Raw genomic sequence first — 56381 nt, 5'->3', positions numbered from 1 at the left:
ATCTGGGCCTGGATCCCGCTCGGCCTCCTCTTCACCGGCATCGGCGGCATCTTCGCCCTCGGCCTCGGTGTGCTCGCCCTCGTCGTATGGGTCCTCGTCCAACAGGTCGCCAACGTCTTCGAACGCTACCGCGCCGAACTCGTCTACGGGGACCGCATCCCCGTGCCGAAGATCCCCCGCAGCGACCGCGACTCCGGGTTCACGCGCTTCCTCCACAACCGCTGGCTGCTCGTCTCCTCCGGATCCTTCTGGCGCTCGACCGCCCACCACTACGTCAAGATGCTGCTCGGACTCGTCGTCATCGGCGGCACCTTCGCCGGCATCTCCGCCTCGATCACCGCGGTCTTCGCCGCGATCAACCCCGACGGAGTCGAGACCTTCTTCCTCGGCGGTCCCACCGGCGGCCTCGGCCGCATCGGTCTGACGATCGGGGCGCTCATCGTCCTCGCCTCCTCGCTCGCGATCCTCTGGTTCACCCCCTACCTCGACCGGGCGCTCGACCGCAGTCTGCTGCCGCCGGCCCGCACCGCCGCCCTCCAGGCGGAGGTCACCGAACTCGACCGGGCGCGCATGGCCGGGATCGATGCCGCCTCGGCCGAACGCCTCCGCATCGAACGCGACCTCCACGACGGCGCGCAGCCCCGCCTCGTCGCCCTGACGATGACCCTGGGCCTGGCGAAGTCGAAGATCGACTCCGACCCCGAACGCGCCAAGGAGCTCATCTCCGAAGCCCACGCCGAGGCGAAGGGCATCGTCGGCGAACTCCGCCAGCTCGCCCGCGGCATCCACCCCGCCGTGCTCACCGACCGCGGTCTCGACGCCGCCGTCTCCGCGCTCGCCGGCCGCTCGCCGATCCCCGTCGACGTCGACGTCCGGCTGGGCGGGCGGATCGAACGCGAAGCCGAGGCCGTCGCCTACTTCGTCGTCGCCGAATGCCTGACGAACATCGCCAAGCACTCGGGAGCCACCTCGGCGAAGGTCCTCATCACCCCCACCGAGGCGGGAGTCCAGATCGTCGTCACCGACAACGGTCACGGCGGGGCCCGAGTCGACCGCTCGGGTCGGCACACGGGCATCGCCGGTCTCGTCGACCGGGTCGAGGCCGCCCGTGGGACACTGAACCTGACCAGCCCCGCAGGTGGGCCGACTACCATCGTTGTGGAGGTGCCATGCGCATCGTGATCGCCGAAGACTCAGCCATCCTCAGGGCCGGACTCGAACGACTCCTCGTCGACGCCGGACACGACGTCATCGCGGCCGTCGCCGATGCGAACGAACTCCTCGCCGCCGTCAACACGACGCCGCCCGACCTCGCTGTCATCGACGTGCGCATGCCTCCGACGTTCACCGATGAGGGCATCCGCGCCGCGGTGCTCATCCGCAAGCAGAACCCCGACGTCAAGGTCCTCGTCTTCAGCCAGTACGTCGAAGAGCAGTACGCCTCCGAGCTCATCGCCGAGAACACCGGCGGGTTCGGCTACCTGCTCAAGGACCGGGTCGCCGATGTCGAGGACTTCCTCGGCGCCGTCGACGAGGTCGCCTCCGGCGGCACCGTCCTCGATCCGGAGGTCGTCTCCCAGATCCTCGTGCGCACCCGCAAGACCGACGGGCTCTCGACCCTGAGCCCCCGCGAACTCGAAGTCCTCCAGCTCATGGCCGAGGGCAAGTCCAACGCCGCGATCGCCGGCACCCTCTTCCTCAGCGCCGGCGCCGTCGAGAAGCACATCAGCTCGATCTTCACCAAGTTCGGCCTCACCGCGGACACCTCGGACAACCGTCGCGTCCTCGCCGTCCTCACATTCCTCGGAGCCTAGAATGCCAGCCACCGTCCTCGTCAGCCCCTCGGCCCGCACAGGTCTGCGCGCCGTCCTCATCATCGCGGCCGTCATCGCCCTCCTCATCCCCGTCGTCGCGAGCGTCGCCTACGGGGCATCCCGGCTCAACTACACGAAGGTCGAGTCGAGCGAGGACCTGCCCGTCGGGACCACCGATGTCCGCTTCGACCTCGACACCGGGGCCGCCGTCGTCGTGCGCACCGAGGACGTGGCAGCGCCGACGGTCGCACTGACCGGCACCGGCCCCCGCGACAACGTCCCCCAGCTGCAGGTCGATGAGATCAACGGCAAGTCCGTCATCTCGATCGACGACAAGCCGACGTTCGAGAACGCCCGCCTCGTGCTCACCGTGCCGACCGCGACGTCCCCGGAGACGAACCTCGACTTCGCCGGCGGCCTCGGCACCGTCGCTGTCACCGGTGAGTTCAACGAAGTCACGGCGAACACCGACGCCGGATCGATCGAGCTCAACGGCACCTTCGACCGCGTGCAGACGTCGACCGAGTGGGGTCAGACGGAGTTCAAGGGCACGTACGGCACGATCGAGGCGAAGTCCGAGGTCGGCACCGTCGACGGCTCCGACCTGCGGGTCCGCGACCGCCTCGACGCCACGACGACGACCGGCGCGATCGACGTTGAGCTCGCCGCCGAGACGGTGCCGACCGCCGGCATCAGCCTCAATGCGGAAGAGGGCAAGATCGACCTGCAGCTGCCCCGCCTCGACCTCGTCAAGGAGAACATGACCGCCGAGGCTGCGAACGGCGGCGAGGGATCCGGCGGCGAGGAGGTCAAGGACCTCTTCTACCGGATCAATGCGAAGTCGAACAACGGCAGCGTCGACATCGCGAAGGACCTCGAGAAGTACGAGGCCGCGAAGAACTCGCCGGATGCCGAGGGCAAGGCGATCATCCCGGTCACGGTGTCCGCGGACACCGGAGCGATCTCGATCGAGCAGAACTAGACAGCCGGAACCGGGCAACCGGAACCGGGCTGTCGGAACTGGGCTGAGGAAGCCCGAGGCCGGGAGCGCCTCGGGCGGAAGGACGGGCACATGCAGGTCACGGTCTACGGAGCCACCGGCACATTCGGGTCGCGGCTCGTCTCACGCCTGCGGGCTCAGGGGCACTCGGTGATCGCGGCCCATCGCGGGATCGGCGTCGACACGTACACCGGTGAGGGCGTCACCGAGGCGGCCGTCGGCAGCGACGTCCTCGTCGATGCCGTCAACCTCATGACGAACAACCGGCACCGAGCCCTCGACTTCTTCTCCCGCAGCGCCCGCTCGATCGCGTTGGCCGCCGCCGAGAACCCCGGCGCGGCGATGGTGTGCCTGTCGATCGCGTTCCGCCCCGAGATCGCCGAGTCGAAGCTCTTCGCCTACTACCAGGGCAAGGACCTGCAGGAACGCGTGTACCGCCGGCTCGTGCCCGCCGACCAGCTCCTCATGTTCCGCTCCGCCCAGTGGTACGAGCTCGCGGAGACGACCTCGGTGAGCGTCGGTCGCGTCATCTTCACCCCGAAGATGCGGGTGCGGGCGCTGGCCGCCGACGAAGCCGCCCGGCTGATGGCCGAGGCGATCGAGGCCGGAGAGCGCGGCACGGTCGAGGTCGCCGGCCCCGAGATCAGCGATCTCGCCGCGATCGCCGCGAAGATCGCCCGCGCCGACGCCTCCGGTCGCCGCCCGCGGCGGGTCGTCCCCGTTCCCGTGCCCGGGGCGAGCTCCGGTGACGGACTCATCCCGCCCGCACCGAGGCTGTCGGCCGTGACCGTCGACGAGTGGCTGACGATGCGGTGAACTCGTCCGGCCCGCCGAGGCGATCCCGGGCCTGACCCGGCCCGCACGGCGTCGTCGGCGCCGACCGTGTGCCCCGCGACGGCTGAGTCAGCGCTCGCCGGGCACCCGCTGCGTGAGCCCGAGGAGGCGCGCGCCGTTGTCCCAGAGCACCGCGCGCATCCACTCGTCGCCGAGGTCGAGCCCGGCCAGCCCTGAGACCTGATCCGCGTACGGATACGGGATGTTCGGGAAGTCCGAGCCGAGGACGACCTTGTCCTGCAGGGAGATCAGGCGCTCCCGGAAGGAGGGGGTCACCTCGGCGGGAGAGGAGAAGAACCCGGAGACGTACATCGTCGTGTCGAGGTGGACGCCGCTGTAGGCCTCGGCGAGATCCGCGAACGCCTCGTATTCGGGCATGCCCATGTGGGCGATGACGAAGTTGAGCGCGGGGAAGCGCTCGAGCACCCGCGCGATCGCCTCGGGGCCGGTGAAGGCTCCCGGCAGCGGTTCGGACCCGGCGTGGATGACGATGGGCACCTGCGCCTCGGACAGCGCCGCCCACGCGGGATCGAGGACTCGATCATCGGGGGCGAACCCGCCGACCTGGACGTGGACCTTGAACAGCCGCGCCCCGGATGCGAGCGCGGCGGGGACGTAGTCGGCGGATTCGGGCTCGGCGAAGAGAGTCGCACAGTGGATGACGTCGTGGTGGGCGGCGGCGAAGTCGCGGTTCCAGTCGTTGAGCCACGCGGCCATGCCCGGCCGGTGCGGGTAGGTGAGCGCGGGAATCGCGTGGAGGCCGAGGTCGCGGAGGATCCGCAGGCGGGTGTCCGAGTCGAAGCGGTAGTGGATCGGCCACGGCCGGCCGTAGTTCGCCTCGGCGTCGTCGAAGTACGACCACACCTTGTCGAGGACGTTCTGCGGGAGGAAGTGCACATGGATGTCGGCGAGCCCGGGCAGCCCGAGCGCCTCGACGTAGGTCGGGATCTCCGCGTCGCTGCGGGGTGGTGCGATCATGCCCCCACCCTACTGTGCGGTACCGACACGGCGCGGGACCGACACTGTGCGGTACTGACACGATGCGAGGACGACACTGTGCGGTACCGACACTGGGCGGGACCGATGCGATGCGGGGGGCGGCCGAATCCCATCCCCAGGATGCGCGCAGTGAGCGACCCTAGACTGCGGCTATGGAGTTCACCGACCCGTTCGAGATCACGGTCCCCGGCACGGCCGCGCGCCTCGGCGAACCTCCGTTCTGGACGCCCGGTCAGGCTGTGACCTGGACGTACCGGCGCTTCGATTACGACCTCGACCATGTCGAGGTGCGCCGCCCGATGCGCGTCATCGACGACGGCCCGAACGGTGCGATTCTGTGGATGCCCGGCGGCACCGAGGTCGTCGACACCGGTCTCGTCGGCTGGGAGGGCATGAGCGCCCACGACGTCCCGTTCGACGTCCGCTTCCGCCCCCGCGGACAGGCCCCCGAACGCATCATGATCCCCGCCCGCTGGCAGGGTCACGGCGTGCTCAAGCTCGCGCCGCCGAACGTTCCCTTCTCCGTGTGGATGCTCGTCAAACCCGCCGAGGCGACCGCCGCGATGCCATCGGCCCCGAATCCGCCGCGCGTCGAGTGGTACGTCAACCTCGAGACGACGCATCGCCGCACCGCCGAGGCGGTCTATACGTGCGATCTCATCCTCGACATCACGTTCCCCGTCGCGAGCGAACCGCTCCACCTGCCCGACGGCAGCCTCAACCCGCGGGGCGCGGTGTTCAAGGACGTCCACGAGATCGCCGCGGCGGGCGCCTACGGGTACTGGCCGCCGCAGTGGTCGGACATCGTCCGGGCCAACGGCGCACTCGTCCTCGACCGTCTCGAGGAGTTCCGGTGGGCCTTCGACCCGCGGTGGGCCGATCTCGCGCTCGACCTCGCCGGATTCGGACCGACCGAGCACCCGGCGACGCTTCGGCTCGGGCCGGCGCCGACCGCCTCGGCGGTGGACCCGGCTGAACAGGCGGGGGAGTCAGCTGCCTCAACTGGGGAGTCGACCGCCTCGGCGAGCACAATTTCTCCTGGTCAGCGGGAACATCAGCGGATACCGAGCGGTTGTTACAGGAGACCGAACAGCCGATGAGAGGACTGAACTGACATGGCGACGAACCACCGCATCCGCCTCAACTCGCGCCCCGTGGGCGCCCCGACGGCCGAGAACTTCCTCCACGACGAGGTGCCGGTCGAGTCCCCCGGCGAGGGCCAGGTGCTGCTGCGGACCCTCTATCTCTCGCTCGACCCGTACATGCGCGGACGGATGTCGGATGCGAAGTCGTACGCGAAGCCCGTCGAGCTCGGCGAGGTGATGGTCGGGGCGACGGTCTCCGAGGTCGTCGAGTCGCAGTCGCCGGACTTCGAACCCGGTGACATCGTCCTCGGCTACGGTGGATGGCAGGAGTACTCGATCGAACCGGCGTCGCAGTTGCGCCGGATCGACCCTGAGATCGCGCCGATCAGCACCGCCCTCGGGGTGCTCGGCATGCCCGGGTTCACCGCCTATGCGGGTCTGCTCGAGATCGGCATGCCGAAACCCGGCGAGACCGTGGCCGTGGCCGCCGCGACCGGACCCGTCGGGTCGGTCGTCGGGCAGATCGCGAAGATCGTCGGGGCCACCTCGGTGGGCATCGCCGGCGGACCCGCGAAGGTCAACCACCTCAAGGAGCTCGGCTTCGACATCGTCCTCGACCACCGTTCCCCGAACTTCAAGGAGGAGCTCGCCGAGGCGGTGCCCCAGGGCATCGACGTCTACTTCGAGAACGTCGGCGGCAAGGTCCTCGAAGCGGTCGTGCCACTGCTCAACCCGTTCGCGCGTGTGCCCGTGTGCGGTCTCGTCTCCTCGTACAACCTCACCGAGCTCCCGCCGGGCCCCGACCGCACGGGTCTGCTCATGGGAGCGATCCTCCGGAAGTCGCTGACGTTCCGCGGATTCATCCAGTCGGAGTTCGTCGACCGCCTCGGCGAGCAGTTCCTCCACGACATGAGCACGTGGATCCAGGAGGGCAGGATCCGCTACCGCGAGGACATCCGGTCCGGCCTCGACCGCGCACCCGAGTACTTCAACGAACTCCTCACCGGCGGCAACTTCGGCAAGATGGTCGTCGCGGTGGGGGAGCGGGAGTAAGGGTTCGTCGTCGGAGGCCCAGGCTCGGGCGAACACCTCACCGGAACTGCGCGAACACCTCGGCGGGATCGAGGCCGAAGCTCAGCGCCAAGGTCAGCGCGATCCGGGCCTTCCTCGCATCGAGGACGCCCGCCGGCAGGAGACCGGCCTCGAGCAGACCGATCTCCCCGCCGACGTAGCCGTACGTGCGGGTGAGGCTCGCCCCCGCCCCCGGTCGGGAGGCGAGGACGACGGGCATCTGCGCGCCGAGGCGGGTGACCGCGGGCACGAGATGCTCGGCCACGTGACCACCGCCGACCCCGGCGATGACCGCGCCGGCGAACCCCGCCTCGGCGAGGTGGGCAAAAGTCTCCGCGGGCTCACCCATCCCCACCTCGACGAGCGCGACCGGGGCGATCGCCTCGGGGCGCTCCCGCCGGGCGAACGGCGAGGTGAGCACGGCTGGGGCATGGGGGACGCGGACGACGTCCTCACTGATCCACCCGATCGCGCCGAGCACCGGACCGGACGAGAACGCCGCCGTTGACGACACATGCGCCTTGCGGACATGCCGGGGATCGTGGATCTCGTCGTTGAACACGAGCGTCACCGGCAGGTGCCGCGCCTGCGGGGACAGCGCCGTCAGCGCCGCGGACCGGACATTCGCGGGACCATCGGCACCGGGCAGGGTCGGATTGCGCATCGCCCCGGTGACGGCGATCGGCACCCCTGAGTCATTGAGCAGCGACAGCGCGAAGGCACTCTCCTCGAGGGTGTCCGTGCCCTGCGTGAGGACGATGCCGTGCGCCTCGGTCTCCCGGGCGAGGTGCGCAACGTCGAGGAGCATCTCCAGGGTGACGTTCGCGCTCGAGACCTGCGCGACCTGCGTGAAATCCGTGCGCAGATCCGGCCAGATCTCATCGAGACCCGGGGCCGCGGCGATCTCCGCACCGCTGAGTGCGGGGGCCACTCCGCCGCTGCCGTCAGCGGTCGAGGCGATGGTGCCGCCGAGCGCGGCGACGAGCAGATGAGGAGACTCAGGCATGCCCCCGAGTCTAACGAGGCACGCGCCCCGAGGTGGATCGCGCTCGATGTCGAGGCGAAACTCGAGCGCGATCCACCTCGGGGAAGCGCTGGGGAGGGCGACCGCGACCCTGCCCCGATTTCCCCGCCTCGGCGCCGCGCGGGACAATGGAGGCCATGTCCGCTCTGTCCTCCGCGCTCGCGTTCCGTCGCCTCATCGACGACAACGCGACCCTGCGCATGCTGCGGGCCGACAACCTCGCGATCATGGCCGCGACCTTAGGCGGACTCCTCGGCAGCCCGGGCAGCCGTCTGTCCACCGACGACGTCCACGAGGCGATCGACGCCGACCTCGAGGAGCTGCGCGATCACTTCGACCTCGGCACCCGCACGGCGAAGGCCTACTGCGACGACTGGCGCCGGGCCGACATCATCATCCGCCGCCCCGCGACCGGTGCCCGCGGTGAGACCTACGAACTCTCCGCGGCCGGGTTCGACGCGATCCGCATCCTCGAACAGCTGCGCACCCCGCCCCGCACGGCCACCGAATCCCGCCTCGTCGCCCTCGCCCAGGCCGTCCGACAGCTCGCCATCGACACCGATCCCGACACCTCACGGCGCCTGCGCTCCCTCGAAGCCCAACGCGACCGCATCGACGCCGAGATCGCCCGCGTCCGCCGCGGCGACGCGATGTCGACCACGCTCGACCGCAGACGCGCAGGTGAGAGGGTCAGCGACATCCTCGGCCAAGCCCAGGGCCTGCCCGCCGACTTCGCCCGCGTCCGCGCCCGCTTCGAAGAGCTCAACCACGACCTGCGCACGAGCATCCTCAGCTCCGAGGACGCCCAGACCCACGTCCTCGACGACATCTTCCGCGGCGTCGACCTCATCGAATCCTCCGACGAGGGCCGCACCTTCACCGCGTTCTCCGGGCTCGTCCGCGACCCCGAACAGTCCTCGGCCTTCGACGACGACGTCTCGGCGATCCTCGACCGCGACTTCGCCCGCGCCCTGCCGCTGGCCACCCGACGCACCCTGCGCGGACTCATGCGCGATATGAAGGACGGCAGCCGCGAAGTTCACAGCGCACTGTCCGACTTCGCCCGCGGCCTGCGCCGCTACGTCCACTCCCACGAGTTCCAGCGCGACCGCGTCATGCGCACCCTCCTCCAGGACGCCCTCGCCGAGGCGGTGCCCGCCGCCCAGCAGCGCAAACCCTATGCGGACTCCGGGGTCGCCCTCGACCTCTCGACCGTGCCGATCGCCTCGCTCGGCGAGGTCACGCTGCACGACCCCGACGAATTCGACGCCGGCGTCGCCCTGAGCGCCGCCGGCGAATCGACCGTCGACCTCGGCGAGCTCATCCGCGTCGCCCGCGAATCCGAGATCGACTTCACCGAACTCACCGACAACGTCAACACCGCCCTGGCCGGTGCCACCGACATCACCGTCGCCGAGGTGCTCGACCGCTTCCCCGCCAGCCAGGGTCTGGCGAGCGTCGTCGGGCTGCTCTCGCTCGCCACCACCCACGGCACCGTCGACCCCACCACCGCCGACGTCCTCACCTGGACCGGCACCGACGGTGTGCCCCGCCGCGCGGCCACCCACCGCTGCCTCTTCACGAAGGAGATCCCCGTTTGAGCCAGGACGATCTGCGTCAGGACGATCTGCCTCGTGCCGATCTCGACCCCGACGAGCAGCCGCTCGATGACCGGTCCGCCGGCACCGGTCTGTGGTCCGGTGACACCGGTGTCCTCCACGAACGCACCCGCCGCGTCCTCCTCGAACTCCTCAAAGGCCCCTACGTCTCCGGCGCCCAGAACCCCGGCCTGTGGGCCGCCCTCATCGCCGACGAGACGAGCGTGCGCTCACGCCTCCACGAACTCTTCCTCGACCTCGTCATCGACCCCGTCGACGAATTCGCGTTCACCCGCAAGGTCGTCACCGAGGAGATCGACGTCCCCAGCGCGGTCCGCAGCGAACGGCTCACCTTCATCGACACCGCGATGCTCCTCGTCCTCCGCCAACTCCTCCTCGCCGCCCCCGGCGAACGCCGCGTCATCGTCGGCAAGGACGAGGTCTACGACTCCCTGATGATCTACCGCACCGGCGACGAGTCGACGTTCCTCCGCAACCTCAACGGCGCCTGGGCGCGGATGTCGAACCGTTTGCGCGTCCTCCACAAGGTCGGTGACGAGCGCTTCGAGATCTCCCCGATGGTCCGCTTCCTCATCGACGAGGACCGCGTCCGCGAACTCACCGCCACGTACCGGCGCATCGCCGCCGGAGACGACGGTGACAATGCCGAGGTCGACGATCTTGTCGGTGACACGGGAACCGGGGACAACCTCGGCGAGGATGGGCCCGACTCCGACAGCGACGTGCCGGATCCCGACCGCACACCCACCGATACCACCACCGAGGAGGATGCGGAATGAACGAGACCGACCTCCTCTCGATCCTGCCCGAGGACGCCCGCGGCTCCGTCTTCGACGGCGTCCCCGAACCCGACGCCGAGGTCACCGCCGCGCTGTCGGGGCAGTGGCGGCTCAGCCGGATCCAGCTCGCGAACTGGGGCACCTTCGACGGGGAGATCCACACGATCCCCGTCTCCCGGCAGGGCCAGCTCATCACCGGACCCTCCGGTTCGGGGAAGTCGTCGCTGCTCGATGCGATCGCCTCGGTGCTCACACCCGACAAATGGCTGCGCTTCAACGTCGCCGCCCAGACCGCGGGCGCCCGGACCGAGCAGCGGAGCATCATCAGCTACGTCCGCGGGGCGTGGACGCGGATGACCGACGCCGAGGAGGACCGCGTCGTCAGCCGCTATCTGCGCCCGCATGCGACGTGGAGCGGCATCGTCCTGCGCTTCGAGAACGAGATCGACCCGCCGGTGACGCTCGCCCGCCTGTTCTTCGTCAAGGGCAGCGGGACGAAGAACTCCGACGTCTCCGACCTCTGCCTCCTCGACCGCTCCGGCATCGACCTGGCTGACCTGCAGGAATACGCGCTCGGCGGGATCCAGACCCGGGCGCTCAAGGCCGCCCACCCCGATGCCGTCATCACCTCGAACGGCGCCCACGGCCGGTTCTACGCCCGGATGCGCTCACTCTTCGACATCGAACACGAATCCGCGCTCCAGCTCCTCCACAAGACGCAGTCGGCCAAGCACCTCGACAGCCTCGACCAGCTCTTCCGCGAGCACATGCTCGAACCCCCGGCGACCTTCGCCCTCGCCGACACCGCCGTCGACGAGTTCGGCGACCTCAAGGACGCCCACGAACACGTCGTCCAGCTCCGCCACCAGCGCGATCACCTCCTCGACCTGCGGGACGCGGCGACGAGGTACGACACCGCGCACGCCGCCGTCGCCGAGGTGCGCGAACTCGCCGCGAGCGTCATCCCCTTCCAGAAGCGACGGGAGCTCGACCTCCTCGACGCCGAGCGCTCGACCCTCGACGAGCGCATCGCCACCCTCGACGCCGAGGCCGACGACGCCGACCGCACCCTGCGCGCCGCCGCCGACGACCTCAAGCGCGCCGAACGCGCCGCCCTCGAACTCGGCGGGTCGGAGACCGCGTTCCTCCACGAGAAGATCCGCGCCGGGGAGGAGACCCGCCGGACCGCGAAGAACCGCTGGGCGTCCCTGCGCACGCAGCTGAGCGAGGCGGGCATCGACGACGCCCCGACGACCGCGGCCGAGTTCGCCGAACTCCAGGCTGAGATCGCACGCATCCTCGACGGATCAGAGGCCCCGGCGGGCCCGAGCCACGCCGACCACGACCGGTTCTCGAAGGCCCGCGCCCGCGTCGCCGCCGCCGAAGCCGCGATCACCGCCCTGCGCCGCAGCGGCACCACCGTGCCCGGACATCTCCTCGAGGTGCGCACGATGCTCGCCGAGGCGGTCGGCCTGCCCGAATCCGCCCTGCCCTTCGGTGCCGAGCTCATCGAGGTCAGACCCGAACACGCCGCGTGGACGGGGGCGATCGAACGCGTGCTCCGACCGCTCGCGCTCACGCTCCTCGTCCGCTCCGACCACCTCGGAACGGTCCGGTCCTGGGTCGACTCCCACCGGATCACGACCCGCCTCGTGTTCGAGGTAGTGCCGCAGACCGCTGCCTCCCCGCGCCCCGCGAAGAGCGCGATCTCCCTGGTCAACCGGGTGCGAGTGGCAGAGACCGGGGTTGGCGAGTGGGTGAGCTGGGCACTGTCGGAGCGCTACGACTACGCATGCGTCGACCACCTGTCCGAAATGGACGACCACGTCAAGGCCGTGACGATCAACGGGCAGATCAAGACCTCCCGGACCCGGTACGAGAAGGACGACCGGCGCCGCATCGACGACCGCTCGCAGTGGGTGCTCGGGGACCGGGATGCGAAGCTCGAAGCCCTCATCGACGAACTCAAGGCCGCCGAGGCGGACCTGCAGGCCGTGCGCACGATCGTCGAGACCGCCGAGGCGGACGTCGCGAAGGCGAACGAACGCCGGGGCCTCCTCGCCGGAGTCCGCCGGCAGACGTGGCGCGACGTCGACGCCGACGGAGTGCAGAAGGAGATCGACACCCTCCAGGCGCGCCTCGACGAGCTCATGGCCGGCGATAGCGACCTCCAGGCCGCCAACCGCGCCCGCGACGAGGCGGAGACCGCCCTCGACGACGCGCGCGCCCGCGCCGACGACGTGAGCTTCCGGCTGCGCACTGCCCGCGCCACCCGCGACGGTCTCGCCGCTGCGGCCGAGGCCCTGCGGGAGGCGATCGCGGCCGGCGAGTACCCGGAGGTGTCAGCGGCCGTGAGCACGGCGCTCGAGGAGCGGTTCCGCGCGGTCAGGCGCAAGATCACCCGCGACATCCTCGGCGACGTCGGACAGGCCGTCATGACCCGGCTGCAGGACGAACGGGACGCCGCCGCGGACCGTGCGACCGGGGCCGGGCAGGACGTCACCCGGCTGGCCGCGCAGTTCCAAGCGGCCTGGCCGTCCGCCTCGGCGAACCTCACCTCCGACGTCGAGGACCGGCAGGGCTTCCTCGACATGCTCGCCGAGATCCAGGCCCACGGTCTGCCCGAACACGAAGGACGGTTCCTCGACCTGCTGCGGAAGCGCTCGCGGGATCTCATCGGCGAGCTGCGCGGGGAGATCCTCGGGGCGCCGCGGGAGATCCAGGACCGCGTCGACCCGGTCAACGCCTCGCTGCAGCGGTCGGAGTTCGACACGGACCGCTTCCTCCACCTGCGCGTCAAGACCCGGCGGAGCGAGACGGTCAAGGCGTTCATGCGCGATCTCGCGACGATCTCCGAGGGCAGCTGGGGCGATGAGGACCTCGAGACGGCGGAGATGAAGTACGAGCTGCTCGCCGACATCATGCGCCGGTTCGCCTCGAGCGAGCACATCGACCGCGTGTGGCGCACCCAGTGCCTCGACACGCGTCTGCACGTGACGTTCCTCGCCGAGGAGCTCGACCGCGACGGCACCCCGCAGGCGACGTACGATTCCGGGGCGGCGATGTCGGGTGGGCAGCAGCAGAAGCTCGTCGTCTTCTGCCTCGCCGCGGCCCTGCGCTACCAGCTCGCCGACCCCGACGAACCGGTCGCGAAGTACGGCACGATCATCCTCGACGAGGCCTTCGACAAGGCGGATTCGCGCTACACGCGGATGGCGCTCAACATCTTCGTCGAGTTCGGCTTCCACATGGTGCTCGCCACCCCGCAGAAGCTCCTCCAGACGATCGAGCCCTACGTCGGCGCCGCCGCGGCGATCGACAATCCCACCCGCGCGAAGTCCGTCGTCGCGAACATGGTGTGGGAGACCGATGGGGACGGTGCTGGTGGGAAAGCCGCTGGTGACGGGGCTGCCGGGACGGATGTTTCTGGTGGTGCTGATTCCGGCGCCGAGGCGGGGGCGGGCGCCCCTGTCCTCGTCGAGTCCGGTGCGACGGTGGGATCGGGTGGCAGCTCGGAGGCCGGCGAGTCTGCGGAGACTGTCGCGGCAGCGGAGGCCCTCTCGACGGCGGAGGCGATGACGACAGCCGAGGCCGTCCCGACCGGAGACGACGGGGACGGCAGTCGATAGGGGAGAGCCGCGCGCGGTGAGGTGCGGACAGCGCTCGGTAGGGTGAGGCCATGATCGATGTCGCCGAGGCGCGCCGGCTCGCCGAGAAGCGCCTGCGCACCCGGATGGGCCAGTGGGCGGGGGAGCAGGCGATGCTCGCCGAGGCCGACGGTGCCCTTGGTGTCCGCCCCGCCGAGGTCGACCATGCCCATAGCGGACGCCCCGCCGAGGCGGAGGTCGGCTCACCGGCGTTCGAGCTCGGGCTCAAGCCGCCGACCGAGAATCAGGTCTTGCGCGACCTCGCCGGCGCCGAAGCGTGGGTGCGGTCGTGGCGGGCCGCCGCGGCCGATCTCCCTCTCGACCTCGACTGGCAGTCCCGCGCGTGGAAGTCCGTGGGCAGACAGGACGTGCCGGTGCGGGTGCGGTTCCCGACGCCGGACGATGTCGCGGCGTTCGTCAGCGGAAGTGCAGAGCGTGACTGGCGGCGGCTCTCGGCGCGGGTGCGCGAGATCCGACAGCGGTGGCCGAGGGCGACCGCGCACTCCACTGTTCCGGGCGGCGACGGCGACCCTGCGTCCGGGGGCGCCGGGGTGACGGCGGGGCGGGACCGGGTCGCGGCTGCGGGTGTGGTGGCGGACCGAGGCGCGGGGGATCCGTCTGGGTTCACGGTGTCTGCGGGAGAGTTCACGGCGGTCGTGAGATCGCTGGCCAAGCGGCTCCTCGACCTCGGTGACGGCGAGTTCGCCCAGGTCATCGATGTCGTCAGCTGGCTTGCGGAGAATCCGCTCGGCACGATGCGCCCCCGACAGCTGCCGATCCGCGGCGTCGACTCGAAATGGTTCGGCACGCACCGGGGGCTCGTCCGCGCGCTGCTCTCGCTGGCCGGTGCCCCGGGTGGGCTCGACATCCTCGACGCCGAGGCGAATGTGCGCCTGCGCCTCCTCGACCCGGCGATGGCGCTCGGACCGCTGCGCGACCTCGCCGCACCGGTCGACCAGCTGGCCCAGCTGAACCTGCGGCCCCGGACCGTGCTCATCGTCGAGAACCTCGAATCGGTGCTCGCACTGCCCGATCGCCCGGGCACAGTCGCGATCCACGGATCCGGCTACACGGTCGGAGTCGTGGCGCGGTTGGGATGGGCCGCCTCGGCGAGGGTCATCTACTGGGGCGATCTCGACTCGCACGGATTCGCGATCCTCAACCGCCTGCGGGCGCATCTGCCCGCGGTGGAATCGCTGCTCATGGACGAGGGCACGCTGCTGGCCTACCGCGATCTGTGGGTGCGGGAGCCGACGCCGCATCGCGGGCGTCTGTCCGGCCTCACCGGGTCGGAGCGGCGGGCGCTCGACCGGCTGCGCAGCGAAGGGGATGTGCGACTCGAGCAGGAGCGGATCCCCTGGGACACGGCGCTCGCCGCAGTCGACGCGGCGCTGCGCTGAGTCGGCGCTGAGGTGCTGCCTGCCGTGGTCGTTGTTCACTTGGCCCCTGCCTGAATGATTCTGACGTCGCGAGGTCGTGTACCGTATCCCGGGGTTCACTGAATGCAAGGTGAACCACAGCAGAACAGTCGGTGAACTTGGGATAGGTGACGAGAAGCGGCATGAGCGACGTCAAGGCAGTGCAGGAGCGGCGGAAGTCCGGGTGGAAGTGGCTCGCGGCGCCGGGTCCCGCACCGCGGCTGCCGGAGGAGACGATCACCCGACGCTATCCGCGACTGCGAGGCCAGGTCTTCGTCGGAATCTTCGTGGGCTACGCAGGCTTCTACCTGATTCGCAACAATGTTCCGCTGGTGGGCAGCCTGCTCATCGATGAGGGCCGCATGAACGCCGTCGGATTGGGCATCATCGCGAATGTCGCCCTCATCGCGTACGGCTTCTCGAAGTTCTTCTCCGGGATCGTCTCCGACCGTTCGAACGCGCGTCTGTTCCTGCCGATCGGGCTGGCACTCTCGGCTGTCGCGAATCTGCTGCTGGCCGGTGTGCCGGTGCTGTCGTCCTCGATCGCGATGTTCGCGACCGTCATGTTCGTCAACGGCTGGGTGCAGGGCATGGGGTGGCCGCCCAGCGGCCGCGTCCTCGTGCATTGGTTCTCCACCAGTGAACGGGGAACCAAGACATCGATCTGGAACGTCGCGCACAACGTGGGCGGCTTCTTCGTCGGAGTCCTCGCCGCGCTCGGACTTCAGCTGACCGGAGACGACTGGCGCTCGGTCTTCTGGCTGCCGGCGATCGTCGCTCTTATCATCGCCTTCATCGCTTATCTGCTCATCCGCGACACTCCTGAGTCGCAGGGTCTCCCGCCGATCGAGGAGTACCGTGACGACCCGGCGAAGGTGGACGCGGGCGACGTCGAACAGGAGTCGCTGAGCACGTGGAAGGCGATCGAGAAGTACGTGCTCCGCAACCGCACGATGGTGCTGCTGGCCCTGGCGAACGTCTGCGTCTATGCGCTGCGCTACGGCATTCTCACCTGGACCCCCGTCTACCTGTCTGAAGTCAGACATGCCAGCCTGACCGGTGGCATTGCCGGGTTCTCGCTCTTCGAACTCGCGGGGATCGTCGGAACGCTTCTGTGCGGTTGGCTCTCCGACAGGGTGTTCCGCGGGAACAGATCGGTCACCGGCATCGTGTTCATGATCGGAGTGGCTGCCGCGACCGCTGTGTACTGGCTGGCTCCGGCTGGTGTACCGCTGTGGATTCCGCTGGTGACGGTGACGGTCATCGGCGGACTCATCTACGGGCCGGTCATGCTCATCGGACTCCAGGCGCTTGACCTGTCTCCGCGTCAGGTGGCGGGGACCGCTGCCGGGTTCACGGGTCTGTTCGGGTACGTGCTCGGAGCGACGATGGCCTCGAGCGGAGTCGGCCTCGTCGTCCACCACTTCGGCTGGGATGTCACCTTCGCTCTGCTCATCGCGCTGTGTCTCATTGCCGTGGTCTTCCTCGCCATCATCAACAAGGACGAACGGCGCACGATCCGGGAGCATCAGCGCCGCTGACCGTGCGGGTCGCCTCGCGGTTGTGCCTGTGTTCCCACGTCGTCGTTCTCACGTCTTCGTTCGCGGGACAGGACGGAGCCCGTGTCATCGCCCTTTGCTAGCATCCACGCATGGACTCGGTGACCGTGCTTCGACTCGCCCACGACCAGGCGGTGCAGTATCCGTCCGTCGTCATCGAGCACCCCTTCGGACCCGAATACGCGGTGTTCAAGGTCCGCGGCAGGATGTTCATGATGCAGTACGAGCTGCGCGGAGTGCCGAGCATGAATCTCAAGATCGACCCGCTCGACGGTGAGGTGCTGCGCGACGCCTACGCCGAGATCACGCCCGGTTATCACATGAACAAACGGCATTGGATCACCGTCTGCGGCGCCGACGGGGGAGCCGGGACCGACCCGGGGACCACCTCGGCGCGGGCCGCTCTCGATGAGGACCTCCTCCACGATCTCGTCCTCGAGTCGTACTGCCTCGTCGTCGCCAAGATGCCGCGCAGGGATCGCCCGGTCGACCCGGCGACCTTCGGCGGCAGAGAAGCGTGAGGGAGGTGTGACGGACAGACCTCGAGGCGGCCTCGTCGGGCTCTGCATCGCCGAACTCGTCTGCTGGGGACTCCTCTACTACTCGCTGCCCGTTGCGGTCACCCCGATCGCCGCGGACACCGGGTGGAGCGAGACGACGGTGACGGGTGCGCTGACGATCGGCCTCATCGTCTCGGCGGTCGCCGGGGTGCGCGTGGGACGACTCCTCGACGCGCACGGACCGCGGACGATCATGGCGACCGGCACCGGCATCGGCGTCGCGGCACTCCTGCTCGTCGCGGTGTCACCGAACCTGCCGGTGTTCTACCTGGCGTGGGCGCTCGCGGGCTTCGCTCAGGCGACGACGCTCTACCCGCCGGCGTTCGCAGTCGTCACCCGCTGGTACGGCGCGCAGCGCGTCAAACCGCTGACGATGCTCACGCTCGTCGGCGGTCTCGCCTCGACCGTGTTCGCGCCGATCATCGCGTGGCTCATCGGCGCCGTCGGATGGCGGCCGACCTACGTCGTCCTCGCGGGCATCCTCGTCGTCATCGCCCTGCCCGTCCAGCTCATCTTCCTCAACGCACGGTGGACCGACGACGCGGCCGCGCGGTACCAGCGCCCCTCCCGTTCCGAGATCCGCACGGTCACCCGCAGCCCGCGCTTCATCATCCTGCAGACAGCCGTGGCGCTTGCGACGTTCACCCTCTTCGCGGTGACGATCAACATCATCCCCGTCCTCATCGAACGCGGCGCCGCCTACGGTCTCGCGGCGATCGCGCTCGGCCTCGTCGGCTTCGGACAGGTCGCCGGCCGCTTCGGATACCCGAGCATCGAACGGCACACGAGCGCACGCTCCCGCACCGTGCTCCTCTTCGCCGCCGGAGCAGTGGGCCTGTGGCTGCTCGCACTCGTGCCAGGACCGCTCTGGCTCATCATCGGCATCGCGATGATCACCGGCGGCATCCGCGGCTGCATGACGCTCTTCCAGGCGACGGCGGTCTCCGACCGGTGGGGCACCGCGAACTTCGGGGCCGTCAACGGCGTCTTCGTCGCCCCGATCACCGTGGGCACGGCGCTCGCCCCCGTTGCGGGCCCGGCTCTGGCCGACCTCCTCGGCGGATATTCGCTCATGGCCATCGCCATGGCGGCACTCCTCACCGCCGCCACCGCCCTGTCGGCGCGGACGTGAGCGTGCGTCGCGGTGCCATGCCCCGGAACAAGCGGTGCTCCTACGACGGAGGGGGCAGGAGCGATATGTGAGGTGCCGGACCAGCCAGCGACCACGTACGTGAAACGTGTAAAAAACTGCCGAAATCTTTACACGTTCCACTGACATGGAAACTCGCTTGACACATAGCCGGAGGCACGCAGGGCGGCAGCAGCCCAGTGACTCGGTCGACGATCGCATGCGGCCGACAAGCCTCCTCACCGCGTGTGACGCACAACCGCTCCTGTCGCCACACTCACAGTTCCGCGACTGTGGCTCCGGTCTAGACTGACACCAGCAGTCCACGCCTCGCACCGGGGCAGATGCCAGAGCTCCGGTGCTCGTGTTTCCACGGAAGGAGCACCATGCCCACCGTCGCCAGAAACATCGTCGACACGCTCGTCGCGAGTGGGGTCAAGCGCGTCTACGGAATCCCCGGTGACTCGCTCAACGGATTCACCGACGCTCTGCGCGTCAATCCCGAGCTCGAATGGGTCCATGTCCGCCACGAGGAGGGCGCGGCGTTCGCCGCCAGCGGCGAAGCCGCCCTGACCGGTGAGCTCGCCGTGTGCGCCGGCAGCTGCGGTCCCGGCAACCTCCACCTCATCAACGGTCTCTACGACGCTCAGCGCTCCCGCGTCCCGGTCCTCGCGATCGCCGCGCACATCCCGAGCGAGGAGATCGGCTCGAACTACTTCCAGGAGACCCACCCGACGGAGATCTTCCGCGAGTGCAGCGTCTACGCCGAACACGTCGCCCACCCCTCGCAGATGCCGCGCCTGCTGCGCATCGCGATGCGTGAGGCCGTCGAGAAGCGCGGCGTCGCCGTGCTCGTCATCCCCGGCGACGTCGGCCTCGCCGACATCGACGCCGCAGCCGAGGAGATCAGGTTCTTCCCCTCGCACGTCACTCCGGCCGAACCGCTCATCGAGGACGCGGCCGCCGCCCTCAACCAGAGCAAGAAGGTGGCGATCCTCGCCGGTGCCGGCACCGAAGGCGCCCACCCCGAGCTCCTCGCGATCGCCGACGCCCTCCAAGCGCCGATCGTCCACACGATGCGCGGCAAGGAGTTCGTCGAGTACGACAATCCCTACGACGTCGGGATGACCGGTCTGCTCGGCTTCTCCTCCGGCTACCATGCCCTGAAGTCGTGTGACACGCTGCTCATGCTCGGCACCGACCTGCCCTACCAGCAGTTCTACCCCGACGAGGCGACCGTCATCCAGGTCGATGTGCGCGGGTCGCAGATCGGCAAGCGGACGAAGGTCGACATCGCGCTCACGGGCACTGTCGCCGACACCGTCAATGCCCTGCTGCCGCTGATCAGGACGGGCCGCAGCAGCTCGTTCCTCAAGACGGCGACGAAGCACTACGCGAAGACCCGCAAGGATCTCGACGAACTCGCCACGCCGTCGAAGCGGACCATCCATCCGCAATATCTGACGAAGCTCCTCGACGAGGCGGCCACCGACGACGCGGTGTTCATCCCCGACGTCGGCTCACCCGTCGTGTGGGCGGCCCGGTACCTGACGATGAACGGCAAGCGCCGCCTCATCGGCTCCTTCAGCCACGGGTCGATGGCCAACGCCTTGTCCCAGAGCGTCGGTGCGCAGGCCGCCTACCCGGGGCGTCAGGTCATCGCGCTGGCCGGCGACGGCGGCCTGGCGATGCTGCTCGGCGAGCTCATCACCCTCACGCAGAACGACCTGCCCGTCAAGGTCGTCGTCTACAACAACTCCTCGCTCAACTTCGTCGAACTCGAGATGAAGGCGGCCGGGTTCGTCACCTTCGGCACCGACCTGGAGAATCCCAACTTCGCCACCATCGCCGAGGCGGTCGGCATCAAGGGATTCCGCGTCGAGAAGTCGAAGGACCTCCCCTCGGTCGTCACCGAGTTCCTCAACCACGACGGGGCTGCGGTCCTCGACGTCACGACCGAGCGCCAGGAGCTCTCGATGCCGCCGTCGATCACCGCCGAGCAGGCGAAGGGCTTCGCGCTCTACGCCATCCGCACGGTGCTCTCGGGCAAGGGCGACGAACTCATCGACCTCGCACGCACGAACGTCCGGCAGCTGTTCTGAGGACCGGAGGCGCCGCAGGTCGGTGAGACCGCGCGGTGCCGGCAGCAGCGGCGGCGACGACGTTGCGGCGGCGACGGCGTTCCGGCGGCGGACCTGCAGAGTCGAGGACGCAGAGTGTCGATTTCCGATTCGGATTTCGACACTCTGCGTCCTCGATTTCTCGCTGAGGGTGCCTTTCGCGACCTGCGAGGGGTGGTGTGCCGCTCCGCGGGTGGTGTGCCGCCCCGCGGATGGTGCGACAGAGGTGCGGTGTGCCGCGGGGTGCGCCGGGTCAGACCGGGTAGGCTGCCAGCGCCGAGGCGGTTGCCAGGGCCGCGGTCATCGCTTCGTGGCCTTTGTCCTCGCGAGAGCCCTCGAGGCCCGCGCGGTCCCTGGCCTGCTCGTCGTTGTCGCAGGTGAGCACTCCGAAGCCGACGGGCTTGCGGGAGTCGAGGGCGACCCGGTTCAACCCATCGGTCGCCGCCGAGCACACGTAGTCGAAGTGCGGGGTGCCGCCGCGGATGACGACGCCGAGGGCGACGACGGCATCGAAGCTCTCGATGACGCGTGCGGCGGCGACGGGCAGTTCGAAGCTGCCGGGGACGCGGATGAGCGTCGTCGTCGCGTGTGCCTCCGCGGCCGCGCGCTCGGCGCCGGCGACGAGCCCGTCCATGACCTCCGTGTGCCAGGACGCTGCGACGATCGCGACGTTGAGGCCGGTGGCGCCGAGGGTGATGTCGGGTGCTCCGTGATGTGCCATGGGTGATGCTCCTCAGTGGTGGGTCTCGATGTGGTGAATCGGCTGGTGGTGAGTCGAAAAGTCGTGAGTCGGGCCGGTGATGACTCGGCTGGTCGTGAGCCGGGTCAGTGGTCGTTCGGCGGTCGGCTGCCGTGCCGACGATGGTGCGGTGCCGATGCGGGGGCGCTCAGCACGCGAGGTGGAGCGTGTGGTGCATGCGGGTGCGCTTCGTCTCGAGGTACTTCGAGTTCTCCGGCCGTGCCGGGATCTCGAGCGGCACGACCGCCTCGACGGTGATTCCGAGGTCGGCCAGCGCCTGCGTCTTCGCCGGATTGTTCGTCAGCAGACGGATCCGCGTCAGCCCCATCTCGGTGAGGATCGCCGCAGCCGCCCGGTAGTCCCGGGCGTCGTCGCTGAGCCCCAGTTCGAGGTTCGCATCGACGGTGTCGAATCCGGAGTCCTGGAGAGCGTAGGCGCGGATCTTGTTGCGCAGTCCGATCCCGCGGCCCTCGTGCCCGGTGAGGTAGATGACCGCCCCGCCGTCCTCGGCGATCGTCTGCAGCGCCCGATCGAGCTGCTCACCGCAGTCGCAGCGATGCGATCCGAAGACATCCCCGGTCAGGCACTCCGAATGGACGCGCACGAGGGGAGCGGGGCTCTCCGGCGCACCTGCAGGGTCGTCGTTGTCGAGTCCGGTGTAGACGCCGAGGTGGTCGAGCCCATCGACGGTGAACGCCCGTGCCGTGAAACGGCCGTAGCGCGTCGGCAGCGGAACCTCTCGGGAGGCCTCCGCTGTCGTTTCGGGTCCGACCGGCCCGAGCCCCACAGTTCCGACCTCGGCCGCCGCGGCAGCAGGACCGTCGGTGCCCTCACCATCCTCGTCGAGGTAGGCGATGAGCTGTTCGATCGAGACCATGACGAGCCCGTGCGCATCGGCGAACTCGCGCAGGGCGTCGAAGCGCATCATCGAGCCGTCGTCGTGGACCACCTCGGCGATCATCGACACCGGACGGGCCCCGGCGAGGCGCGCGAACTCGACGCCGGCCTCGGTGTGGCCGGGCCGCTCGCGCACTCCGCCGTCCTTCGCCACGAGCGGGAAGACATGACCGGGGCGGGTGATCGCGGCCGGGTCGGGGGTCTCGGCGGCGAGCACCCGGCCGGTCAGCGCACGTTCGGCCGCGCTGATGCCCGTCGTCACTCCGACGGCGTCGCAGCTGATCGTGTACGCCGTGCCCTTGGGGTCCTCGTTTGCGGCGACCATCGGCGGCAGGTCGAGCGCGGCCGCCCGCGCGGCCGACATCGGAGCGCACACGACGCCCGAGCTGTGCCGGACGATGAAGCCCATCGTCGCGGCGTCGGCGAACTCCGCGGCGATGATGAGGTCGCCTTCGTTCTCGCGGTCCTCGTCATCGACGACGACGATCGGGCGGCCCGCGGCGATCTCGGCGATCGCGCGGGAGATCGTGTCGAGTCCGGCGGGGGACTCGCCGAGCGGTGCAACGGACTCAGTCATGATCGGCTCCTTGTGGTGCAGGGGTGGTGACAGGGGTGGGAATGGTCTTTGACGACGCCGAGGCGGCAGGGGCGGCGAAGGCGAGGAGTCGCGCGGTGTACTTCGCGATGACGTCGACCTCGACGTTGACAGGGTCGCCGACGCGGAGGCCGCCGAACGTCGTGTGCGACAGCGTCGCCGGGATGAGACCGACCTCGACCCAGGCGAGCGAGGTGCCCTCGGCGACCATTCCCTCAGGGGCTGCGGCCGGCGGCGGGACGGCCTCGGAGACTGCCGTGAGAGTGAGGGAGACGCCGTTGAGCGCGATCGAGCCCTTGACCGCCGTCAGCGGTGCGAGGTGGGCGGGGATGCCGATGCGCAGGGTCGTCCACTCGGCGTGGTCGGTGCGGGCGATGACTTCGCCGAGGCCGTCGACGTGGCCCTGGACGATGTGCCCGTCGAAGCGACCGGCCGCCGGGGTGCAGCGCTCCAGGTTGACCGGGTCGCCGGGAGTCAGCGACCCGAGCCCGGTCAGTCGCAGGGTCTCACCCATCACCTCGGCGACGAAGGTGCCCTGTCCTGAGGCAGAGGGTTCTGCGGCGGGGGGCTCCCCGGACACGTTGTCGCCCCCGGCTGAGCCGATGCCGCCCCCGGCGGAGGCGACCCCGCTCCCGGTGGCCGGCTCGACGACCGAGGTCAGGCACACGCCGTTGACGGCGAGCGATCCGCCCGGCGGCAGATCGGCGACGACGTCACCGGCGGCGATGGTGAGGACGGCCGAGTCCTCGTGCGTGGTGAGGTCGACGACGGTGCCGATGCCCTCGATGATTCCGGTGAACACGGGTTCCTCCTGTGGTCGCAGCGGGTGGTGGACGGCGAGCGGGGCGCTCATGGGCTGCTCGTCGTGAAGTGGAGAAGGACGTCGGGCCCGAGCACGGACACCGCCGGGACCGCGGTGTCGTCGGGGATGAGGCCGACCGCCTCGGCGAGGGTGGGGATGTCGAGACCGCGGATGCTCGGAAGGCCCTCACCGAGGATGAGCGGGGCCTGATAGCAGTACACCTCGTCGACGACGCCGGCGGAGAAGAATGCACCGAGCACCTGCGGCCCGCCCTCGATGAGGAGGTGCCGGATCCCGCGGGCGGCGAGCTCGGCGAGCACGACGTCGACCTCGCGGGTGCGCACGTGGATGGTGGCGGGGTTGGTCGCCAGCGCTGAGTCGGATGCGAGGTCGCGCAGGCCCATGACGACGGGGATCGGCTGCGGGTCGAGGAGCTCCCCGTCCTCGTCGCGGGCGCTCAGCCGCGGATCGTCGTCGGCCGCCGTGCCGGTGCCGACGAGGATCGCGTCGACCTCGGTGCGCAGACTGTGCGAATGGATGCGGGAGGCCGCCGAGGTGATCCACCGGCTCGTGCGATCCGCGGCGGCGGCCTTCCCGTCGAGGCTCTGGGCGAGCTTCGCCGTGATGAACGGACGCCCCTGCGCCGTCGCCGCTCGCCAGCGGGCGTTGAGGTCGGCCGATTCCTCGCTGCCGAGGCCCGAGCGGACCCGGACCCCCGCCTCGGCGAGGAGGGCCCCGCCGCCCCCGGCGGGTTCGGTCGTATCGGAGAGGGCGAAGACGACGTCGGGGATGCCGGCGTCGAGGATCGCCTGCGTGCACGGTCCCGTCCGACCGGTGTGCGCGCACGGTTCGAGCGTGACGAACAGCGTCGAGGTGGTGAGATCGATGCCGTGACGGTGGGCCGCGGTGATCGCGTCGACTTCGGCGTGCGGGGTGCCGGCGCCGAGGTGGCGGCCGGTGACGATCTGTCCGTCAGCGGCGCGGATGGCGGCTCCCACCAGGGGGTTCGCGCCTCGGCGACCGTCGCGGGCAGCGGTGAGCGCGGCGGACATCGCCGCGTGATCGTGGGCAGGTGCGCCCATGAGAAAACCTCCCGAGCCGATGCCGGGAGGGAGGAGCGTGCGGGTGCAGCCATCGCGGTTCACGGGCGTCTGCCTGGTGCGCCTGCCGGCGCTGACACGACGACCGCGGCCGCCATGTTCCTCCCATCCAGACTCTTACTGTCGGTCTCGGAATCTCACCGAGTCAGCCGATCGCGTTCGACGCGTTCGGGTCGCGGACTGTCACCGCCGGCACGGAATTTCACCGTCCCCGGAACATGTTGGGATCAGGCTAGCACGCCGCCGACCGGTGGTCCTATGGCGTCCGTCACGTGGACCCGGCCCTGCGGGGCGGCAGGAGGGACCGCAAGCACGGGACGCGTTTGCGCAGATATATAACCTAGGTATATACATGAGTTATGGAAGATGTGGATCCGGACGAGCTCGTCAAAGGTCTCGTCGTCGTCTCCCTGCGCCTGACCAGGGCGTTCAGGAGACTCATCGGCAATGAGAGTGAGCTCGTCACCCTGCGCGCGCTCGCCGTCGTCGAGCAGTATCAGCCGGTGCGCGTCGGTCACTTCGCGCAGGGCTACCTCAGCTCGCAGCCGGCGGCGACGAAGCTCCTCGCTCGGCTCGAGGACGACGGGCTCGTCGTCAGAGAGGCGAGTCCCACCGATCGCCGGGCGTCGCAGTTCTCGCTCACGGATGCCGGTCGGTCCCGACTCGCGGTCAACCGCGAGATCATGATCGACCAGATGGTGCCCTACTTCCAGGCCCTGACTCCGGAGGACCGGCTCAGCGTGCACCGGGCACTCCTGCTCGTCGGCGACTACCTGCACAACGAGCACCCCGTCGACACCGACGATGCCCCCGACGGATCCCCATCAACCGATACCGGCAGCACCAACGGAAAGGACACACGGTCGCAGAGATGAGAGCAGCAGACGGAGACACCACACAGGACGAAGCGAAGCAGGGATCCATCCTGCGCCAACCGAAAGCAGTATGGGCGGTGGTGTTCGCGTGCATCATCGCGTTCATGGGCATCGGCCTCGTCGACCCGATCCTTCCCGCCATCTCACGTGAACTCGATGCCAGCCCGGCGCAGTCGATGCTGCTCTTCACGAGCTACCTCTTCATCACCGGCGGCATGATGTTCTTCACGAGCTTCATCTCCTCGCGCATCGGTGCGAAGACGACGCTGCTCATCGGACTCGTCCTCATCGTCGCGTTCTCCGCGCTCGCCGGGCTCTCCGGCAGCGTCGACCAGATCATCGGCTTCCGCGCCGGATGGGGTCTGGGCAACGCGCTCTTCATCTCCACCGCCCTGGCCACCGTCGTCGGGGCCGCCGCGGGCGGTGCGGACAAGGCGATCATCCTCTACGAGGCCGCGCTCGGCGTCGGCATCGCCACCGGTCCGCTGCTCGGCGGCGTCCTCGGCGGAATCTCCTGGCGCGGACCGTTCTTCGGCACCGCAGTGCTCATGGCCATCGGCTTCATCGCCATCCTCGTCCTGCTGCCGAACTCGAAGACCGGCGGACAGGCGCTGCGGACCTCGGCCGAACCGGTCAGCCTGAGTGCGACCTTCCGTGCGCTCGCCCACCCCGGTGTCGGCGTCGTCGCCGTCGCCGCCCTGCTCTACAACTTCGGCTTCTTCATCCTGCTCGCCTACAGCCCGTTCCCGGTCGAAGCCGCCGCGGCGGCGGCCGGCATCGAGAACTTCGGGGCGATGGGCCTCGGCTACGTGTTCTTCGGGTGGGGCATCTGCCTGGCGATCACCTCGGTGTTCGGCGCACCCCTGCTCACGCACCGCCTGCGGAGGCGCAAGAGCCTCATCACCGCTCTCGTCGTGCTCGCCGTCCTCCTCGTCGTCATGTCGTTCCTCGCCGAGTCGTTCATCGGGCTGATCATCTGCGTCATCGTCGCCGGGCTCATCCTCGGTGTGCTCAACACGGTGTTCACGGAATCGGCGATGGAGGTCAGTGATCTGCCGCGACCCGTCGCCTCTGGCTCGTACTCGGGTGTGCGCTTCCTCGGCGGTGCGGTCGCCCCGATCGTCGCCGGTGCGGTCTCCGAGTCGGTGGGGGCCGGCGCCCCCTACCTCTTCGGTGCTGCGGCGGTCGTGCTCTCGATCCTCGTCCTCGCCTTCGGATGGAAGGCTCTGCGCCGGATCGACGGCCACATCGACGAATCCCCGGTCGATGAGGCCTACGCCATCACCGGCGGAGACGCCTGACCCCTCGCAGTTCCCGGACGGTCCACGCCGTCGTCGCCCATCGCCTGAGAGGCCACCGCCGCCTCTCCGGCGATGGGCGACGCTTGTCTGTGGCAGATCCGAAACACGATTTCTCCGTCATTCATCGCAGCCGGGTGTAAGAATGGTGAGAACAAGGCGCCCGTCACCGCGGCGGCGCTTCACCCCTCGACCAGGAAGCCATCATGACTGACGACGCGAACAACGCCTACGGGTCCGGTGCGGAGAATGCTCCCGGCGCCGGATACGGAACGGGAGCTGCCTTCGGAGCCGACCTCGATGGCGCCAAGAGCCCCGACGATCTGTCCCGCCCCCTCTACGGAGCGACCTTCGGCCAGGCCGTCCGTCGCTTCTGGAAGAAGTTCTCGGTCTTCTCGGGCCGAGCCTCCCGCAGCGAGTACTGGTTCGCCTACCTGTTCCAGGCTCTCGTCATGCTCATTCCGGCAATCCTGTGGATCGTCGGCCTGTCGATGACGGCTGCGACGGCGGCGAGCAGTTCGTACTCGCCCTACGGCACGCCGACGGCCGAGCCGAATCCGGCGGGCGCCACGCTGGCCCTGATCGGCGGCATTCTCCTCTTCATCATCGCCCTGGCGTTCCTCGTCCCCAACCTGGCGATCAGCTGGCGGCGACTCCACGACGCCAACCTCGCCGGACCGTTCTGGTTCCTCAACTTGATTCCCAGCGTCGGCAGCCTCATCGTCCTCGTGCTGATGATTCTGCCGTCGAAGCCGGAAGGTCGACGCTTCGACACCTGAGCCGGACCCGGTTTCGCCGAGCGGCCGGTCTGCGCAGGATTCCCTCCTGCGCAGACCGGCCGCTTCGCTGTGCGGGTCTCGGTCATAGTGTGTCCTTGGAGACATCTGCCGGCATGATCTGGCCGATTCCCAGCTTCGAGTCGTATAGTTACTTACTGGTAACATTCCGCGGCAGCATCCGCCGCACCAATCGCCATAGAACCAAGGCCGCATGTTTGCCGTAGTGTGCTGACAAGCAGGCAACGCGGTCCGCTGGCATCGGCATGATCGAACGACGCTTGCGAGACATGTGAGGGAGCAGGACAATGCAGAGCGATTCGCACACGCTCGCGGCCCCGACCGAGGTCGACAGCGCGGCAGTGACCCTGCGCGACTGGGGGATGTCGGGCAAGCAGGGCCCGGTGTTCTCCGACATCGATCTCACCGTCGCCAGTGGGTCGCTGGCGATCATCCGCGGAGCGGCGGGCTCCGGCAAGACCTCCCTGCTGCTGTCGATCGCCGGGCGGATGCGCGTCGACACGGGCGAAGGCCACGTCTTCGACCTCAACATCCGCAGACAGGCCCGCGCGGTCCGCGAAACCGTGTCGATCGGGCACGTCGCCGGACTGACGGACCTCGAGAACGACTTCACGGTCGCCCAGCACATCGCCGAACGCCTCATCATGCTCCAGCCCTGGTACAAGCCGTGGGTGTCGAAGAAGTCCCTGCGTGAGGTCATCGACGTCATCAAGGAGACCTTCGACTCCGCCACCGAGGTGATCGGCCGCCTCCCGAAGGACACCTTCACCTCGAGCGACGCCAAGAGCGCTGACTTCCTCGTCGACGCCGACGGCGATACCTTCGTCTCCGAACTCAGCGAGCTGCAGAAGTTCCTCCTCGAGTTCGGTCTCGCATCCCTGGCGCAGAAGCCCGTCATCGTCATCGACAACATCGACTTCCTCCGGGAGCGCGAGGACCGGGCCCGCGCGTGGGCCGCTCTGCTCATCTACCAGGAGCTGCGTCGGGAGCGGGACCCTGAGAAGCCGCTGACGCTCATCGTCACGTGCGAGGACTCCTCGGACATCGATCTCGCCTTCGACCAGCTCTCCACCCAGGTGCATCCCGCCTCGGTGACGGAACTCAATCTGACCCCGCAATCCTCCTGACCTCCGCTCCACAGGCCTGGCAGATCCCGGTCTGCGCTCGACCTTCGGCACCACAGATTCTTGTGAAGGTGATTCTTCGATGTTCTCCCTCCCCTGGCTCGAACTCACTCGGTTCAAGCGGCACACGATCACGCGTCTGGCGATGATCGTCGTCGCCGTCATTCCCGCGATCTACGGCGGGCTCTACCTGGCCTCGAACTGGTCGCCGACGGACAACATCGACCGACTCCAGGCCGCTGTCGTCAACGAGGACACCGGTGCGGAGAAGCCGGACTCCGACGGCGAGAGGCTCAACGCCGGCGATGAACTCGTCGACAAGATCACCCCGAAGGGCGAAGGCGGTTTCGACTGGCAGGAGACCTCGCTCCAGGAGGCCAATGAGGGCCTCGCCGACGGCACGTACTTCGCGATCCTCGAGATCCCCTCGAACTTCTCGCAGCGCCTCGTCTCCACCGGCGGTGACGACCCCGAGCAGGCAGGACTCGAGCTGCGCACCGATGATGCGCACAACTTCATCGTCGGGCAGCTCGCGGGCACGGTGCTCTCCCAGATCAAGGCGGGACTCAACGAGACGACGACAGCCGAGTACGTCTCCCAGGTCTACGTCGGCTTCAACGACATCCAGTCCTCCATGGTCAAGGCCGCCGATGGCGCCTCCGACCTCCATGACGGCGCCGTCGAACTCCATGACGGGTCGGGAAAGCTCGCGAAGGGCGCGCACGATCTCGACAAGGGCGTCGGCGATCTCCAGAAGGGGATCGGGGACCTCGACGACGGTGCGGGCAAGCTCGCGAAGGGTGCCGGGGACCTCGAGAACGGTGCCGACACTCTCGCCACGGGCACGGGAGATGCCGAGACCGGGGCGAAGAAGCTCGCCAAGGGCGCCGGTCAGGTCGCCGACGGCACGAGTCAGCTGCGCGGCGTCGCCGACGATGCGACCGACAAGGCGGAGGATCTCAAGGGCAAGGCCGACGACCTCGTCGAGAGCGCTCGACCGAAGCTCGACGATGCGGAGAAGGACTTCGAAACCGCGCGGACCTCGGTCCGCGGTGACGTCGCCGATCGCATCGATCAGCTGGAGAAGGACTACCCGGACGATCCGAACGTCCAGAAGCTCGCCGAGGAGGTCGGCACCTTGGGTGACGACCTCGACTCCGCACATGAGCGGGCCTCGCAGGCCGCCGATGACGCACGCGGGCTGGAGAAGCCGGTCAAGGATGCCGTCGACGGGGTGATGCAGAAGATCCGGGACGCTGACAAGAAGATCGGCGAACTCGACGACGGGGCGCAGCAGGTCTCCGACGGTGCCGACGATCTCCATTCCGGTCTCGTCAAGCTCGACAAGGGTGCCAATGACCTCGCCAAGGGCGCCGGCGACCTCCATGACGGCGCCGTCGCACTCAAGGACGGGACGGCGAAGGCGAAGGACGGCGTCGGCCAGCTCAAGGATGGGTCGTCCCAGCTCGCGAAGGGCGCGACCGATCTCGATGAGGGCGCGGGCAAGCTCGACGACGGTTCGGGTGAGCTTGCCGACCAGCTGACGAAGGGCGCCGAACAGATCCCGACGTATGACAAGGAGGATCGCGAGAAGCGCTCCGATGTCGTCGCTGTGCCCGTCGACGCCGAGAAGGTGAAGAACAATGCCGTGGGCACATACGGCGAGGGACTGGCCGCGTTCTTCATCTCACTGGCCCTGTGGATCGGCGGCATGATCACCTACATGGTGCTCAACGCGATTCCGTACCGTGCGCTCGCCTCGACGGCGAAGTCGAACCGCATCGCGTGGGCCGGCTACGTCCCGGGTCTCCTCTTCGGCATCGCGCAGGTCGCCGTGCTCTACGGCGTGCTGTGGTTCGCCCTCGACTTCTCGGCCGGCGCGTGGCTGGGCACCCTGGTGTTCTCGATCCTCATCGCGGCGAGCTTCCACGCCGTCCATCAGCTCTGCGTGGCAGCGCTCGGCGGTGTCGGCAGGCTCATCGCGCTCGTCCTGCTGATGATCCAGATCGCCTCGGCGGGAGGCACCTACCCGGTGCAGACGGCGCCGGAGATCTTCCAGATCATCTCGCCGTTCCTGCCGATGACCTACGCCGTGACGGGTCTGCGCACCCTCATCGCCGGCGGAGACATGATCATCGCCGTGCAGTCAGCCGCCGTGCTCCTGCTCATGACGGGGATCTGCCTGCTCGCGACCGTGCTCGTGTGCAGCCGCAAGCGGATGGTCACCCTCACGCAGCTCCACCCGAGCCTGTCGCTCTGAGGCGGCAGACCACGGAGAGGCAGTCAGCAGTGAGCCGGACCGCAGTGCGCCAGACCGGGCTGCGCTAGACGGCCTTGCGCCAGACAGCGGTGTGCCGGACCGCGGCAACCTAGGCCGCGGCCTGCGGCGACCAGCGCGTCGAGCGGCATCCGTCCGCTCGAACCGTGTCTGCCTCCCCGCGCCGCGTCTCACTCCTCGTCGAGGTAGCGCGTGTACCGGCGCGGGTCGTCCAGGAACCGCCGCCAGTGCGCGACCATCTCAAGGTCGTCCCAGGTCGAGTCTCGTATGCCCCACTCGCCGAGTTCGACGAGTCGGGCGCCCTCGGCGCTCGCGAGGATGGGGGAGTGGGTGGCCATGACCGTCTGCAGTCCGGCCCGTTCACGCTGCCGGATGAGCTGGAGCAGCGTGAGCGAGGACGTGAATGACAACGCGCTCTCGGGCTCATCGAGGATCCACAGACCGAAGTCGAGGAATCTGCCCGTGAGCGTGTCGACGAACATCTCGCCGTGCGACCGCTGGGAGAGTTCGAAGCCGCGCAGCGCGCCGATCTCCATGAGGTGCGCCATGCTCTCGTGCATCGTCTCGGCGCGGAGGAAGAAGCCCTGCCGATTCGTCGTCGCGCCCTTGATGATCTGCAGGTGCTCCGTGAGCACAGGTGCCTCCTCGGCGTGCTCGCGCACCTCCCACGCCGAGCCGCCGCCGTGGGGAAGATCGAGCGCGGTGGCGATCGCCTCGATGATCGTCGACTTCCCCGCACCGTTCTCGCCGACGAAGATCGTCGTCGCCTCGAACTCGAACCCCGCGAGCAGATCGCCGACCGCCGGGATGTCGGCCAGCCAGTCGGGCAGCTGCGGTGGGGAGTGCGCGTGCGCGGCGACCGACCGCAGCGGAAGGGAGACTCGGGGATCCATGGCACCGAGGGTAGCGCGGACACCTGACACGACCGCCTCGGCGAGGATCAGCCGAGCGCGAGCCGCACGGCGAGGATGACGAGGACGACGGCGATGATGACGTCGAGGACCTGCCACACCCGCGGGCGCGCAAGCCACCCCGACAGCGCCCGGGCACCGAGGCCGATGCCGAGGAACCACGTGAGCGATCCGACCATCGCCCCGAGCGCGAACGGCAGCACACCGCCGGGACCCTGCTGGTTGGCGAGGTTGCCGAGCATGACGACGGTGTCGAGGTAGACGCCGGGATTGAGGAACGTCAGGGCGAGCGTCGTCGCGATGATCGAGCGCAGGCCGCGCTGCTCGGTATCGGCCCGCAGCCCTGTCGCCTCGCGGGCCGATCGCAGGCTCGTCCACGCGAACCACAGGAGGTAGGCCACCCCGAGCCAGCGGAGGATCTCGAGCGCCCACGGTGCCAGGAGGACGATCGCGCCGATCCCCACCGACCCCGCCCCGATGAGGAGGATGTCGGCGAGGATGCAGATCGTCAGGACGACGCCGAGGTGCTCGCGGCGGATCCCCTGCCGCAGCACGAGTGCGTTCTGCGGCCCGACGGCGATGATGAGTGACCAGCCTGCGAGGAGACCGCTGAGTGCGTGAGTGACCATAGCGCCAGAGTAGGATGATCGGCGAGTGAAGAAAAAACAAAAGAATCTACATCTGATGCAGAATAGCTTCATGAACCTCGAGCACGTCAGAGCCCTCGCCGCCGCCGTCGACGAAGGCACCGTCGAAGGCGGCGCGTATGTCCTCGGCATCACCGCCTCGGCGGCGAGTCAGCGCATCCGCGCCCTCGAATCCCGGCTCGGCCAGGTCCTCCTCCGACGGTCCAACCCCGTCACCGTCACCGAGGCGGGCGCCGCGGTCCTCCGCTATGCCCGGCAGGTCGAGCTCCTCGAATCCGAGGCGATGGACCGCCTCCACGGCATCGCCGTCGACGCTCCTGACGGCATCGGCACCGGTGAGGCCGGGGCGCGGCGGGAACCGACCGTGCTGCGCATCGGGGTCAACGCCGACTCGCTCGCCACGTGGTTCCGACCGATCTTCGCCGAGGCGGCCACCTGGGACGATGCCGTCCTTCGGCTCGTCGTCGCCGACCAGGACAAACTCCTGCCGCTGCTGACGTCGGGGGAGGTGCTCGGGACGATCACCTCGGCGGCGTCGAGTCCGTACGGCACCCGCGTCGAACGGCTCGGCACCATGCGCTATCTCGCCGTGGCGGCCCCCGGCCTGCTCGCACGGCACGGATGGACGGGTGCGAGTCCCGCGTCGAAGAAGGGCGCGAGCCCCGCGTCGGAGCAGAGCGAAGAGCCGTCCTCGGCACGAAAAGATGGCGGTTCCTTCGCCGAAGTGGACCTCGCGACCCTGCCGATGGTCAACTTCGGCAAGGACGACGACCTTCAGCTCGACTTCCTCCGCCGGCACGGAGTGACGACGATGCCGCCGATGTCGGTGGTGCCGAGCTCGGCGGAGTTCGCCGTCGCCGTGGCCGCCGGCGTGGGCTGGGGGATGATCCCGGTCATGCAGCTGAGCGAGATCGACGCCGAACTCGTGCCGATCACTGCCGCCCCGGAGGTCGACGTTCCGCTCTACTGGCAGCACTGGAAGCTCGCGTCGGATCGGCTCTCCCGCCTCACCTCGGCGCTCACCCGCGCCGCCGAACAGATGCGCTGACGCCAGCGCCTCAGGCGAGGATCCGGTCGATGAGCCACTTGATGTTCGCGTGCATCTCGTCGACGGTCATCCGGTCCGGGGAGATGATCGAGTGGAGGCCCATGCCGTCGATCGCGGTGAAGAGGATCGTCGCAGCGCGTGCCACCTCGGCGGGATCGAGGTGTCCTTCGTCGGCGAGGACTCCGAGCCAGCGGTGGAGGCAGTCGTACGTGATCTCGTGGGCGTACTCGAGCAGCGCCTGCGAGCCTTCGCGCGGATTCGGTCCGAGTGCGTTGAAGTGCATCGCCAGCCACAGGTCGAGCTGGGCATCGCGGTGCTCGTGGGTCGTGAGGAACTGCGAGAGCACCTCATAGAGGCGCTCGCGGGGCGGGATGCTCGCGTCCTCGATCCGGAAATCGCTGATCTGCATCTGCATCGACCGGCGGGCGACTTCGAGGTAGAGATCGGCCTGGGTCGGGAAGTAGTGGCGCAGCGTCGACGCGCCGATCCCCGCCTCCTTCGCGACGGCGCGCACACTCAGTGATGTCCTGCGCTGTTCGCCGGACTCCGCGAGGCGGATCGCGGCCTCGATGATCTCATCGCGTCGGGACATCACCCCTCCTCTCTTCTCGCATCACTCTACTCAGCATGTATAGTACAGTGTACTAGTACGCTGTACTAGAAACGTTAGCAACCCTCGAGATCGGAGCACGCCATGATCGAGAACCTGCAGAACTTCGCCGATTCGTTCCCCGACTGGCTGCAATGGCTGGGGGTCATGCTCGTCTCCGCGATCCCGTTCGTCGAGTCGTACTTCGGCTCGGTCATCGGCGTCGCCATCGGACTCGGCCCGGTCGTCGCGATCCTCGTCGCCGTCATCGGCAACGTCATCTCGATGCTCGCGTTCGTCTACGGCGCGGGCGCGATCCGCGACAGGGCGACGAAGAACAGGGAGAAGGCCACCTCGCCGAGGCGGCAGCGGCTCAAGCGCATGTTCGACAAGTTCGGCGTCCCCGGCGTCTCCCTGCTCGGCCAGACCGTCCTGCCCTCGCAGATCACGTCGATGGCGATGGTGAGCTTCGGCGCCAACCGCAACGTCGTCGCGTTCTGGCAGATCATCTCGATCATCCTCTGGGGCGTCCTCTTCGGCGTGCTCGCGACCCTCGGCGTCAACGCCGCACTGCGGTGATGCCCGCCGAGGCGGACCTTCACTGAGCTTGTAGCATCGGTGCTACAATTTGCTGATGAATGCAGAGGGAGTGCAGGCTGAAAGCCTTTCGCAGCGTGAGCTGCGCAATGAGTCCGGGAGGGTCCTTCGCGCGGTCAGTGAAGGGCATTCGTTCGTGCTGACCAATCGGGGTGTGCCGGTTGGGCGCATCGTTCCGTTGGACGCTCCTGCTCCTCGGCTGACGATCGCTCGACCGGCTAAAAGAGTGGGTGGCTGGACTGCGCGTGATCGCCGGCCGTCGAGCGACAACCGCGTCATGACGGAGATCATTGACGAGCTCCGTGAGGAGCGCCTGTGAGCGACCCGTCGATCGTTTACGTTGACACCTCTGCACTCGGGGCTCTTCTTGTGGCTCAGCCGGAGTCGGACGCTCTGGTCGGCTGGCTGAATGGAACCTCAGCAGAACTCGTGTCGAGCGACCTGCTCGAAACCGAACTGCGTCGAATGGCCGTGCGAGAGGAGCGCGAGCAGGCAGAAGTCTCTGTGCTCCTCGATGGAGTCTCCATCGCCGCTCTCGATCGGGCGGTGTTTCGCTCGGCCGGACTTCTGCCCATGCCGTATCTGCGGACCCTCGATGCGCTGCACCTGGAGGCCGCGCTCCGATTGGATGTCGATGCCCTTCTGACCTATGACAAGCGCCTTGAGGAGGCGGCACGGTCGGTGGGCCTCGAGGTCATTTCGCCCCGCTGACGGGATGATTCCGCGACGCCCTCAGGTCGGCAGAACGGTCATACCCACCTGACCATTTCGCCGACCCAGTGCGGAAGGACGAGCGGTGTCTGCTGAGTTCTGGATTCCGCTCCGGGCGGGCCGTGTCAGTGCCGGCACCTAGACTGACCCCATGACGGAAACCACGCAGCTCACCGACTTCGACGCCCGCGCGCAGTCCGTCCTCGCGGAGCTGACGAACAACCCCGACGCCCAGTTCCGCGACGGTCAGCTCGAAGCGATCAGCGACCTCGTCGAGGGTCGCAAACGCGTCCTCGTCGTCCAGCGCACCGGGTGGGGCAAGTCCGCGGTCTACTTCGTCGCCACCCGGCTGCTGCGCGCCCAGGGCAATGGGCCGAGCCTCATCATCTCCCCGCTGCTCGCCCTCATGCGCGACCAGATCGCCGCGGCCGGACGAGCCGGGGTCCGGGCGGCGACCCTCAACTCCTCGAACGTCACCGAATGGGACGGCGTCCTCGCCGATCTGCGCGCCGGGAGCGTCGACGTCCTCCTCGTCTCCCCGGAGCGGCTGAACAACCCGCAGTTCCGCGACGAGGTGCTCCCTCAGCTCCTCCAGATCCTCGGGCTCATCGTCGTCGACGAGGCCCACTGCATCTCCGACTGGGGGCATGACTTCCGCCCCGACTACCGCCGGATCGGCCACATCCTCTCCGACCTCACGACCGACACCCCGGTGCTCGCGACGACGGCGACGGCGAACTCGCGCGTCGTCACCGACGTCGCCGAACAGCTCGGTGACGACACCACCGTCGTGCGCGGCGAACTCGCCCGCGATTCGCTGCGCCTCGGCGTCCAACCCGGCCTCGACCCCAGTGCGCGGATCGCGTGGCTGAGCTCCCACCTCGGCGACTTCACGCGATCGGGCATCATCTACACGCTCACGGTCAGCGCCGCCGAGGACATCACCCGTATCCTCCGCGACCAGGGGCATGAGGTGCGCGCGTACACCGGCCGCACCGACGCCGAGGAGCGCGCCGACCTCGAGCAGCAGCTCAAGGACAACAGGCTCAAGGCGCTGGTGGCGACCTCGGCGCTGGGGATGGGATTCGACAAGCCGGACCTCGGCTTCGTCGTCCACGTCGGGGCGCCGTCCTCGGCCGTCGCCTACTACCAGCAGGTCGGTCGCGCCGGTCGTGCGACGGACTCCGCCGACGTCCTCCTCCTTCCGGGGTCCGAGGACGCCGAGATCTGGGAGTACTTCGCGACCGCGTCGATGCCGAGTCACGCCGATGCCGATGCCGTCCTCACCGCGCTCGCCGAGGCGGACGGCCCCCTGTCCGTGGCCCGCTTGGAGACGCTCGTCGGGACGAAGCGCACCCGCCTGCAGCTGCTGCTCAAGACCCTCGAAGTCGAGGAGGCCGTGGAGAAGGTCCGGGGCGGGTACGTCTCGACCGGTCGCGGGTGGACGTATGACCGGGAGCGCTACGAGAAGGTCGCCGAGGTGCGCGCCGCCGAAGCCCAGGCGATGCTCGACTACGAGGCGACGGGGGAGTGCCGGATGGAATTCCTCATCCGGCAGCTCGACGATCCCGACCCGCAGCGCTGCGGACGCTGCGACAACTGCGCGGGTGTGTGGTGGTCGACGGAGATCTCCGCGGAGACGCAGCGCGAGACCGCGGGAACCCTCCACCGGATCGGCCTGCCGATCGAACCGCGCAGCACGTGGCCCTCGGGGATGGCGAACATCGGCGTCTCCCTCAAGGGCAGGATCCCCGCCGAGGAGCTCGCCGCCGAAGGACGTGTCATCGCCCGACTCTCCGACCTCGGTCAGGGGCAGGTCCTGCGGGAGTTCCTCGCCCCCGATGCGCCCGACGCCGAGGTCCCCGCGCAGATCGGCAGATGGTGCCTCGACGTGCTCGGGCAGTGGGATTGGGAGGACCGGCCCGAGGTCGTCGTGTCGCTGCCGAGCGCCCGCCGGCCCAAGACGATCCGCTCGCTTGCGGCGAACCTCGCCTCAGCAGGACGCCTCATCGACGGCGGTGAGCTGCTCCAAGTCCACGAGCACGGGACGCCCGACGTCAACAGCGCCTTCCGCGTCAAGGGCCTCCACGATGCGTTCGTCGTTCCTCCGGAGGTCGCCGAGGCGGTTGCCGGAAAGTCCGTCCTCCTCGTCGACGATGAGATCGTCTCCCGGTGGACGATGGCGATCGCCGCCCGCGCGCTGCGGCAGGCCGGAGCGACGGCGGTGCTCCCGTTCGCGCTCGCGCTGCGGGCGTGAACGGGAGCAGCCGACTCAGAGTTCCTGGTGCAGCTGGAACGTCGCTCCCTCGGGGTCGGCGACCGTGGCAACGCGGCCGAACTCCGAATCCATGGGACCGTCGAGCACGGAGCCGCCGAGTTCGACGACCTTCGCCGCGGCGGCGTCGGCATCGGCGACGTTGAAATAGGTGCGCCAGTACGAGTTCGGGGTCCACTGGCTCGCATCGCAGATGCCGGCGACCGCCGTCTCGTTGGCCCCGTAGGTCGCGTACTTGATCTCCTGGCCCTCGACCTCGACGAGTTGGAAGTCGAAGGCGTCGACGTAGAACTCGCACGCAGTGTCGTAGTTCGTCGTCATCAGCTCGAACCACACCGGGGTGCCCGGGACGAGCGGCAGGTCGAACCCGGTGAACTGGTCTGACTGCCACATGCCGATCGGGGCGCCGGTGGGATCGACGACGACGGCCATCGAGCCCAGCGGGCCGACCGCCATCGGACCGACGACGGGAGCGGCGCCGTCTTTGGTGGCTTTCGCAAACGTGCCGTCGATGTCACTGGTGTAGAGGTACGTCGACCACGCGGTCGGCATCGTCGGATCCGGGTTCCCGTCCATCGTCATCGCCCGCATGAACCCGCCGACGGGCGCACCGTCCTTGTAGGCCTGGTGATAGTGGCCGAAATCGGGTCCCTGATCGACGATCTCCCACCCGAAGACCTCGGAGTAGAAGTTCTTCATGGCATCGAAGTCCTGGCAGACGTAGTCGATCCAGACGGGCTGTCCTTGACGGGGATTATCAGGCATGGCAACTCCTCTTCGTGATGCTTCCTGGCGAGTGTGCAGACGGGGGTCGTCTGTTGGAATGATCGTAGCTGGTGGGAGAGGTCTGCGGGCACGATCCGGGGAAGCGGTCGCGACCCGGTGTCGTCAGCGCCAGGCGCGGGTCACCTCGGCGAACTGCGGACGCAGGGTCGCCTGGAGGAGGGGACCGAAGGACACGCGCTTGACGCCGATCTCGGTGAGCTGCACGAGGCCGAGCCCATCGGGGATCGCGCCCTCGAGGGGACGCGCGGTGACGTTGAGCGGCAGCGGCACCTCGGACACGACCCGCTTGAGGGTGTCCGTGTCGGGCATGGCCACGGGGTAGACGGAGTCGGCGCCCGCCTCGGCGCAGAGATTGAGACGACGGATCACCTCGGCGGTCGGGTCGGGGAAGCCCTCAGGCGATTTGAAGACGTCGGTGCGGGCGTTGATGACGACGTGGACGCGCTGGGCGTCGGCGGCGCGGCGCAGGTCGCCGATGTACTCGGCATGCTCCTCGGCAGTGCGCAGCCGGCCGGCGCTGTGGACGGTGTCCTCGATGTTGAGGCCCACGGCACCGGCTTCGAGGAGACCGGCGATGAGGTCGGGCGCATCGGTGTCGTAGCCGGATTCGAGGTCGGCGCTGACGGGCACGTCGACGGATGAGGTGATCCGCGCGATGCCGTCGAGGGCCTCCTCGAGGGGCATGTTCTCCCCATCGGCGTAGCCGAGGGAGTCGGCGAGCGGGTGCGACCCGATCGTCAGAGCGGTGAACCCGGCCTCGACCATCGCACCCGCCGACCAGGCATCCCAGACGGTCGGCAGAACGACGGGTTTGGCCTGGTGGTGGGCGTCGAGGAGGGCGGAAGCGCGTTCGGCGAGCACAGTGAAGTCAGTCATGGTGCCCACTGTTCCATCACATCGGCCTGCCGCGCCAGTGTTCACCCGAAGGTCTCAGAAACCGCCGCGGCGGCGCTCCCGCGCACGAGCGCTGATTCGGGCGGGCGCGGGAGTGACTGCAGCGCGCGACCTCAGAGGCGCGGGGTCCGCGGGGGTGCGTCGCGGCGGTCGCCGGTGGCCTCGAAGGCGGCGGCGAGCTCGATGAGCGCCGAGTCGTCCCAGCCGCGTCCGGCGATCGTCAGGCCCACGGGGATCCCGGTGTCGGCCATCGTGCCCATCGGCACCGTCACCGAGGGGATCCCGAGGTGGCGGGGCACGAGGTTGCCGTTGGCGACCCACGTGCCGTTGCGCCAGCCGAGGTCGGCCGAGGCCTCGTTGACGTCCATGTCGGCGGGGCGACGTCGGCCATCGCCGGGAAGATCACGGCGTCGAGGTCGTTCTCGTCCATCCACGCCTCGAGATCGATGCGGCGTGTGAGCTCGAGGCCGTGCACGCCCTCTTCGAGGAGCGGGATGTCGGTCATCGCGGCATACGGGTGCGTCCGCACGTGCTCCGGGTATTCGGCGATGTCGTCGTCGAAGCCCGTGTAGCGGTCGGGCAGGGCACCGGCCGGATGCGGGAAGATGTCGGCACCGTCGACCTCGGACAGCGTGCCGAGGTGCGGATCGCCGTTGCCGCGGAGGAAGTCGTCCCACGCCCACGCGGAGAGGTCGACGATCTCCCGGTCGAGGTACTCGGGGGAGACGAAGCCGCGGGTCCGGATCGTCGGCGCACCGGGACGGTCGCCTTCGTAGTTGCTCACGACGGGGAAGTCGGTCTCGACGACCTCGGCCCCGGCGGCCTCGAGGTCGCGGCGGGCGGCCTCCCACAGGTCGATGACCGAGGCCCGGGTCTCGACGCGCTGACCGGTGGGGCCGCCGATCCCGCCGTCGGGGTTGGTGCCGGCCTCGTCATCGGCGTTGATGTACATCCGCGGCACGCCGAGGCGCTTGCCCGCGAGCACGTCCTGCGCGGCGGCGCGGTCGGCCGGCAGCAGGGCGGCGTACGAGCCGGGCCTGACCTCGGAGGCGGCGGGGATCTCGACCCACGGCTGGACGCGCCAGAAGTCGCCGCGGGTCTCGGTGTCGTCGGCGACGATGACGTCGAGGACTTCGGCGAGGTCGGCCATCGACCGGGTGTGGGGGACGACGACGTCCATCGTCGGCACGAGCGGCCAGTTCCCGCGCACGGAGATGACACCGCGCGAGGGGGTGTAGGCGATGAGCGCGTTGTGGGAGGCCGGGGCCCGGCCCGATGACCAGGTCTCCTCGCCGAGGCCGAACGCCGCGAAGCTCGCCGTCGTCGCCGTTCCCGAGCCGTTCGACGACCCCGAGGCGAACGCGCTGGTCAGCCACTCCTCGTTGTAGGGGCTCTCGGCGCGGCCGTAGAGCCCGCGCTGCATGCCGCCGTTGGCCATCGGCGGCATGTTCGTCAGGCCCAGGCAGATCGCCCCGCCCGCCCGCAGGCGCTCGATCGTGAAGGCGTCCTTCTGGGCGATGAGATCGGCGAAGGCCGGAGATCCCGAGGCGACGGTGAGCCCGGCGACCATGTAGCTGTCCTTCGCCGTGTAGGGAATCCCGTCGAGCGGACCGAGCGTCTCCCCCCGGGCGCGGCGCTCGTCGGCGGCGACCGCCTCGGCGCGGGCCTCGGGGTTGGCGACGATGACGGAGTTGAGCTTGGTCTCGGTGTCCGGTCCGTCGAACGCGGCGATGCGCTCGAGGTAGGCATCGACCAGGTCCGCCGAGGTGGTCTCCCCGGACTGGAGCGCCGCGCGCAGAGTCGCAATGGAGGCCTCGACCGCGTCGAACTTCGTCATTCTCGCTGCTCCTTCGGTGGGTCAGTGCTGGGGGTGCCCCACCAGTATCGCCCAGACGCGCCGAGGCGGGGCTTCGATTTCCGTCGGAGACGGCGCTGCAGTGACAAGATCGATTGCCGACTGACGGGGTCGCCGGGTGGTCGCGCACCGTAGGATCGGTGCATGGCAGTGAGCGCGATCATCCTCAGCGGCGGCCGGTCGAGTCGGTTCGGCGGCGTCCACAAACCGGGCGTCGACCTCGGCGGACGGACCGTGATCTCCCGCATCCTGGCAGCAGTGCGCGCGCTCGACACCGACGCCGAGGTGTGGGTGGCCGGTCCGACCGAGGGACTGAGCGACGCCGAGGCGGAGTCGGTGAACGCCGTGCGCGAGGATCCGGAATTCGCAGGACCGCTCGCCGGAATCGCCGCAGCCGCGCAGCAGATGGGTGCGAGCGAGGGCACCACCCTCATCATCGCCGGAGACATGCCGTTGGTCACGGCGGCCCACCTCGGCGAGATCGTCTCCCTCAGTGAGGCCTCGGGCGGTCCGGTGACCGGCACCGACGACCGCGGGAAGGCGCAGTTCCTCTGCGCGGCGTGGCCGCACTCCCTGCTGCGGCAGCGCCTCGCGCGGATCGGCGACCCCGAGGACAAGGCCGTCCGGCTGCTCTTCGACGACGGCGAACCGCGCGTCATCGACGTCGACCCCGAGGTCGTCGTCGACTTCGACACGGCAGACGAACTCGCTCGGATACGCAGTCAGATCGACCGCGGCTGAGTTGGGGACGGCTGAACGGCCGACGGTGCGCGTTCGGTGCAGCGGCCCGAGCGTCGCCTAGGTGTGTGCCGTCGGCCTCCCCGCGACCCGGACGCCGGCGACCGGATCCGGAGTCACGATACTTGGTCCACGTATTCGCACCCGACTTGGCTCTTATGCCGAGTCCAAGAGGCATCCACGCTGGGCATATGAGCTTGGAATTCTGGGTGACGTCAGTGATCGTCACCGCAACACCGGGAACCGGAGCCCTCTTCACCATCGCCGCAGCGCTCTCCCGTGGATCGCGCGCAGGAGTCATCGCCGCCCTCGGATGCGCGCTCGGCATCGTGCCGCACCTCGTGCTCGCGCTCACCGGTGCCGCGGCCGTGCTCGCGGCGAGCCCGGTGGCCTTTCAAGCCCTCAAATGGCTCGGCGTCGCCTACCTCGTCTACATCGCGGTGGGGATGTGGCGCGGCTCCGGGGTGCTCGCTTCTCCATCCGACAGCGACACGGCCGCACCCGGCAGCGGCGCAACCGCACTAGGCTCCGGCCCCGTGGGACCGGTCCGCGCCCCGGCCTCACCGTCGCCGGGGCGGGTGATCCGCAGCGCCATCCTCGTCAATCTTCTCAACCCGAAGCTCACGCTCTTCTTCTTCGTATTCCTGCCCATCTTCGTCGATCCCACGCCCCCTGATGCTCTGGGAGCCATGGCGGGTCTCGGGCTCATCTTCATGGCGCTGACGTTCGGGATCTTCGCCTTCTACGGCTTCGTCGCGGCATGGCTGCGTCGCTTCGTCATCGGGCGTCCCGCCGTGATGCGGGCCCTTGACGTCGGATTCGCCCTGACCTTCGTCGGGCTCGCCGTCATGCTCGCGCTCACTCAGCGATGAGACGACCCAGGGTTCTGATCGACTCGCCGAGGCGGGCAGGCGAATGCGGACCGTAGCCGATGATCAGGCCGGGCGGTCCCGCGGCGACGCGCAGGCCCGACATCGCCTGGACCGCGATCCCCTCCTGCCGAGCGTGAGCGGCCACCGCCGCATCGTCGATGCCCTCGGGCAGGGTGACGACGAGGTGCAGTCCCGCGGCGATGCCCTCGATCGGACATCCGGGCAAGTGCTCCTCGATCGCAGCGACTGCGGCGTCCCGGCGCTCCCGGTGCCGGCGGCGCAGGCTGCGGAGCTGACGCTCGAGGACACCGGAGGAGATGAGGTTGGCGAGGACGAGCTGGGGGAGCACCGGCGAGCCGAGGTCGGTCGCCCAGCGCCGGCGGACGAGGTCCTCGTGCAGGTGGGTCGGCGCGACCATCCAGCCGAGCCGGAGAGCGGGAGCGATGACCTTGGACAGACTGGAGACGTGGACGATGCGCTCGGCCGCTGCAGGGTGCAGCGCGCGCACCGGCGACCGGTCGTACCGATACTCGGAGTCGTAGTCGTCTTCGACGATCAGCCCGTCCGACTCCTCCGCCCAGGCGATGAGTTCCCGCCGCCGCCTCGGCGACAGGACGACCCCGGTGGGGAACTGGTGGGCGGGAGTGACGAGCACCGCCCGCGCACCGGACCGGGCGAGGGCGTCGACGTCGATGCCCTCGCCGTCGACGCGGATCGGGTGGAGGCGGTCGAGCCAGTAGTCGAGGATTCGGCGGTTGCCGTCGGCGCCGGGGTCCTCAAGGGCGCATTCGGTGAGCCCGCGGTCCCTGAGCACCTGGCAGAGCAAGCTGATCGCCCCGGTGACCCCGGAGGTGACGATGATGCGCTCGGCGCCCACGGTCATGCCGCGGCTGCGGGCCAGCCACGCGGCGAGTGCCTCCCGCAGGGCGGGCACGCCCTGCGGATCCGCGTAGCCGAGGTCGTCGCTCGAGGCGGTGGCGAGCACTTCGCGTTCGGCCCGCAACCACGCCGCACGCGGGAACGCGCTGAGGTCGGGTGCGCCTTTGGAGATGTCGACGACTGCGGGCCGGGTCTCGTCGACCGCACGCCTCCGGCCCCTCTCGTCGACACGGGAACTCGGGGCGGCCGGAGGCGGACCCGGCCGACTGGCGACGACGGTGCCGGCGCCGCGGTTCGTCTCGAGGAGACCCTCCTCGGTCAGCCGTCGATAGGATTCGACGACGGTTCCCCGCGAGAACCCGAGTTCGGCAGCGAGCTCACGGGTGGCCGGCAGACGGGTCCCCGGCCGCAGAGTCGCCTCGGCGATCGCCTCCCGGAGCCGGTCCGTGAGCCATCCCGTCCGCCCGCGCTCCGGCGCCGAGGTGGGATCGAGGCTGAGGAAATCCGAACCGCCCATGACCGCATCATCGCAGACAGGTCCGGTGGGCGGCGATGGGATGGGCGTTTCCGCAGGTCGAAGACGGGGGATAACACCCCTGTGGCGTGATCGGCGCGACCCTATGCTCGAATCATGAGCATCCCCCGTGAGACTGCTGAACGCTGCGTCGAATATCCCCCGATGGGTGGAGGCGATTGGCAACTTTCGGGTGACGCGCACGTCCCCTCCCGAATGAAAGACTGATTGACGGCGAGCCGGGCCACCGCCCGCCGCCGCGCACTTCCCGCCTGACGCTCGGCGCTGCCGCGCGCCCGAAAACCGTTACGACCCGGAGGAACCCGTGTCCCAGCTGACCAGGATGAGCCTGAAGAATCGCCTCATCATCGGACTGCTCACCCTCGTCATCGCCGTCTTCGGCGTCGTCGCGACGACCTCGCTCAACCAGGAGACGATGCCCTCCATCGACCTGCCCGGCACCACGGTGCAGGCCACGGTCCCCGGCGCCTCTCCCGAGGTCGTCGAAGAGACCGTGACGAAGCCGCTGGAGACGGCGCTCGACGCCGTCGGCGACCTCGACTCCGTGCAGACGACGTCGTCGTCGGGAATGATGACCGCCTCGGTGACCTGGCCCTTCGGCAAGGACTCCGAGAAGATGACGGATTCCGTCCGCTCCGCCGTCGATGCCGCGAAGTCGAACCTCCCCGACGACGCCGAGGTCGAGGTCCTGTCCCAGCAGATCGACGATTTCCCCGTCGTGATGTTCGCCGTCTCCGGCGGTGGGGACGCGCAGACCCTGGGGGATCGCCTCGAGACGGACCTCGTCCCCGAGCTGCAGGCCGTCGACGGCGTCGCGGGCGTCGAGGTCACCGGCCAGGCCGAGCAGCGGGTCGACATCACCTTCCGCCCGGACGACGTCAACGACAAGGGCGTCGTCACCGCCTCGGTGCCCGATGAGCTCACCGGCGCGAGCACCGTCGTGCCCGCCGGTCAGAGCGGGCAGGGCGACCGATCGCTCGCCGTCGAGGTCGGCACCCAGATGGACGCCGTCGACCAGATCGGCAACACCCCCATCCGCACGGCCGACGGCACAGTGCTGCTGAAGGACGTCGCCGATGTCACCCTCGACTCGGTCGAGAAGACCTCGCTCTCCCGCGCCGGCGGCAAGGATGCCGTCACCGTCGCCGTGACGAAGGGGCAGGACGACAACGTCGTCGAGGTCTCGAACCGGGTCGGCGAGGTCCTTGAGACCGTCGGGCCGAAGCTCGGCTCCGACGTCGAATTCACGACGATCTTCGACCAGGCCCCCGAGATCGAGAAGTCGATCAAGGACCTCTCCGTCGAGGGCGGCCTCGGCCTCCTCTTCGCGATCCTCGTCATCCTCGCGTTCCTCGGATCGTTCCGGTCGACGATCGTCGCCGCGATCTCCATCCCGATGTCGCTGCTCATCGCGATGATCGGGCTCATGGTCGGCGACTACACGCTCAACATCCTCACCCTCGGCGCCCTGACGATCGCCGTCGGCCGCGTCGTCGACGACTCGATCGTCGTCATCGAGAACATCCGGCGGCGCCAGGGCACGTCCGATCTGACGATCGCGGACATCGTCGCCTCCGTCAAACAGGTCGCCGGGGCCATCACCGCCTCGACCCTGACGACGGTCGCCGTGTTCCTGCCCATCGCCTTCGTCGACGGGATCGCCGGCCAGCTCTTCCGCCCGTTCTCCGTCACCGTCACCCTCGCGCTGCTCGCCTCCCTGCTCGTGGCCCTGACGATCGTGCCCGTCTTCAGCTACTGGGTGCTGCGCCGCAGCCCCAAACCGCTCTCGCCGAAGCGCCAGGCCGCCGCCGACGAGCGCTTCGAGGCGTGGGCGCAGCGCCAGGACGAGAAGTCGCTCAAGCGCGCCGAGCGCCGGCAGGCGAAGATCGACAAGCGGAACGAGAAGCGCGCCGCCAAGGGCCGGGAGCCGCTGCCGGCCGCCGCACCGGTGGCCACGGTCCGCCCCGTCCCCGGCGACGGGGAGGCCTCCGACCGGATCGACCGACTCCAGCAGCGCGGTCTGCCGGCGATCCTCGCCGCTCTCCGCCACCCGGGTCGGACGATCGCCTTCTCCGTCGTCATCTTCCTCGTCACGATGGTCCTCGCCTCCTTCCTCAAGACCGACCTGCTCGGCTCGGCCGGACAGAACTCCCTCGCCGTCACCCAGACCCTGCCCGCCGGCGCCTCCCTCGAGGCCAGCGACACCGCTGCGAAGCAGGTCGAGGACGTCCTCGCCGGAGACGGCGACGTCGAGGCGTACTCGACGACGATCAACGGGCCCGAGACCGGCGCCGAGAACACCTTCAACATCACGCTCGCCGAGGACTCCGACGCGCAGGCGGCGACCGACCGGATCCGCAGCCAGCTCGAGGGCCTCGGCGAGGACGCCGGGGACATCAACGTCCAGAGCGCCGGCGGCGGGGCGAACGAGGACGTCGAGATCAAGCTCTCCGGCTCCGACCTCGGTGCCCTCGGCGAGGCCGCGGACGCCGTGACCAAGCGGATGGCCGAGACGCCGGGTGTGTCGAACGCCCGCAACGACCTCGCCGCCGATCAGCCGATCATCTCAGTCGATGTCGACCGGGAGAAGGCGGCGGACTTCGGCTTCAGCCAGGCCGAGGTCGGGCAGGCCGTGTCCGCAGCACTCCAGGGAGCGCAGGCCGGAACGCTCACCCTCGAGGGCAAGGAGCGCGACATCGTCATCGCGCCCACGCATCCCGATGCCTCACCGGATGAGATCCGCGCCCTCGAGCTGCCCGTCACCGAGGTGCAGACGAAGAACGCCCAGGAGGATGCGACCGACCGCGTCAAGGAGGAGACCGACCGGCGGGCCGATGAGGCCCAGCGCAAGGCCGAGGACGATTCGGCCGAGCAGCTCGAGTCCGCCCGCGAAGCCCGCGACAACGCCGCCGACGCCCTCGAAGAGGCCCGGCAGGCGCTGCGCGACGTGCAGAATCCACCGCCGCCGCAGAGCCCGGACGAGATGCGCCAGGACCAGATCGACCAGGCGCAGAAGGGCGTCGATCAGGCGGAGCAGGGTCTGCGCGATGCCAACCAGGCGATCGACGACATCATCGACGGCCAGGCCGAGGCCCGCGAGTCCCAGGCCGCCGACGAGCGCCTCGCCGACGAACAGGAGGCGATCCCCGACATCAAGGGCGATCCCATCACCGTCGACGACATCGCCGAGGTGACGGAGACGACGACGCCGGCGACGATCGCCCGCGAGGACGGCGACCGCCAGGTCACGGTGTTCGCCACGCCCGCCGAAGGTCAGCTCAACGCCGTCACCGCCGCAGCCGGGCAGGTGTCGACGACGATGGACCTGCCCGCCGGAGTGAGCTTCGACGTCGGCGGTGCCAGCCAGGAGCAGGCGGAGTCGTTCAGTCAGCTCGGCTTCGCGATGCTCGTGGCGATCGCGCTCGTCTTCCTCGTCATGATCGCGACGTTCCGCAGCTTCATCCAGCCGCTCATCCTCCTCGTGTCGATCCCGTTCGCCGCGACCGGTGCCGTGCTCCTCCTGCTGCTCACGGGCACGCCGCTGGGCATCCCGTCGCTCATCGGTCTGCTCATGCTCATCGGCATCGTCGTGACCAATGCGATCGTGCTCATCGACCTCATCAACAAGCTCCGCGAGCACGGCATGGGGCTCGAGGATGCGATCGTCCACGGCACCCGTCTGCGCCTGCGCCCGATCCTCATGACGGCGGCGGCCACGGTGTTCGCGCTCGTGCCGATGTCGCTTGGGCTGACCGGCGGGGGAGTGTTCATCTCCCAGCCGCTGGCGATCGTCGTCATCGGAGGGCTGACGTCGTCGACGGTCCTCACGCTCATCCTCGTCCCCGCCCTCTATCTCCTCGTCGAGAGGCGCAAGGAGCGCCGGGCGGCGCGCAGGGCGGAGAAGGACGAGGCGAAGCGCGCTGCCGATCGGCAGAGGATCGAGGAGGAGACCGCCGAGGTGACCGGTCGTCACGCGGCCGAGTGACCTCCCGTGCGCGGCTCCGGTGCTCAGGTGCCGGAGCCGCCGCGGGGGTCAGCGAGGGCCGGCAGAGCGGCAGCCGCGGTGAGGATGTGCTCCTCGGTCAGCCGCGCCGCACGCTCGGCGTCGTGGGCGACGATCGCCGCCATGATCGCGTGGTGCTGCTCCTGGAGAGAGTCCATGAGCGCGGCCGGGTCATCGACCGCCTGGAAGGCCGCGAGGATCGGTCGCCGCAGCGAGCTGCGGATCGCTCCGGTGAGGTCGGAGAAGAGCTGATTGCCGGTGGCCTGGGCGATCGCGACGTGGAAGGCGGTGTCGGCGTCGTTGAACACCTCGAGGCTGACTCCCGGGGTGTCCATGATCGCCAGCGGTGCGTTCATCCGGGCCAGCGCATCGTCGTCGGCGGCCGCGAGGCGAGTGCGGCGCTCGAGCGCTCGAGCTGGATCCGGGTCTCGATGACCTCGTCGACGCTGAAGTTCGTCAGCGCGACGTGGAGGCGGAGGAACCGGGTGAGAGCCTCCCTCGGCAGCGAGGCGATGAACGTGCCCGCCCCGCGCCCGGACCCTCCGCTCGAGCGCACCACCCCGAGGCTCTCGAGCACGCGCAGGGCCTCGCGGACGCTCGCCCGGCTCACCCCGAGCTGGGAGGCGAGCTCGCGTTCGGCCGGAAGCGGGTCCCCGACGGAGAGGGACCCGGCCATGATCTGCTCTTCGATCGCATCGATGACGAGCTCATGCGTGCTCGGGCGCACGACCGGCGTCCACGCCGGGCCGGCCCGCCGCGCTGTCCGGCGTCGGCTCGGGCGCTGGCTCAGGCGTCCGGTCGGAAGCTGGTCCGGCCGCGTGGTCGTCGGACGCACGGCGCACATCGTTCATGCTCTCGTTCGTTTCGCTCACTCCTCGTCCCTTCCCTTCATCAGCCACCACCTCGGCGCCGGGACGCTCTTGACGCGTTCCCGACCACGGTCCTATGCTCAGATTAATGGTCTGACCTCATAAATGTCATACGCATTCGACGACGCGAAGGAGCCCACCCATGAAGCGGCAGATCCCCAAGCCCGCGGAGATCTTCGAACTGATGAAGTTCAAGAAGTTCGAACTCGACGGTCGGAAGCGTCGGCTCGATGCGGCGCTGACGATCGAGGATCTGCGGAAGATCGCGAAACGGCGCACCCCTGCCGCTGCGTTCGACTACACCGACGGGGCCGCCGAGGGCGAGATCTCGATGCAGCGCTCGATGCAGGCCTTCGAGGACATCGAGTTCCATCCCGCGATCCTCAACGACGTCTCCCACGTCGACACGACGACCCAGATCCTCGGCGGCAGCTCGGCGATGCCGTTCGGGATCGCTCCCACCGGATTCACGCGGCTCATGCAGACCGAGGGGGAGATCGCGGGAGCCTCGGCCGCCGGCGCCGCGGGCATCCCGTTCACGCTCTCGACGCTCGGCACGATCTCGATCGAGAACGTCAGGGCCGCCAACCCTTACGGCCGCAACTGGTTCCAGCTCTACGTCATGCGCGAGCGCGAGATCTCCTACGGCCTCGTCGAGCGCGCCGCCGCGGCCGGATTCGACACCCTCTTCTTCACCGTCGACACCCCCGTCGGCGGCGCTCGTCTGCGCGACAGCCGCAACGGGTTCTCGATCCCGCCGCAGCTGACCCCGCAGGTGGTCCTCAACGCGATTCCCCGTCCCTGGTGGTGGTGGGACTTCCTGACGACGGAGAAGCTCGAATTCGCGTCCCTGTCGGAGACCGGGGGCACCGTCGGCGAGCTCATCAACTCCGCGATGGACCCGACGATCGACTTCGACGACCTCGCCACGATCCGTGAGATGTGGCCGGGCCGGTTCGCAGTCAAGGGCGTCCAGACGCTCGCCGATGCGAAGAAGCTCGCCGACCTCGGCGTCGACGCGATTGTCCTGTCCAACCACGGGGGGCGGCAGCTCGACCGCGCACCGGTGCCCTTCGAACTCCTCCCCGAGGTCGTGCGCGAGGTCGGCGAGGACATCGAGATCATGCTCGACACGGGCATCCGCAACGGCGCCGACATCGTCGCCTCGCTCGCCCTCGGAGCGGACTTCACGCTCATCGGCCGCGCGTACCTCTACGGGCTCATGGCCGGTGGCCGGCAGGGCGTCGACCGCACGATCGCGATCCTCCGCGAGCAGATCGAGCGGACGATGAAGCTCCTCCAGGTCTCGACGATCGCCGAGCTCGAACCGCGCCACGTCACGCAGCTCAAGCGCTTCAGCCGTGACGACCGGCATGCCATCGACGAGGTCGAGCGCTACCTCGGCTGACCGCGGGGTCGCGACCGGCCGCAGCGAGGTGGATCCAGCTCGAATTTCGCGGAATCATCGAGCTGGATCCACCGCGGGAGCGCTCAGTGTCATCCGGAACTACCGCTCTGTCGCGGCTCAGCCCGTCTGGTAGAGGTGCTCCGGTCGGCCGGTGCTGCCGTACTGCAGGGTGACGGTGACCGCCCGGGATTCGGCGAGCTTCGCGAGATGCCGCTGCGCGGTCGCGCGGGACGCGCCGACCGCCTCGGCGATCTCCATGGCCGTCATCGGCCGCTTCGTCGCCTCGAGGGCATCGAGGATCCGCCCCGTCGTCGACGACTTCGTGCCCGGTGACGACGTCGACCCCGGCGCCGAGGTGTCGTGGAGGCTGCGGAGCAGCCGGTCGAGGTCGGACTGAGCGACCTTCTCCCGCTCCCAGAACCGCTGGTAGCGGGCGTAGCGGCGGAGGAAGCCGTGGAGATGATCGGCGGCGAACGGCTTGACGATGTAGGTCAGGGCACCCGCCCGCAGGGCGCGCGGACGATCTGCGGGTCGGCGACGGCGGAGAGCACGGCCGCGTCGACGTCGGTCTCGCGGATGAGGTCGACGCCGGTGCCCTCGGGCAGGACGTAGTCGACGAGGAGCAGGCCGACCTCCTCCTCGGCGAGGACCTTGCGGGCCGTGCGCAGATCCTGGACCGGATCGAGCGCGCGGAAGCCCGCGACGTCGTTGACGTACTGGCAGTGGATCTTCCCCACGTAGAAGTCGTCGTCGAGCACGAGAACATTGACCATCAGCTCACTCCTTGCACATCGTCTGCGTCGCCGACGAGGACGTCGGGCAGGATGACGCCGAAGCTCGCGCCGCCCATCACCGGGTCGTGGCCGTCGACGAGCCACACCCGCCCTCCATGTCGTTTCGCCACCCGGCGGCACAGCGCCAGGCCGAGGCCGTGCCCGTGCGCGGCCTCGACGCCGTCACCGCCGGCGGCCTGCTGGGATTCGCGGTCACCGCTGACGCCCTCGTCGAAGATGCGCTCGGCGTCGGCTGCGTCTATGCCGATCCCGGTGTCGGTGACGAGACCGTGCAGCTCCCCGTCGGCGCTGAGCAGCTGGACCTCGACGACCTGGTCGCCGTTGCCGGACGGCAGCTTCGCCGTCGCCGGGTCCCTGCCCTCGAAGGGTCCCCGCGCCGAGGCGGTTCCCGGCTCCGTCGTGTCGTCGGCTGGGTCGGCGGTTGGGGCGGCGGCTCCGCTGGCTGGGTCGGCGTCGGCCGCGGCGTCGCGCACCGGGTCGGCGGACCGGCTGCGCACGACCGCGCGCACCGCATTGTCGATGAGGTTGCCGAGGACGAGGGTGACGTCCTCGGGGTCGGTGACCTGCCCGACGACGAGGGAGTCAGGGGCCACGCGCACACTCACCCCCGCCTCGGCGGCGGTGGTGCCCTTCGCCTCGAGCACGGCGCGCAGGTACGGGTCGGTGATCGTCTCGATCCCCTCGACCGGGGTGGTCAGGGGGCCGGTGCCGAGGATCGACTCGAGGTAGCTGCGGGCCTCGTCGGTGGCGCCGGTGTCGACGAGGCCGAGGACGGTGTGGAGCCGGTTGGCGAACTCGTGGCGCTGGGCGCGCAGCGCCTCGGCCATCGCGGTGACCGATTCGAGCTGCCGGGCCATCGTCAGCATCGTCGTCTCATCGCGGAGGGTGACGACACCGCCGACCTCGACGCCGTCGCGGCGCACGCGCACGGCGGTGGCCAGCAGGATCTTGTCCCCGACGCTGACCCGCCGGCGCAGCGCTCCGCGTTCGGGGGCCTCGGCCATCATCGTCCGGATCGCCTGGGGGACGTCGTCGATCGTGCGGCGGCGCTCGTCGTCGATGGCGGCGTCGCCGGCGAGGAGGTCACGGGCCGCGACATTGCTCAGGGTGAGCTCATTGTCGGAGTCGAAGCCGAGCACACCGTCATCGAGGCCGCGCAGGACCGCGCCCTGGTCGCGGGCCATCTCGGCGAGCTCCTCGGGTCCGACGCCGAGGGTCTCCCGGCGCAGGCGGCGTCCGAGGGCGAAGGAGGCGAAGATGCCGATGCCCAGCGCCAGCACGGTGACCGAGCCGAGGGCGATGAACTCCCGGCGCAGGTCGGCGTTGAGGACGGAAGTGTGGATGCCCACCGACACCTCGCCGACGACGGTGCCGTCCTCGGTGCTCGAGTAGATCGGGACCTTCGCCCGCACCGTGCTGCCGAGCGTGCCCGCCTCCTGCGTGACCTCTTCGCGTCCGGCCAGCGCCTCCTTGGGCGAGGTCGAGACGCGCTGGCCGATGAGATCCTGGTTGGGGTGGGTCAGGCGCAGGCCGTGGTCGTCGGTGATGACGACGAATTCGATGCCCGACCGGGTGCGGACGTCGCGGGCGATCGCGCCGAGCGGGTCCGTGATCTCCGCCGACGCCGGTTCCTCCGTCGCCGAGGCGCGGGTCGCGCCCTCCCGGACTGCCGTCGCCGAGGCCAGCGTGCGGGCGGTGGCGAGTGCCTCGGTCTCGCTGACATCGGTCACCGCTTGGGCGGCCATCCAGGAGAACACACCGGTGACCAGCGCGAGGGTCGCGATGATGACCGCGAGCTGGCTGAGCAGGACACGGCGCGAGAAGGCTCGGGAGGAGCGTGGCACTCCTCCACAGTAGCCAGTGCTGAGCAGAATGCGCAAAAGGGACAGAACGGGCAGAACGCGATCAGTGCACTTAAACGCGCGCGGTCCGGCCGGTCGGCCCTAGCGTGTATCGCGCCTCACAAAATCCACAGGCGGTTCACAAACGTCTTCGAAGGAGAAGTCCGTGCTCGTCATCCTCGGCTTCGCCATATCATCGTCTTCATGACGCTGATCATGACCAAACGCCTCTCGCCGATCCTGGCGCTCATCATCGTCCCGACCATCTTCGGTCTCTTCGCCGGCGCCGGTCTGGGAATCGGCGAGATGGTCATGGAAGCGATCGCATCGATGTCGTCGACGGCGGCGCTGCTGCTGTTCGCCATCATCTACTTCGGCATCATGATCGATGTCGGGCTCTTCGACAAGCTCGTCGAGTTCATCCTCAAGATCGCCGGCAATGACCCGGTCAAGGTCGTCCTCGGCACGGCGCTGCTCACCGGTGCCGTCTCCCTCGACGGTGACGGGTCGACGACGTTCATCGTCGTCACCGCCGCGATGCTGCCGATCTACCAGCGGCTCGAGATGTCGCCGGTCGTCCTCACCTGTGTGGCCGGTCTCATCAACGGCACGCTCAACATCGTGCCGTGGGGCGGACCGACGGCGCGTGCCGCCTCGGCGCTGCAGATCGACGCCAACGAGATCTTCACCCCGATGGTGCCCTCGCTCCTCGTGGGTCTTCTCGTCTGCTTCGTCTTCGCCTACTTCCTCGGACTCTCCGAGCGTCGCCGCCTCGCGAAGAACGGCGTCACCTGGGTGACCGGACTCGGCACCGGTCGTCCCGCGTCGCGGAAGTCCGAGCTCGTCGGCGCCGCGGCCCGCGCCGCCGCGGGCTCCGGTTCGGCCGGCACCGGTTCGGCCGGCACCGGCTCGGGAAGCGCCGGGACGACCGGCGCGAGCACCTCGGTCGGCGGACCCGACGACGGTGCCGATGCGACCGATGCGGCCGCCTCGGCGAAGGGGAACTCCTCCCTCGCCAACACCGCACTCGATCCCAACCGTGCGACCCTGCGCCCGCATCTCTTCTGGTTCAATCTCGCGCTCACGGTGGCCGTCATGGTCACCCTCGTCCTCGACATCCTGCCGCTGCCGTACCTGTTCATGATCGCCATGGTCATCGCGCTCATGGTCAACTTCCCGAAGATCAAGGACCAGCAGGAGGAGCTCGCCTCGCACGCCTCGGCGATCATCGCCGTCGTCGCGATGGTCATGGCCGCCGGTGTGCTCACCGGAATCATGAGCGGCACCGGCATGGTCGATGCGATGGCCGCGTGGCTCGTCGACGTCATCCCGGAGGCGATGGGACCGTACATGGCCGTCATCACCGGTCTCCTGTCGATCCCGGCGACGTTCTTCATGAGCAATGACGCGTTCTACTTCGGCATCCTGCCCGTCCTCACCGAGACCGCGGCGCACTACGGGATCTCGGCCGCGGACATGGCTCGTGCCTCGATCACCGGTCAGCCGGTGCACATGCAGTCGCCGCTCGTGCCCGCGATCCTCCTGCTCGTCTCGCTCGCCGGCGTCGACCTCGGCGACCATCATAAGAAGGTGCTGTGGAGGGCGCTCGTCGTCTCGCTCGTCATGCTCGCCGTCGGCGTGCTCATCGGCGTCATCGCGATCGGATAGGGGACCGCTGCTCATGACCGACTTCTACTCGACTCCGACCGGGCACCGGCCCGTGCCGTCGCTGCGCATCGCCGGCTCGGCAGACATCGACGACATCGCCAGGACCGTCGTCGTCGCCTACCGCAACGATGCCCCCGCGGCCGTGCTCACGCAGGCGATCGCCGCGGCGCGACGGGAGGAGGCGGCCCTGCGGATCGTCGTCTTCTCCACCGACAGTCCCGCCGGTCCGATGGACAACGATCCCGCGGAGACGGAGGAGCTGGCCGGGATCCTCGCCGAGGCGGCCGTGCCCTTCGAGATCCAGCGCGCGGACTCCGACGTCGCCTCCCAGATCCTCGACCTCGCCGAGGAGTGGGCGGCCGAGCTCATCGTCCTCTCCACCCGGCGGCGGTCGACGATGATGAAGCTGCTGCTCGGGTCGAGCATCCAGCGCGTCATCCTCGAGGCCGACTGCCCGGTGCTCGTCGTCAAGTAGGGATGTCGCTGGCCGGTGGGCTGAGGACGGGTCGGTCGGGTCGGTCGGGACGGCCGGTTTGGCTGCGCGGGGTCAGAACTCTCTGGCCGGCTGTCGGACCCGGTTCACTGACCCGTCTCGGTTCTCTGTCCCGCTCCACTCCATCGCGCTCGTCAGCGAGAGGCCGCTCGGCCCACGCGGGCGGGCGCGATGTGCTTCTGCGCCACATCCGAGGTGATTCTGCGCCACCTCGATGGCGATTTCGGAGCCGATTTCGCCATGGACCTTCCGCAGATCACGCCCCCCGGCCCAGTGCTGGCGGGCCCGAATGCGCCGCAGCCGCCTCAGGCGTATAGGCGAGGTTCGGATCATGGAAGATTCCCGCCACGATGCCCGGCAGTCCTTGCCAGCGCCGCAGGGCCCTGACACACATCGAATCGAACTGATCGGGTCCGGTGATCTGGGACCTGCCGACTCGGTCGATGGCATAGGTTGCAGAGGCCACTGGCTTTCTCGGTGCCTTGGCCGTAACCAGTACAGAGTCGCGGTTTTCTTCATTTGGAATATTGAAAACCATGACGTCGCGGCAGAGCCAAGTCATGGCGTCACCGATTCCACCGGCGCCCGATGAGGTTATGCTCCGGCCTGGCGAACACGGCAAATACCCAACAGGACCATGCCTCTTCTTATGGCCGGGAGCACATCTTGGCAAGGGCCATCAACCTGTCAAGCCCCGGGTTTCGTAGAGGCTCTTTTTCTTGGTTTCCTAAGCAGCCACGGGTTCTGCCGCGGACTGGTTGACCCATTCAGAATGGACCTCGATCGGCGGACGGTACCCGACCGC

49 protein-coding genes, 1 pseudogene and 1 riboswitch (1 of these 51 running past the window's edge) are annotated in these 56381 nt (G+C 69.0%); of the genes and pseudogenes, 31 read left to right on the top strand and 19 right to left on the bottom strand.

All coding sequences use genetic code 11. The features are described from left to right. From AC2W7K_RS03900 to AC2W7K_RS03885, 4 genes are all read left to right on the top strand, one after another. Positions 1-1182, top strand: the 3' portion of a protein-coding gene (locus tag AC2W7K_RS03900) for a sensor histidine kinase (RefSeq protein ID WP_486005766.1). Its footprint begins 213 nt before the window's first position; only the last 1182 of its 1395 coding nucleotides appear in the window; the start codon falls outside the window, past its left edge; the stop codon is at positions 1180-1182. Beyond that, positions 1170-1814 (top strand): response regulator transcription factor, encoded by a 645-nt coding sequence (locus AC2W7K_RS03895; protein ID WP_137824472.1) that lies wholly within the window; start codon positions 1170-1172, stop codon positions 1812-1814. The genes AC2W7K_RS03900 and AC2W7K_RS03895 overlap by 13 nt, the downstream gene beginning before the upstream one ends. A 1-nt stretch (position 1815) precedes the next feature. Then, the gene (locus AC2W7K_RS03890) at positions 1816-2796 is read left to right on the top strand and encodes a DUF4097 family beta strand repeat-containing protein (RefSeq protein ID WP_198499808.1); all 981 of its coding nucleotides are present in this window, start codon (positions 1816-1818) and stop codon (positions 2794-2796) included. Between the two features lie 90 nt (positions 2797-2886). Further along, on the top strand, positions 2887-3630 hold the full coding sequence (locus AC2W7K_RS03885) for an SDR family oxidoreductase (protein WP_198499807.1): 744 nt from the start codon (positions 2887-2889) through the stop codon (positions 3628-3630). An 87-nt stretch (positions 3631-3717) separates the two neighbouring features. Here the strand turns inward: AC2W7K_RS03885 and AC2W7K_RS03880 are convergent, their stop codons facing one another. Further along, entirely contained in the window at positions 3718-4626 is a 909-nt protein-coding gene (locus tag AC2W7K_RS03880; RefSeq protein ID WP_198499806.1) for an amidohydrolase family protein, read from the bottom strand. 173 nt (positions 4627-4799) lie between these two features. On the opposite strand from AC2W7K_RS03880, the gene AC2W7K_RS03875 reads away from it, so the two are divergent. Together AC2W7K_RS03875 and AC2W7K_RS03870 are read left to right on the top strand one after the other, a co-directional pair. Continuing rightward, the gene (locus AC2W7K_RS03875; RefSeq protein ID WP_486005765.1) at positions 4800-5747 is read left to right on the top strand and encodes a ribonuclease FAU-1 family protein; all 948 of its coding nucleotides are present in this window, start codon (positions 4800-4802) and stop codon (positions 5745-5747) included. A gap of 15 nt (positions 5748-5762) precedes the next feature. Further along, a complete protein-coding gene (locus AC2W7K_RS03870; protein WP_198499804.1) occupies positions 5763-6785 on the top strand; it encodes an NADP-dependent oxidoreductase in 1023 nt (340 codons plus the stop codon). A gap of 37 nt (positions 6786-6822) precedes the next feature. Here the strand turns inward: AC2W7K_RS03870 and AC2W7K_RS03865 are convergent, their stop codons facing one another. Then, complete coding sequence (locus AC2W7K_RS03865; protein ID WP_486005764.1) at positions 6823-7809, bottom strand: asparaginase; 987 nt, start codon at positions 7807-7809, stop codon at positions 6823-6825. A 155-nt stretch (positions 7810-7964) separates the two neighbouring features. On the opposite strand from AC2W7K_RS03865, the gene AC2W7K_RS03860 reads away from it, so the two are divergent. The 8 genes from AC2W7K_RS03860 to poxB all read left to right on the top strand — a co-directional run bounded on the left by AC2W7K_RS03860 (position 7965) and on the right by poxB (position 20640). Continuing rightward, complete coding sequence (locus tag AC2W7K_RS03860; protein WP_198499802.1) at positions 7965-9428, top strand: DUF3375 domain-containing protein; 1464 nt, start codon at positions 7965-7967, stop codon at positions 9426-9428. Further along, the gene (locus AC2W7K_RS03855; protein WP_232623730.1) at positions 9425-10225 is read left to right on the top strand and encodes a DUF4194 domain-containing protein; all 801 of its coding nucleotides are present in this window, start codon (positions 9425-9427) and stop codon (positions 10223-10225) included. Before AC2W7K_RS03860 ends, AC2W7K_RS03855 begins: the two co-directional genes overlap by 4 nt. Further along, complete coding sequence (locus AC2W7K_RS03850) at positions 10222-13854, top strand: ATP-binding protein (protein ID WP_198499801.1); 3633 nt, start codon at positions 10222-10224, stop codon at positions 13852-13854. The genes AC2W7K_RS03855 and AC2W7K_RS03850 overlap by 4 nt, the downstream gene beginning before the upstream one ends. Before the next feature lie 50 nt (positions 13855-13904). Continuing rightward, the gene (locus tag AC2W7K_RS03845; RefSeq protein ID WP_198499800.1) at positions 13905-15272 is read left to right on the top strand and encodes a Wadjet anti-phage system protein JetD domain-containing protein; all 1368 of its coding nucleotides are present in this window, start codon (positions 13905-13907) and stop codon (positions 15270-15272) included. 161 nt (positions 15273-15433) lie between these two features. After that, positions 15434-16831 (top strand): MFS transporter, encoded by a 1398-nt coding sequence (locus AC2W7K_RS03840; protein WP_198499799.1) that lies wholly within the window; start codon positions 15434-15436, stop codon positions 16829-16831. Positions 16832-16941: 110 nt separating this feature from the next. Then, complete coding sequence (locus tag AC2W7K_RS03835; RefSeq protein WP_198499798.1) at positions 16942-17370, top strand: MmcQ/YjbR family DNA-binding protein; 429 nt, start codon at positions 16942-16944, stop codon at positions 17368-17370. Between the two features lie 7 nt (positions 17371-17377). After that, the gene (locus AC2W7K_RS03830) at positions 17378-18541 is read left to right on the top strand and encodes an MFS transporter (RefSeq protein WP_198499797.1); all 1164 of its coding nucleotides are present in this window, start codon (positions 17378-17380) and stop codon (positions 18539-18541) included. A gap of 383 nt (positions 18542-18924) precedes the next feature. Continuing rightward, positions 18925-20640, top strand: coding sequence for a ubiquinone-dependent pyruvate dehydrogenase (gene poxB / locus AC2W7K_RS03825; protein ID WP_198499796.1), 1716 nt, complete (start codon positions 18925-18927; stop codon positions 20638-20640). Positions 20641-20911: 271 nt separating this feature from the next. Here poxB and ribH read toward each other — a convergent pair whose 3' ends face one another. From ribH to ribD, 4 genes are all read right to left on the bottom strand, one after another. After that, the gene (gene ribH, locus AC2W7K_RS03820) at positions 20912-21379 is read right to left on the bottom strand and encodes a 6,7-dimethyl-8-ribityllumazine synthase (protein ID WP_198499795.1); all 468 of its coding nucleotides are present in this window, start codon (positions 21377-21379) and stop codon (positions 20912-20914) included. A gap of 166 nt (positions 21380-21545) precedes the next feature. Next, positions 21546-22871, bottom strand: coding sequence for a 3,4-dihydroxy-2-butanone-4-phosphate synthase (gene ribB / locus AC2W7K_RS03815; RefSeq protein ID WP_198499794.1), 1326 nt, complete (start codon positions 22869-22871; stop codon positions 21546-21548). Next, a complete protein-coding gene (locus tag AC2W7K_RS03810) occupies positions 22864-23742 on the bottom strand; it encodes a riboflavin synthase (RefSeq protein ID WP_232623729.1) in 879 nt (292 codons plus the stop codon). Before AC2W7K_RS03810 ends, ribB begins: the two co-directional genes overlap by 8 nt. After that, positions 23739-24773 carry a bifunctional diaminohydroxyphosphoribosylaminopyrimidine deaminase/5-amino-6-(5-phosphoribosylamino)uracil reductase RibD gene (gene ribD / locus AC2W7K_RS03805; RefSeq protein WP_232623728.1) on the bottom strand — a complete coding sequence of 345 codons (1035 nt, stop codon included), beginning with the start codon at positions 24771-24773 and terminating at the stop codon, positions 23739-23741. Before ribD ends, AC2W7K_RS03810 begins: the two co-directional genes overlap by 4 nt. 111 nt (positions 24774-24884) lie before the next feature. Next, positions 24885-25014, bottom strand: a riboswitch (FMN riboswitch). Between the two features lie 136 nt (positions 25015-25150). Here ribD and AC2W7K_RS03800 point away from each other — a divergent pair. From AC2W7K_RS03800 to AC2W7K_RS03780, 5 genes are all read left to right on the top strand, one after another. Beyond that, a complete protein-coding gene (locus AC2W7K_RS03800; protein ID WP_198499793.1) occupies positions 25151-25666 on the top strand; it encodes a MarR family winged helix-turn-helix transcriptional regulator in 516 nt (171 codons plus the stop codon). Beyond that, a complete protein-coding gene (locus AC2W7K_RS03795; protein WP_198499792.1) occupies positions 25663-26967 on the top strand; it encodes an MFS transporter in 1305 nt (434 codons plus the stop codon). The genes AC2W7K_RS03800 and AC2W7K_RS03795 overlap by 4 nt, the downstream gene beginning before the upstream one ends. Before the next feature lie 203 nt (positions 26968-27170). Then, positions 27171-27743 carry a DUF805 domain-containing protein gene (locus tag AC2W7K_RS03790; RefSeq protein ID WP_198499791.1) on the top strand — a complete coding sequence of 191 codons (573 nt, stop codon included), beginning with the start codon at positions 27171-27173 and terminating at the stop codon, positions 27741-27743. Positions 27744-28048: 305 nt separating this feature from the next. Beyond that, positions 28049-28888: an ATP-binding cassette domain-containing protein gene (locus tag AC2W7K_RS03785; RefSeq protein WP_198499790.1), complete on the top strand. Its 840-nt coding sequence runs from the start codon at positions 28049-28051 to the stop codon at positions 28886-28888. Between the two features lie 79 nt (positions 28889-28967). Beyond that, the gene (locus AC2W7K_RS03780) at positions 28968-31145 is read left to right on the top strand and encodes a YhgE/Pip domain-containing protein (RefSeq protein WP_198499789.1); all 2178 of its coding nucleotides are present in this window, start codon (positions 28968-28970) and stop codon (positions 31143-31145) included. A 188-nt stretch (positions 31146-31333) separates the two neighbouring features. Here the strand turns inward: AC2W7K_RS03780 and AC2W7K_RS03775 are convergent, their stop codons facing one another. Both AC2W7K_RS03775 and AC2W7K_RS03770 read right to left on the bottom strand, forming a co-directional pair. Beyond that, positions 31334-32056, bottom strand: coding sequence for an AAA family ATPase (locus tag AC2W7K_RS03775; protein ID WP_198499788.1), 723 nt, complete (start codon positions 32054-32056; stop codon positions 31334-31336). A gap of 47 nt (positions 32057-32103) precedes the next feature. Further along, positions 32104-32703 (bottom strand): LysE/ArgO family amino acid transporter, encoded by a 600-nt coding sequence (locus AC2W7K_RS03770; protein ID WP_198499787.1) that lies wholly within the window; start codon positions 32701-32703, stop codon positions 32104-32106. 55 nt (positions 32704-32758) lie between these two features. Between AC2W7K_RS03770 and AC2W7K_RS03765 the strand changes: the two genes are divergently transcribed. Next, positions 32759-33769: an ArgP/LysG family DNA-binding transcriptional regulator gene (locus AC2W7K_RS03765; RefSeq protein WP_486005763.1), complete on the top strand. Its 1011-nt coding sequence runs from the start codon at positions 32759-32761 to the stop codon at positions 33767-33769. A 10-nt stretch (positions 33770-33779) separates the two neighbouring features. On the opposite strand, the gene AC2W7K_RS03760 is transcribed toward AC2W7K_RS03765, so the two are convergent. Beyond that, complete coding sequence (locus AC2W7K_RS03760) at positions 33780-34361, bottom strand: TetR/AcrR family transcriptional regulator (protein ID WP_344251130.1); 582 nt, start codon at positions 34359-34361, stop codon at positions 33780-33782. 102 nt (positions 34362-34463) lie between these two features. On the opposite strand from AC2W7K_RS03760, the gene AC2W7K_RS03755 reads away from it, so the two are divergent. The 4 genes from AC2W7K_RS03755 (at position 34464) to AC2W7K_RS03740 (ending at position 37923) form a co-directional block, all read left to right on the top strand. Continuing rightward, positions 34464-34937, top strand: coding sequence for a hypothetical protein (locus tag AC2W7K_RS03755; RefSeq protein ID WP_344251131.1), 474 nt, complete (start codon positions 34464-34466; stop codon positions 34935-34937). Between the two features lie 55 nt (positions 34938-34992). Then, positions 34993-35274 (top strand): type II toxin-antitoxin system Phd/YefM family antitoxin, encoded by a 282-nt coding sequence (locus AC2W7K_RS03750; RefSeq protein WP_198499784.1) that lies wholly within the window; start codon positions 34993-34995, stop codon positions 35272-35274. Then, on the top strand, positions 35271-35666 hold the full coding sequence (locus AC2W7K_RS03745) for a type II toxin-antitoxin system VapC family toxin (protein ID WP_344251132.1): 396 nt from the start codon (positions 35271-35273) through the stop codon (positions 35664-35666). Before AC2W7K_RS03750 ends, AC2W7K_RS03745 begins: the two co-directional genes overlap by 4 nt. A 151-nt stretch (positions 35667-35817) precedes the next feature. Further along, positions 35818-37923: a RecQ family ATP-dependent DNA helicase gene (locus AC2W7K_RS03740; protein ID WP_344251133.1), complete on the top strand. Its 2106-nt coding sequence runs from the start codon at positions 35818-35820 to the stop codon at positions 37921-37923. A 15-nt stretch (positions 37924-37938) separates the two neighbouring features. Here AC2W7K_RS03740 and AC2W7K_RS03735 read toward each other — a convergent pair whose 3' ends face one another. The 3 genes and pseudogenes from AC2W7K_RS03735 to AC2W7K_RS03725 all read right to left on the bottom strand — a co-directional run bounded on the left by AC2W7K_RS03735 (position 37939) and on the right by AC2W7K_RS03725 (position 41458). After that, positions 37939-38706, bottom strand: coding sequence for a VOC family protein (locus AC2W7K_RS03735; RefSeq protein WP_486005762.1), 768 nt, complete (start codon positions 38704-38706; stop codon positions 37939-37941). A 123-nt stretch (positions 38707-38829) separates the two neighbouring features. After that, complete coding sequence (locus AC2W7K_RS03730) at positions 38830-39603, bottom strand: isocitrate lyase/PEP mutase family protein (RefSeq protein WP_486005761.1); 774 nt, start codon at positions 39601-39603, stop codon at positions 38830-38832. 131 nt (positions 39604-39734) lie between these two features. Next, positions 39735-41458 (bottom strand): annotated as a pseudogene (locus tag AC2W7K_RS03725) (amidase). Positions 41459-41620: 162 nt separating this feature from the next. Here AC2W7K_RS03725 and mobA point away from each other — a divergent pair. Together mobA and AC2W7K_RS03715 are read left to right on the top strand one after the other, a co-directional pair. Then, complete coding sequence (gene mobA, locus AC2W7K_RS03720; RefSeq protein WP_376872600.1) at positions 41621-42217, top strand: molybdenum cofactor guanylyltransferase; 597 nt, start codon at positions 41621-41623, stop codon at positions 42215-42217. A gap of 188 nt (positions 42218-42405) precedes the next feature. Then, the gene (locus AC2W7K_RS03715; RefSeq protein WP_376872603.1) at positions 42406-43086 is read left to right on the top strand and encodes a LysE family translocator; all 681 of its coding nucleotides are present in this window, start codon (positions 42406-42408) and stop codon (positions 43084-43086) included. On the opposite strand, the gene pdxR is transcribed toward AC2W7K_RS03715, so the two are convergent. After that, positions 43073-44482, bottom strand: coding sequence for a MocR-like pyridoxine biosynthesis transcription factor PdxR (pdxR, locus tag AC2W7K_RS03710; protein ID WP_376872606.1), 1410 nt, complete (start codon positions 44480-44482; stop codon positions 43073-43075). The two genes, AC2W7K_RS03715 and pdxR, sit on opposite strands and share 14 nt — an antisense overlap. A gap of 340 nt (positions 44483-44822) precedes the next feature. Between pdxR and AC2W7K_RS03705 the strand changes: the two genes are divergently transcribed. Then, on the top strand, positions 44823-48485 hold the full coding sequence (locus tag AC2W7K_RS03705; RefSeq protein WP_376904039.1) for an efflux RND transporter permease subunit: 3663 nt from the start codon (positions 44823-44825) through the stop codon (positions 48483-48485). A 23-nt stretch (positions 48486-48508) separates the two neighbouring features. Here AC2W7K_RS03705 and AC2W7K_RS03700 read toward each other — a convergent pair whose 3' ends face one another. Both AC2W7K_RS03700 and AC2W7K_RS03695 read right to left on the bottom strand, forming a co-directional pair. Continuing rightward, positions 48509-48859 carry a FadR/GntR family transcriptional regulator gene (locus AC2W7K_RS03700; protein ID WP_486005760.1) on the bottom strand — a complete coding sequence of 117 codons (351 nt, stop codon included), beginning with the start codon at positions 48857-48859 and terminating at the stop codon, positions 48509-48511. Beyond that, positions 48856-49230, bottom strand: coding sequence for a FadR/GntR family transcriptional regulator (locus AC2W7K_RS03695; protein ID WP_486005759.1), 375 nt, complete (start codon positions 49228-49230; stop codon positions 48856-48858). The genes AC2W7K_RS03700 and AC2W7K_RS03695 overlap by 4 nt, the downstream gene beginning before the upstream one ends. Positions 49231-49514: 284 nt before the next feature. Here AC2W7K_RS03695 and AC2W7K_RS03690 point away from each other — a divergent pair, with 284 nt between their 5' ends. Continuing rightward, the gene (locus AC2W7K_RS03690) at positions 49515-50780 is read left to right on the top strand and encodes an alpha-hydroxy acid oxidase (protein WP_376871719.1); all 1266 of its coding nucleotides are present in this window, start codon (positions 49515-49517) and stop codon (positions 50778-50780) included. A 117-nt stretch (positions 50781-50897) separates the two neighbouring features. Here the strand turns inward: AC2W7K_RS03690 and AC2W7K_RS03685 are convergent, their stop codons facing one another. Then, a complete protein-coding gene (locus AC2W7K_RS03685; RefSeq protein ID WP_486005758.1) occupies positions 50898-51047 on the bottom strand; it encodes a hypothetical protein in 150 nt (49 codons plus the stop codon). Between AC2W7K_RS03685 and AC2W7K_RS03680 the strand changes: the two genes are divergently transcribed. Then, positions 51037-51177 (top strand): hypothetical protein, encoded by a 141-nt coding sequence (locus AC2W7K_RS03680; RefSeq protein ID WP_486005757.1) that lies wholly within the window; start codon positions 51037-51039, stop codon positions 51175-51177. The two genes, AC2W7K_RS03685 and AC2W7K_RS03680, sit on opposite strands and share 11 nt — an antisense overlap. A 94-nt stretch (positions 51178-51271) precedes the next feature. Here AC2W7K_RS03680 and AC2W7K_RS03675 read toward each other — a convergent pair whose 3' ends face one another. Continuing rightward, entirely contained in the window at positions 51272-51553 is a 282-nt protein-coding gene (locus AC2W7K_RS03675) for a response regulator (RefSeq protein ID WP_486005756.1), read from the bottom strand. After that, complete coding sequence (locus AC2W7K_RS03670) at positions 51553-53418, bottom strand: sensor histidine kinase (protein ID WP_376871716.1); 1866 nt, start codon at positions 53416-53418, stop codon at positions 51553-51555. The genes AC2W7K_RS03675 and AC2W7K_RS03670 overlap by 1 nt, the downstream gene beginning before the upstream one ends. A gap of 201 nt (positions 53419-53619) precedes the next feature. Between AC2W7K_RS03670 and AC2W7K_RS03665 the strand changes: the two genes are divergently transcribed. Then, entirely contained in the window at positions 53620-55083 is a 1464-nt protein-coding gene (locus tag AC2W7K_RS03665) for a CitMHS family transporter (RefSeq protein WP_486005755.1), read from the top strand. A 13-nt stretch (positions 55084-55096) separates the two neighbouring features. Then, a complete protein-coding gene (locus AC2W7K_RS03660; RefSeq protein WP_344251146.1) occupies positions 55097-55558 on the top strand; it encodes a universal stress protein in 462 nt (153 codons plus the stop codon). Positions 55559-55832: 274 nt separating this feature from the next. On the opposite strand, the gene AC2W7K_RS03655 is transcribed toward AC2W7K_RS03660, so the two are convergent. Then, complete coding sequence (locus AC2W7K_RS03655; RefSeq protein WP_344251147.1) at positions 55833-56138, bottom strand: hypothetical protein; 306 nt, start codon at positions 56136-56138, stop codon at positions 55833-55835. Positions 56139-56381: the final 243 nt, after the last annotated feature.

This window comes from Brevibacterium sp. LAARM2_SD2 (assembly GCF_057364785.1).
Note: the sequence above shows the minus strand (reverse complement) of the source record. Positions and strands in the feature narration are given on the sequence as shown.

Excerpts from the sequence above, each read along its gene's own strand:
- ribH (WP_198499795.1), bottom strand. The coding sequence starts at position 21,379 with ATGGCACATCACGGAGCACCCGACATCACCCTCGGCGCCACCGGCCTC.
- AC2W7K_RS03770 (WP_198499787.1), bottom strand. The coding sequence starts at position 32,703 with ATGGTCACTCACGCACTCAGCGGTCTCCTCGCAGGCTGGTCACTCATC.
- AC2W7K_RS03760 (WP_344251130.1), bottom strand. The coding sequence starts at position 34,361 with ATGTCCCGACGCGATGAGATCATCGAGGCCGCGATCCGCCTCGCGGAG.
- AC2W7K_RS03845 (WP_198499800.1), top strand. The coding sequence starts at position 13,905 with ATGATCGATGTCGCCGAGGCGCGCCGGCTCGCCGAGAAGCGCCTGCGC.
- pdxR (WP_376872606.1), bottom strand. The coding sequence starts at position 44,482 with ATGGGCGGTTCGGATTTCCTCAGCCTCGATCCCACCTCGGCGCCGGAG.
- AC2W7K_RS03750 (WP_198499784.1), top strand. The coding sequence starts at position 34,993 with ATGAATGCAGAGGGAGTGCAGGCTGAAAGCCTTTCGCAGCGTGAGCTG.
- AC2W7K_RS03765 (WP_486005763.1), top strand. The coding sequence starts at position 32,759 with ATGCAGAATAGCTTCATGAACCTCGAGCACGTCAGAGCCCTCGCCGCC.
- AC2W7K_RS03790 (WP_198499791.1), top strand. The coding sequence starts at position 27,171 with ATGACTGACGACGCGAACAACGCCTACGGGTCCGGTGCGGAGAATGCT.
- AC2W7K_RS03840 (WP_198499799.1), top strand. The coding sequence starts at position 15,434 with ATGAGCGACGTCAAGGCAGTGCAGGAGCGGCGGAAGTCCGGGTGGAAG.
- ribB (WP_198499794.1), bottom strand. The coding sequence starts at position 22,871 with ATGACTGAGTCCGTTGCACCGCTCGGCGAGTCCCCCGCCGGACTCGAC.
- AC2W7K_RS03785 (WP_198499790.1), top strand. The coding sequence starts at position 28,049 with ATGCAGAGCGATTCGCACACGCTCGCGGCCCCGACCGAGGTCGACAGC.
- AC2W7K_RS03835 (WP_198499798.1), top strand. The coding sequence starts at position 16,942 with ATGGACTCGGTGACCGTGCTTCGACTCGCCCACGACCAGGCGGTGCAG.
- AC2W7K_RS03700 (WP_486005760.1), bottom strand. The coding sequence starts at position 48,859 with ATGAACGCACCGCTGGCGATCATGGACACCCCGGGAGTCAGCCTCGAG.
- AC2W7K_RS03655 (WP_344251147.1), bottom strand. The coding sequence starts at position 56,138 with ATGACTTGGCTCTGCCGCGACGTCATGGTTTTCAATATTCCAAATGAA.
- AC2W7K_RS03810 (WP_232623729.1), bottom strand. The coding sequence starts at position 23,742 with ATGAGCGCCCCGCTCGCCGTCCACCACCCGCTGCGACCACAGGAGGAA.
- AC2W7K_RS03680 (WP_486005757.1), top strand. The coding sequence starts at position 51,037 with ATGGCCGTCATCGGCCGCTTCGTCGCCTCGAGGGCATCGAGGATCCGC.
- AC2W7K_RS03730 (WP_486005761.1), bottom strand. The coding sequence starts at position 39,603 with ATGACTGACTTCACTGTGCTCGCCGAACGCGCTTCCGCCCTCCTCGAC.
- AC2W7K_RS03735 (WP_486005762.1), bottom strand. The coding sequence starts at position 38,706 with ATGCCTGATAATCCCCGTCAAGGACAGCCCGTCTGGATCGACTACGTC.
- AC2W7K_RS03740 (WP_344251133.1), top strand. The coding sequence starts at position 35,818 with ATGACGGAAACCACGCAGCTCACCGACTTCGACGCCCGCGCGCAGTCC.
- AC2W7K_RS03665 (WP_486005755.1), top strand. The coding sequence starts at position 53,620 with ATGACGCTGATCATGACCAAACGCCTCTCGCCGATCCTGGCGCTCATC.
- AC2W7K_RS03675 (WP_486005756.1), bottom strand. The coding sequence starts at position 51,553 with ATGGTCAATGTTCTCGTGCTCGACGACGACTTCTACGTGGGGAAGATC.
- AC2W7K_RS03690 (WP_376871719.1), top strand. The coding sequence starts at position 49,515 with ATGAAGCGGCAGATCCCCAAGCCCGCGGAGATCTTCGAACTGATGAAG.
- AC2W7K_RS03885 (WP_198499807.1), top strand. The coding sequence starts at position 2,887 with ATGCAGGTCACGGTCTACGGAGCCACCGGCACATTCGGGTCGCGGCTC.
- ribD (WP_232623728.1), bottom strand. The coding sequence starts at position 24,773 with ATGGGCGCACCTGCCCACGATCACGCGGCGATGTCCGCCGCGCTCACC.
- AC2W7K_RS03660 (WP_344251146.1), top strand. The coding sequence starts at position 55,097 with ATGACCGACTTCTACTCGACTCCGACCGGGCACCGGCCCGTGCCGTCG.
- AC2W7K_RS03795 (WP_198499792.1), top strand. The coding sequence starts at position 25,663 with ATGAGAGCAGCAGACGGAGACACCACACAGGACGAAGCGAAGCAGGGA.
- AC2W7K_RS03870 (WP_198499804.1), top strand. The coding sequence starts at position 5,763 with ATGGCGACGAACCACCGCATCCGCCTCAACTCGCGCCCCGTGGGCGCC.
- AC2W7K_RS03755 (WP_344251131.1), top strand. The coding sequence starts at position 34,464 with ATGATCGAGAACCTGCAGAACTTCGCCGATTCGTTCCCCGACTGGCTG.
- mobA (WP_376872600.1), top strand. The coding sequence starts at position 41,621 with ATGGCAGTGAGCGCGATCATCCTCAGCGGCGGCCGGTCGAGTCGGTTC.
- AC2W7K_RS03850 (WP_198499801.1), top strand. The coding sequence starts at position 10,222 with ATGAACGAGACCGACCTCCTCTCGATCCTGCCCGAGGACGCCCGCGGC.
- AC2W7K_RS03860 (WP_198499802.1), top strand. The coding sequence starts at position 7,965 with ATGTCCGCTCTGTCCTCCGCGCTCGCGTTCCGTCGCCTCATCGACGAC.
- AC2W7K_RS03715 (WP_376872603.1), top strand. The coding sequence starts at position 42,406 with ATGAGCTTGGAATTCTGGGTGACGTCAGTGATCGTCACCGCAACACCG.
- AC2W7K_RS03780 (WP_198499789.1), top strand. The coding sequence starts at position 28,968 with ATGTTCTCCCTCCCCTGGCTCGAACTCACTCGGTTCAAGCGGCACACG.
- AC2W7K_RS03775 (WP_198499788.1), bottom strand. The coding sequence starts at position 32,056 with ATGGATCCCCGAGTCTCCCTTCCGCTGCGGTCGGTCGCCGCGCACGCG.
- AC2W7K_RS03800 (WP_198499793.1), top strand. The coding sequence starts at position 25,151 with ATGGAAGATGTGGATCCGGACGAGCTCGTCAAAGGTCTCGTCGTCGTC.
- AC2W7K_RS03895 (WP_137824472.1), top strand. The coding sequence starts at position 1,170 with ATGCGCATCGTGATCGCCGAAGACTCAGCCATCCTCAGGGCCGGACTC.
- AC2W7K_RS03685 (WP_486005758.1), bottom strand. The coding sequence starts at position 51,047 with ATGACGGCCATGGAGATCGCCGAGGCGGTCGGCGCGTCCCGCGCGACC.
- AC2W7K_RS03890 (WP_198499808.1), top strand. The coding sequence starts at position 1,816 with ATGCCAGCCACCGTCCTCGTCAGCCCCTCGGCCCGCACAGGTCTGCGC.
- AC2W7K_RS03875 (WP_486005765.1), top strand. The coding sequence starts at position 4,800 with ATGGAGTTCACCGACCCGTTCGAGATCACGGTCCCCGGCACGGCCGCG.
- AC2W7K_RS03865 (WP_486005764.1), bottom strand. The coding sequence starts at position 7,809 with ATGCCTGAGTCTCCTCATCTGCTCGTCGCCGCGCTCGGCGGCACCATC.
- AC2W7K_RS03880 (WP_198499806.1), bottom strand. The coding sequence starts at position 4,626 with ATGATCGCACCACCCCGCAGCGACGCGGAGATCCCGACCTACGTCGAG.
- poxB (WP_198499796.1), top strand. The coding sequence starts at position 18,925 with ATGCCCACCGTCGCCAGAAACATCGTCGACACGCTCGTCGCGAGTGGG.
- AC2W7K_RS03705 (WP_376904039.1), top strand. The coding sequence starts at position 44,823 with ATGAGCCTGAAGAATCGCCTCATCATCGGACTGCTCACCCTCGTCATC.